We start from the raw sequence: 57671 nt of genomic DNA, 5'->3' as shown, positions 1-57671 counted from the left end.
AAGGAAGAAGTGGTTGCATATTTTTGTTGTAAAGAGAGAAAAACTAAAGAGAATTACATCGTTTACATATTATTCTAGGGTCAAGAACAAGTGAAACAGGGAATAATATAACAGTAGGTTTATGCTTACTAATACAGATGTGAAAATAAAAACATGTATATATGGCGAAACCTTCAATGTGATTCATAAAAAATCGTAATTAAAGTAATTGACATCGTGATTAGAATAGTTGTAAACTAAAAAACGTAATCAAGATTGTATTAATATGCTTCTAAAAAAATATTAGTACAGATTGTTAGGTACACAAATTTATTCTCAGCCGATAAGGATTCCTATCGGTTTACATGATTGCGTTTTCTTTCTAGATGTATGCTAGTGAAAGCGTTTCAGAATATGGTTCAAGAGAGGAAGAGGTGAACGGAATGGGTACTAAAACAAAAAAGACCCTATTTAATGTTGATGAGCAAATGAAAGCTATCGCAGCTCAATTTGAAACATTACAAATTTTAAATGAAAAAGGCGAAGTTGTGAATGAAGCAGCAATGCCTAATTTAACTGATGATCAATTAAAAGAATTAATGCGCCGCATGGTGTATACTCGCGTACTAGATCAACGTTCTATTTCTTTAAACCGTCAAGGACGTTTAGGTTTCTATGCACCAACAGCTGGACAAGAAGCTTCTCAATTAGCGAGTCATTTTGCACTTGAAGCAGAAGACTTTATTTTACCGGGATATCGTGACGTTCCACAATTAGTATGGCACGGTCTACCATTATACCAAGCATTCTTATTCTCTCGTGGACATTTCATGGGTAACCAAATGCCAGAGAATGTAAATGCACTTCCTCCACAAATTATTATCGGTGCGCAAATTATCCAAACTGCTGGTGTTGCGTTAGGTATGAAATTACGTGGTAAAAAATCTGTTGCAATTACTTACACTGGTGATGGCGGTGCATCTCAAGGTGACTTCTATGAAGGTATGAACTTTGCAGGTGCGTTCAAAGCTCCAGCAATCTTTGTTGTTCAAAACAACCGTTATGCAATCTCTACTCCAGTAGAAAAACAATCTGCAGCAAAAACTGTAGCTCAAAAAGCAGTAGCAGCAGGTATTTATGGAATTCAAGTAGACGGTATGGACCCATTAGCTGTATACGCAGCAACTGCTTTTGCTCGTGAGCGCGCAGTAAATGGTGAAGGTCCTACTTTAATCGAGACTTTAACATTCCGTTATGGTCCACATACAATGGCTGGTGATGACCCAACTCGTTACCGCACAAAAGATATCGAAAATGAATGGGAACAAAAAGACCCAATCGTACGCTTCCGTGCATTCTTAGAAAATAAAGGCCTATGGTCTCAAGAAGAAGAAGAAAAAGTAATCGAAGAAGCAAAAGAAGATATCAAACAAGCTATTGCTAAGGCTGACCAAGCTCCAAAACAAAAAGTAACTGATTTAATGGAAATCATGTACGAAGAAATGCCTTACAACTTAGCTGAACAATATGAAATTTACAAAGAAAAGGAGTCGAAGTAAGCCATGGCTCAAATGACAATGATTCAAGCAATCACTGATGCTTTACGCGTTGAAATGAAAAATGATCCTAACGTACTTGTTTTTGGTGAAGACGTTGGTGTAAACGGCGGTGTATTCCGTGCTACTGAAGGCTTGCAAGCTGAATTTGGCGAAGACCGTGTAATGGATACTCCACTTGCAGAATCTGGTATTGGTGGACTTGCAATTGGTTTAGCACTTCAAGGCTTCCGTCCAGTTCCAGAAATTCAATTCTTCGGTTTCGTTTACGAAGTAATGGATTCAATCTCTGGTCAAATGGCTCGTATGCGTTATCGTTCTGGTGGACGTTGGAATGCTCCAATCACAGTTCGTTCTCCATTCGGTGGTGGCGTTCATACTCCAGAATTACACGCTGATAGCTTAGAAGGTTTAGTGGCACAACAACCAGGTTTAAAAGTTGTTATCCCATCTACTCCATACGATGCAAAAGGTCTTTTAATTTCTGCGATTCGTGACAACGATCCAGTTATTTACCTAGAGCATATGAAATTATATCGTTCATTCCGCCAAGAAGTACCAGAAGGCGAATACACAATTGAATTAGGAAAAGCTGAGGTAAAACGCGAAGGTAAAGATGTATCTGTTTTTGCGTACGGTGCTATGGTACATGCTGCGTTAAAAGCTGCTGAAGAGCTTGAAAAAGAAGGTATCTCTTTAGAGGTTGTTGACTTACGTACAGTTCAGCCATTAGACATCGAAACAATCATTGCATCTGTTGAGAAAACAGGCCGTGCAATCGTTGTCCAAGAAGCTCAAAAACAAGCTGGTATTGCAGCAAACGTTGTAGCGGAAATTAATGACCGCGCAATCTTAAGCTTAGAAGCTCCAGTTCTACGTGTTGCAGCTGCTGATACAGTATTCCCATTCTCTCAAGCTGAGAGCGTATGGTTACCAAACCATAAAGATATTGTTGAAGCTGCTAAAAAAGTAATGAACTTCTAATTTTAGTTATTCATGTGCAAAAGAAGTCAGCACATGTTGATTTCTTTTGTACATATTCCATAATAATGAAATGAATCAGGGGGATGAATTCCGTGGCATTTGAATTTAAACTACCAGATATCGGTGAAGGTATCCACGAAGGTGAAATCGTAAAATGGTTTATTAAACCAGGCGATGAAGTAAACGAAGACGACGTACTTCTTGAAGTACAAAATGATAAAGCAGTAGTAGAAATCCCTTCTCCTGTAAAAGGTAAAGTACTTGAAGTACTTGTAGAAGAAGGAACAGTTGCAGTAGTAGGAGATGTTCTTGTTAAATTTGATGCTCCTGGTTACGAAAACCTTAAATTTAAAGGTGACGAGCATGACGATGCTCCAAAAGCTGAGGAAGCAAAAGAAGAAGCTCCAGCAGCAGCTACTCCAGTAGCAGAAACAACAAATGAGCGCGTAATCGCTATGCCATCTGTTCGTAAATATGCTCGTGAAAAAGGTGTAGACATCCATAAAGTGGCAGGATCTGGTAAAAACGGTCGCGTTGTAAAAGCTGACATTGATGCATTTGTAAATGGTGGACAAGCAGCGACTACTGAAGCTGCAGCAGAAGCTCCAGCAGCTACTCCAGCGGCTCAAGAAGAAGCGCCAAAAGCACAACCAATCCCAGCTGGTGAATACCCAGAAACTCGCGAGAAAATGAGCGGTATCCGTAAAGCGATTGCGAAAGCAATGGTTAACTCTAAACATACAGCTCCTCACGTAACATTAATGGACGAAGTAGATGTAACAGAGCTTGTTGCTCATCGTAAGAAATTCAAAGCTGTTGCAGCTGACAAAGGTATTAAATTAACTTACCTTCCATATGTTGTAAAAGCTTTAACATCTGCATTACGTGAATTCCCAATGTTGAACACTTCTTTAGATGATGCAACTCAAGAAATTGTTCATAAACATTACTTCAATATTGGTATCGCAGCTGATACTGATAAAGGTCTTTTAGTACCAGTTGTTAAAGATGCTGATCGCAAGTCTATCTTTGCTATCTCTAGTGAGATTAATGAGCTTGCTACAAAAGCGCGTGAAGGTCGCTTAGCTCCTGCTGAAATGAAAGGTGCTTCTTGCACAATCACAAACATTGGTTCTGCTGGTGGACAATGGTTCACTCCAGTTATCAATCACCCAGAAGTAGCAATCCTTGGTATTGGTCGCATCGCTGAAAAACCAGTTGTGAAAAATGGTGAGATCGTTGCAGCTCCAGTATTAGCATTATCTCTAAGCTTTGACCATCGTTTAATTGACGGTGCAACTGCTCAAAAAGCATTAAACCAAATTAAACGTCTATTAAACGACCCACAATTATTAGTAATGGAGGCGTAATAACAATGGTAGTAGGAGATTTCCCAATTGAATTAGATACAGTCGTTGTTGGTGCAGGTCCTGGTGGATATGTTGCAGCAATTCGTGCAGCACAATTAGGTCAAAAGGTAGCAGTTATTGAAAAAGCTAACCTTGGAGGCGTATGCTTAAACGTTGGATGTATTCCTTCTAAAGCGTTAATTAATGCAGGTCATCGTTTTGAGCATGCAAAACATTCTGATGACATGGGTATTATCGCTGAAAATGTAACAGTGGACTTCACAAAAGTTCAAGAATGGAAAAATGGCGTAGTTAAGAAATTAACTGGCGGTGTAGAAGGCCTTCTTAAAGGAAACAAAGTTGAAATCATTCGCGGTGAAGCTTACTTCGTAGATGCAAATACATTACGTGTAATGACTGAAGATGCAGCACAAACTTATACATTCAAAAATGCAATCCTTGCAACTGGTTCTACACCAATTGAAATTCCAGGATTCAAATATTCTAAACGCGTTATCAACTCTACAGGTGCTTTAAGTTTGCCTGAAATTCCTAAAAAACTTGTTGTAATCGGCGGCGGTTACATCGGTATGGAATTAGGTACTGCTTATGCTAACTTCGGTACAGAAGTTACTGTAGTAGAAGCTGGTGACGAAATCTTAGCTGGTTTCGAAAAAGCAATGAGCTCAGTTGTAAAACGTGCTCTTCAGAAAAAAGGAAACGTTACAATCCATACGAAAGCTATGGCTAAAGGCGTTGAAGAAACTGAAAACGGCGTAAAAGTTAGCTTCGAAGTAAAAGGCGAAGTACAAACTGTAGAAGCAGATTACGTATTAGTAACTGTAGGTCGTCGTCCAAATACTCAAGAAATCGGTCTTGAGCAACTTGGAATTAAAATGACTGATCGCGGTCTAATCGAAATCGATGAGCAATGCCGTACAAATGTACCAAACATCTATGCAATCGGTGATATCGTTCCTGGACCACCATTAGCGCACAAAGCTTCTTACGAAGGTAAAGTAGCAGCTGAAGCTATTAGTGGTCATGCAGCAGCAATCGATTACATTGGAATTCCAGCAGTATGCTTCACTGATCCAGAATTAGCATCTGTTGGTTATACGAAGAAACAAGCAGAAGAAGCTGGAATGAGCGTAGCTGTATCTAAATTCCCATTCGCTGCAAACGGTCGTGCATTATCATTAAACAGCACAGACGGTTTCTTACAACTTGTAACACGTAAAGAAGATGGTCTTCTTGTAGGTGCACAAGTTGCAGGTGCAGGTGCTTCTGATATTATCTCTGAGTTAGGACTTGCTATCGAAGCGGGTATGACAGCAGAAGATATTGCACAAACAATCCATGCTCACCCAACATTAGGTGAAATTACAATGGAAGCAGCAGAAGTTGCTCTTGGAATGCCAATTCACATTGTAAAATAATATAGTAAGTAAGAAAAAAACGTCTCTTATTCTGTAAGAGGCGTTTTTTTCTTATAAGGTCTTTATCCCGCTATTTTAGGGGAGTAGTAGCCTGCTTGGTGAGGACTCATAATCAGCGGGGGATGAAAGACCTTCCTATTCATTAAAGTTGCACTTGATTGGAGAATTGTATAGAGACAAACTTGTAGATGTGAAATGAAAGCAGTTGCCCTATAAGGGAGTGGGGTTTTAAGAAAATAAACTTGTTTCTATTATGGAATTGATTTGCTTTCAATCCCATATATTATAATAAAATAGAGCATGTCAAAGGAGACGGTCCATGAAATATATACATGTTATATTTTATCATTTTCTTTTATGGAGTGGTTTTTCTATTGTGTTATCCTTGTCAAGTGGTGATAAGGTTCATTATAAAATAATGCTCTTCTTTATGTTTCTCTATCTTGCATATGTAATTACATATGTTGTGCTTCCTATAAGAAAACAAGCATTCATTCTCACTTGTATAAATGGCATCGTGTTTTTAATCATCTCTTACCTCTTTTAAATCTTACCGCTTATAAAAATACATTGTTCTTCCATTAAATAGTTGTAGTTCACCCTCTAATTTTTTTGCTAAAAAACGGCAAAATTCATTTGCTTTTCCTTTGTCTCCGAATGTTGCTGTAGAAGGCAAAGAAATTTGAATAAAAGTTTGGTCATTTTCGGAGTCAACTCCTACATAAATACAGTTATATCGCTCATGATTCGATTTTAGTTCTAGCGTCGAATCTGAAGTATCTACTATTTCATAAGGAAAGGCAAAGTCTGCATATGCGTAATGAATTTGTGTGCCAGTTTGTGAAGTGATTGTTTTATAATATTGGAAAAATTCTTTGATGTCATCTAATGAGACAGACTGTTTTTTAGATTTAGACACAAGTTTTATAAAGGCATGCTGCATAAAAGATCCCTCCTAATGTCAGTTACAATTGTATTGTAACATCGCTTTGAATTTTTTGACAATTAAAAGGTTATTTCTTTTTTTCGTTTAATATATACGGGAAGGAGACGGTCTTTTGAAAGGAGTAATGAGATGTTCGAGAAATTGTATGATGAACATGAGAATGTCCATATACGCTTTTTAGGGTTTATGACGCATGAAAATCGCTATGATTTTGGAGTTATTTATACAAATATGTTTTTTGGAAAACCACTTGTCGTTTGTATGCAGACGGGGAGAGCAACACTTCTTGGACCAGATGATGTAGAAAATACCCAACATTTACAAGAAATATTTAAATTAGTATCAGAAGAAGAAGCAAATGATTTAGCCCAATTTTTTAAATTTCTTGTTCCGCAAACTTCCTCTGTACATGCTGAGCATGAAGAATGAAAAACAGAAACAGTCGTATGAAATATGGTTGTTTTTCGTATTATTGTTTCATACTAATGTAAAATAAAAATTTTAAATGTGTTATACTAAAAACCTATTGACTTAAAAAGTATAACATATTAAAATAGAGTCAGAAAGTTAAGCGGTTACAAAAGTTTTTGGGATTACAAACTTAGGGGGAAAAGAAAAATGGGAACAATCGTATGTCAAGATTGTGAAAGTACAATCGCACACTTCGAAGATGAAAAGGTAACAATACTTTACGGAAAATGTGGATCTTGCGGATGTGGTCACAAGGAACATACAAAGGCCCAGTAGTATATAAATTTTGCAGCTAGAAAAGTTTTTAGGACCATTCAATTAGGGGGAAAAGAAAAATGGGAACAATTGTATGTCAAGATTGTGAAAGTACAATCGCATACTTTGAAGAAGAAAAAACAACAGTACTTTACGGAAAATGTGGATCTCATTGTGAATGTGGCCATGAGAAACATGTAAAAGCTTAATAGTAGAAAAAAAGCGTCTGCGAATGCAGATGCTTTTTTAATAGATAGTAGTTGTATGTCCGATAGTTGCTACAATTGCATCGTCTCTAATAGGGATAAATCCCAGTGAGGTTTGTGGTGGAGTATGAGAAGCATATTGGCTCATGATGCGGCTATCTATACGCGTAATAAAATCGGTTAAATAGGCTGAAATAAAAGCAGAGGGGATTCTTCTATCATTTAACAGATAAATGATTTGTTCTTTTGTTTTTACACCAACTCCATGACCGTAATAAAAAGAGTTACCTAAATAAATTGCATTTTCTCCTTGCCATTCGATAGAAGCAGGATTCACTTGAGGATTTTTAAAGTAGACTAAATCACCTGGAACAATATCTCCAGCTGTCTTTGTTATTAATTTTAAATCACGATCATAATCCCATGTATATAATAGAAGATTTGCAAATAAATGGTTGAACATTTCTTCATCATATAGTTCTAACAATGCTTTATAAAATATAATAATCATTGCTGTTGCACATTCAGTTCCGTACATTTTACCATTTTTAAAAATATCTCGTATTGCAATGGAAGATGATACACCGGGACGTAATTGAAATCCTCCTAGTGCTGTTCGTTGCCAATATTCTTCATTACAAAAAGATGTCACGAATGTACGGAACTGAAATCCACTTTGAAAAAGTTCTAATGCAGAGGTAATAATATGCATCCTTACGTTTAAATCAAAGCTGAGTTCAGCGGCTGTTCGGAAGGAGTATACTTCTTGATTTCCGGTCATTATCGATAAAATTTGTTGTTTTTCGGCAGCAAACGGTTCATTTTCATTCATGATATAAGGATGTACAATAGAACGCCCAATCACAATCATAATGGTATCCCACCTATACGCTACATTCTGTAATAGCGTATGAATAAAAGAGGAAATGGTGAAAAAAAAGCCTATCAACTGATAGGCTTAAACTCCTTAATGACACGCAATGTTTGGAGTGTCATATCTTCTGGACCTTGAACAGGTAATCCAGCTTCTAAATTTTTCTGGATATAATCTAAGTTTTCTTGTGTAATAATTTCTCCTGGAGTAAAGATTGGAATCCCTGGGGGATAAACCATTACAAAATCTGCTATAATGCGGCCAGCAGCATTTTCAAACGGAATAACTTCTGTTTCTGAATAAAAAGCATCTCGTGGAGAAAGAGCTAGTACAGGAATTTCTGGAATTTCTACTTGTACTTGAACGCCTTTATCTGCACGATGTTTAAATGTTGTAGCTAGTTCTTGTAGAGCTGCAATGAGTACATTTGTCTCGTCTTCTGTGTCTCCTAGTGTAATCAGACATAGAATGTTATATAGGTCTGAAAGCTCGACTTCAATATTATAGTGTTTTCTTAACCATAATTCGGCTTCATGACCTGTAATTCCTAAGTCTTTCACAGATATGATAAGCTTTGTTGGATCGTAACGAAATGTTGCGTCGGTGCCTAACATTTCTTTTCCAGGACAATAAAGATGTTCAATATGATTGACAGCACTACGAACACGTTCAGCTAGCTCTATTGTTTTTGTTATTAGCTCTCTTCCTTCTGTTGCCAATCGTTTTCTTGCAACATCGAGGGAAGCTAATAAAATATAAGAAGTCGATGTTGTAGTAAGCATGCTAATAATGGATTGGACATGCTTTACATTTACGAGGCCCTCTTTTACATTTAAAATGGAACTTTGTGTTAAAGAGCCACCTAGTTTATGCACACTTGTTGCAGCCATATCTGCGCCAGCTTGCATCGCTGACATCGGTAATTCATCATGGAAATGGATATGGACACCATGAGCTTCATCAACTAGTACAGGTATTTCGTAGGAATGGGCTAATTCAACAATTTGTTGCAAATCTGCGGCAAATCCAAAGTATGTTGGATTAATTACAAGCAATCCTTTCGCATCGGGATGTTCATCGAGTGCTTTTTTTACAGAATGTATGGTAATACCATGTGAAATACCAAGTTTCGCATCAATTTCAGGATGAATGAAAATTGGTTTTGCACCTGAGAAAATAATGGCTGACATTACAGATTTATGAACGTTTCGTGGTACAAGAATTTTATCTCCGGGACCACATACGCTCATCACCATTGTCATAATTGCTCCGCTTGTACCTTGAACGGAAAAAAACGTATGATCTGCACCGAACGCTGCTGCTGCTAAATCTTGTGCTTCTTTAATCATACCTTTTGGATGATGTAAATCATCAAGCGGTGCAATGTTAATTAAGTCAATTGCTAATGCATTATGCCCAATAAATTCACGAAATACAGGATCCATTCCTTGGCCTTTCTTATGACCAGGAATATGAAATTGAATTGGATTTCGCTTACTGTGCTCTACTAAAGCGGTAAACAATGGTGTTTTGTATTGGGACAATCTATACACCCCTTCTTCTATTTATTTTGTTTTATGTGACTCTGTTCTACTTAGAAGATGTTTGTTATATCATCGTCTTCAAGAACTAGATTTGTTTGACTTACCACTCGTAAAAAATGGAAGTATCACTTTATTTTCTATAAAACAAAAGCATTATATCACCAATAATTATAGATGTATAGAAAAATATTATTTTTAACTGCATGGATACAAAATATAATATACACTGAAATAGTCTATGGGGATAATGACAACTTAGACTAGCAAAATAGTGTATAATACAAAGAAGCTATATCAAGGATGAAATTGTAGTCTTTACGGTAGCATAATAACAGAACAATAAAGATAGATGAGGTGTAAATATGGAATATCAATATCCACTTGATTATGATTGGTCGAATGAAGAGATGATTACTGTTGTGAAATTTTATGAGGCGATAGAAAGAGCAAATGAAAAAGGAATTGTTAAAGAAGAATTGATGGATTTATATCGCAAGTTCAAACAAATTGTTCCATCCAAAGCCGAAGAAAAGAAAATTGATAAAGAATTTCAGGAAGTAAGCGGTTATTCAATCTATCGTACAATACAAAAAGGGAAAGATACAGAAGAACATAAGATTGTTAAAATGTAAAAAAATTTTGAAAAATTAATTTTAGAGTGCTATAATATGATAACAACTAAAAACGGACAATAGTAATTGTCCGTTTTCTACTATCGATTGCAAATGTTATATAAAGGAAGGAGTGAGTGGATTGTCGATTCAATCTTAGTTTGAAATTGTTCATTTGTCATAGACGAAAATTCCTCTGGTGCTATATGAATTCCAACTAATAACTCGGCCTTTTTAACAGTAGCTAATCGCTCAATTATTTTTTGTAAATCTTTTGCCTCTAATGTGTTATGTGGTAGAACATCTGGTTTAGTATGGTCAATGGACCAAACGAAGTCATTTGGTATATTTGTTTTTAAATCATTTAAATGTTCTAATAAGGCATGAGCCGCTACCTCTTTTTGTGGACACTCATAGATTAAACCAAAGTATATGAAAGCATGGGTGCCCCATAAGCCAATTTGAAAGTGTGGCAACATTTTATAGCCGCGTTTATTTGTTGAAAAAGCAACCCAAGTATCGTTTGGTGGATTGACTTTGCGACGTGCATGTTTGGCAACATGATAGAAAAAAGGTTCGCCAGTTTGGTCAGATAAGTAATGGGAAAATCGTTCCCCTAATGTTTCTAATTTTGGCTGGATATGTGTTTTGATTGCATTCATGCGTCTTTCAAGACCGTCAACTGAAAAGACAGCAAAGTCAGCTGATTGAAAAGTTTGTAATGTCATAATCGTTCCTCCAACTCCTAGTTTGTTTTTATTTTAGCATAGCTTGTACGATTCATAAAAAGAACAGCACAAAAAAATCGGTAAAAAAATATAAATTTGTTGCATAGATACTTTATCCAACATAGTATAGTATAAAACAAAAAATCAGAAAATTAAGTTAATTCTAGTCCGAGGGCAGACGAATATTGGGAGGAGGCAAATACTATGAGACAGGTGATTAATGCATTAAAGAGAACAGATGCTGAAAAAAGAATTCCGGTATTAAGGTTAGAGTTAGATTATGAATTAGCAACGTTATACGATGCGATGATGGAAAATGACAATCGGAAAAAAGAAGAATGCGTCCAAAAATTGGAAGCCTTAAGGCTTGAAATGATTCGTTTAGAAGCGTAATAATAGTATATGTATAAAAATTAAGTTGGTGCGAACCTTATAAAGGGTTCGTTTTTTCTGTGAACAGTATAGATCGGAGTGTTTAAAATATGCAAGAGGTATGGAAAGAAATTGATACACATGCAAAACAGTGGGTTCGAGAAGCAGGAGAGAGCTTAAGGGCATCGCTAAAACAAGCCCTTATCATTGAAACAAAGTCAAATGCGGCCGATCTAGTAACGAATATGGATCGGGAAATAGAACAATTTTTCATTGGGAAAATTAAAGAAACATTCCCAGAACATTATATTTTAGGGGAAGAAGGGTATGGGGATGAAGTCACTTCTTCTAATGGGATTGTTTGGTTAATTGATCCAATTGATGGTACGATGAATTTTGTTCATCAAAAACGAAATTTTGCTATTTCGATTGGTATTTATAAGAACGGTATCGGAATAATCGGTCTTATCTATGATCCCGTACATGATGAGTTATATCATGCTGTAAAAGGGGAAGGGGCGTTTTGTAATGGTGTATCTATTCCGCTGTTACAAGAAGGAGCGTTAGAAAGTAGCATAGTTGCTTTAAATGCGACATGGCTTACTGATAACCCGTTGCTTCATATGGAAAAAATGATGCAGCTTGTTAAAAAGGCAAGAGGAACACGTTCGTATGGTTGTGCTGCATTAGAGATGGTATATGTGGCAACTGGAAGGTTGGATGCTTATATAACGCCGCGGTTATCTCCTTGGGATTTTGGTGGTGGGAAAATTATTGTTGAAGAAGTTGGTGGCAAAGTGACAACATTTACTGGGACACCAATTTCTATTGTAGAAAAAAGTAGTGTACTAGTGGCGAAACCAGGCGTATATGATGAATTGTTACCATTTGTATCACAATAGCAAAAAAAGTAAGAGGCTATAGTAAGCTTCTTACTTTTTCATGTTATTGTGATTTGCGCATTTTTCGTTTTGTTATAAAGCCGTATCCAACTGTAACAAATGTACCAATAATGCAAATAATAATACCGATGGGGCTATTTTCAGCAATCATAATTCCGATGCCGATCAAGAAAATAACACCGATAATGGCTGTTAATAAAAAGCGGTACTGAATGTGTTCCATATCTTCACCCTCCAATTTTATTTTACTTTCACAAAAGTAAGAATACAACTATATTTTCATTCTTGATTTTATTTTGATTGCCATTATATCCTCTTCGCTCTTATAATAGAGAAGGATTAAAAAGACACTAGGAGTTGGACATGTTGAAAAAACGACAAGATTTACGTAATATAGCAATTATTGCCCACGTTGACCATGGTAAAACAACACTTGTTGACCAGTTATTACGTCAAGCGGGAACGTTCCGTGCAAATGAGCATGTAGAAGAACGTGCAATGGATTCGAATGATTTAGAGAGAGAACGCGGTATTACGATTTTAGCGAAAAATACAGCGATTCACTATGGAGATAAACGAATTAACATTTTAGATACACCTGGACACGCCGATTTCGGTGGTGAAGTAGAACGAATCATGCGAATGGTTGATGGTGTTTTACTTGTTGTTGATGCATATGAAGGTTGTATGCCACAAACACGATTTGTATTAAAGAAAGCACTTGAACAAAACTTAACGCCAATCGTTGTTGTAAACAAAATTGATCGCGACTTTGCTCGTCCGGAAGAAGTTGTTGATGAAGTATTAGATTTATTCATTGAGCTAGGTGCAAATGAAGATCAATTAGAGTTTCCGGTTGTATTCGCTTCAGCGATGAACGGAACAGCAAGCTTGGATCCAAATCCAGCAAATCAAGAAGAGAATATGAAGTCATTATTTGAAACAATTATCAATCATATTCCGGCACCAATCGATAATAGCGATGAGCCATTGCAATTCCAAGTAGCTCTTCTTGACTATAATGATTATGTAGGCCGTATCGGAGTTGGGCGTGTATTCCGCGGTACAATGAAAGTAGGACAGCAAGTTGCTTTAATGAAAGTGGACGGAAGTGTGAAGCAATTCCGCGTAACAAAAATCTTTGGTTACATGGGATTAAAACGTCAAGAAATTGAAGAAGCAAAAGCCGGCGATTTAGTAGCTGTTTCTGGTATGGAAGACATTAACGTTGGGGAAACAGTATGTCCGATTGACCATCAAGAAGCTCTACCTTTATTGCGCATTGATGAGCCGACATTACAAATGACGTTCCTTGTAAATAATAGCCCATTTGCAGGTCGTGAAGGGAAATATATTACATCTCGTAAAATCGAAGAGCGTCTTCGCTCGCAATTAGAAACAGATGTAAGTTTACGTGTAGAGAATACAGACTCTCCTGATGCATGGATTGTATCTGGCCGTGGGGAATTACATTTGTCAATCTTAATTGAAAATATGCGTCGTGAAGGCTATGAATTACAAGTATCAAAACCAGAAGTAATTATTAAAGAAATCGATGGTGTGAGATGTGAGCCTGTAGAGCGCGTGCAAATCGATGTACCAGAAGAATATACTGGTTCCATTATGGAATCTATGGGAGCTCGCAAAGGCGAAATGTTAGATATGGTGAATAACGGAAATGGTCAAGTTCGTCTAACATTTATGGTGCCAGCACGTGGATTAATTGGTTATACAACAGAATTCTTAACGTTAACACGTGGTTATGGTATTTTGAACCACACATTTGATAGCTATCAACCAGTACATGCTGGACAAGTTGGTGGACGTCGTCAAGGTGTTCTCGTTTCACTTGAAACAGGGAAAGCATCACAATATGGTATTATGCAAGTTGAAGATCGCGGTGTCATCTTCGTTGAACCTGGTACAGAAGTATATACAGGTATGATTGTTGGAGAGCATACACGTGAAAATGATTTAACGGTTAACATTGTAAAAATGAAGCAACAAACTAATATTCGTTCTGCAACAAAAGACCAAACTTCAACAATGAAAAAACCACGCATTATGACATTAGAAGAATCATTAGAGTATTTAAATGATGATGAGTATTGTGAAGTAACGCCAGAATCTATTCGTTTGCGCAAAAAAATTCTAGATAAAAATGAACGTGAAAAAGCTGCGAAGAGAAAAAAATCTGTAGAAGCTTAAGAGAAGGAGCTGTCTTTTCAAAAGACGGCTCTTTTTTTAAAGGTTTTATTTTTTGAAAATTTACTCTTTTAGGTGGACAGTATTTTTGTTGCAAGGTACTCTTATAGTAGGTAGTAGAACATATAATAAAAAACAGAAGAACGCGATTTTTGTTGTTAGTAGGGGGAGAAAAGAGGATGCTTGAGAAAATGTCTTTTTTTGCAAATCTATATCAAGTAGATACGAATCCTAAAGTGGGAATGTGGATGCTTTACGGTACTATTATCGTTTTAAGTGCCATTGTTTATCATTTAGGGTTTGCGAGGAAGTTATCGGTATTAAAAAATATTGTTATTTATGCTTCGTTAGCGATTGGATGCACCGTTCTCACATTTTTTGCTGTTTTCTTACCAGTTGGAGAAGGACTTGTTGTAGCGGCACTTGTATTAGGAATTTATAAGCTGCGCCTGCGACAAGCAAAACAACAAAAAGCAAGTTAAGCAAGAGGAGGGGGATCTCATGCATTCTATACAAGATGCATTATACAACTGGTTAACAATCAAAACAGTTGTTGAAGCACGACCAGATGATATAGCTGCGCAAGAAACCTATGAGCTATTTCACAACATAGTATACGAAGATTATCAATTAAAGAATGTAAAAGTAGAAAAAAGAGAAGAAATGTATATAGTTACGTATGAAAAAGAGCAAGAAATGGGGTATGCGAGGTTTCTGTTAGAATCAATCGATTGTTTTATAGACCAGATAAAGTGAAACTTTAACTAGTGGGGGGCTCTTCATCCCCCCGCTGATCATGAATTTTCACCAATCGGACTGTTACTGCCCTAAAGTAGCGGGATAAATTGGGAACCAGAGAAATATAAATAAGCCCTTATCTGAATGATTAAGGACTTATTTATATTACCACTCATCTTCTACTGTTTTATCTTGGTATAAATGAAACTTTCCGGTTGCGTGACGTTTCATTGTACGTTCTGCAATACGTTCTGTACATTCTGGACACAGATATGTATGAATTGGGCGGTTACGAAGCTTTTTAGCCAAAGGATTTTCATCATCTAGCTTATCTTTCTTATCGCAAATCATGCATTTGACTCTCATTTCGTCACCTCAATACAAGTTCTATCGATATAAGTATATCATGTAAGTTCAATGTTTTTGAGATATAGAGGAAAAAAATAATATTTTCGCAATTCTAAAAATAAGTTATCATAAAGATAAGAAAAACTTGGAGGTGGAAATATGGCGAATGTAGTAGAGCTTAAATTATCAGAATCTTTAATGCGAATTTTACGTAGAGAGAATATTGTTACAGTTGCTACAGTTGATTTTGAAAAAAAGATTCCTAATGTAAGTGCTATTTCATGGGTATATGCAATGAGTGAAGAAAGTATTCGTTTTGCTGTTGATCAGCGCTCGCGTATTGTGGAAAATTTGCGTCACAATACAGGAATTGTATTAACAATCATGGCGAATGAATCCGTATTTTCCATAAGCGGCGAAGCAAAGTTTATAACTGAAAAGATGGAAGGAATTCCATTGAAATTAACAGTGATAGAGGTAGCGATACAAGAGGTTCGTGATGTGATGTTTTATGGGGCAAGACTTGCTACTGAACCAACTTTTGAGAAGACATATGATTTACGAGCGGCTAAAAAATTAGATAATCAAGTGCTGACGGGTATGAAAGAATTATAAAGGTGATTATATGTACTTCAGCGAGTGAATAGGTAACTTTTGTCTTCTTATAGGTTATAAATTTTGATTTGTTTTCTAAATTGAAGAGGAAGAAAAATTAAATTTATATGAATTTCGATTCTACCTCGTTTATACGGTACATATAATTATAACAATGGTTCGTCCATATTATGGATGAAACCCTTGTTCTACAAACTTAAAAGTGGAGTCAGGGGGTAACAGGTTGGATAAAATCTACGTGTTAGATACGAATGTACTTTTACAAGATCCGTTATCTATTTTTTCTTTTGAAACAAATGAAGTAGTGATTCCAGCAGTTGTATTAGAAGAGGTTGATTCGAAAAAACGCTATATGGATGAAGTTGGACGAAATGCTCGCTATGTATCTAAGTTAATTGATAAATTTCGTGAGCTTGGAAAATTATATGACAGTATTCCTCTTGAAAATGGAGGGACATTTCGGATTGAGTTAAATCATCGTTCATTTGTTCAACTGCAAGATATTTTTGTAGAAAAAACAAATGATAATCGCATTTTAGCAGTGGCAAAAAATTTATCATTAGAAGAGCAAGAAAAAGAGAATGGAAAGCCGGTTATTTTAGTCAGTAAGGATGTCCTTGTCAGAGTAAAGGCGGATGCCTTAGGGCTGCAAGCTGAAGATTATTTAAGCGATCGAGTTATTGAAGTGGAGAATATATATTCAGGTTTTTTAGAAGGTTACATATCAAAAGTACAATTGGATTATTTTTATGAAAAAGGAGAACTTCCTTTATCGGAAATTGCGAATCATCCGTTTTATCCCAATCAGTTTATTGTGATGAAAGATGCGCTTGGTGGATCAAGCTCTGCACTTGGCATTGTAGATAGTTCAGGGAAAAAAGTGAAAAAGTTAGTGTTTCATAATGAACAAGTTTGGGGAATACGTCCGCGCAATGTACAACAAATTATGGGGTTAGAATTGTTGTTGCGAGAAGATATTCCGTTAGTTACTTTAACAGGAAAAGCGGGGACAGGGAAAACATTGCTTGCTTTAGCTGCTGGGCTTATGCAAACAGAAGATTTAGGATTGTATAAAAAGCTCCTTGTAGCAAGGCCTATTGTTCCTGTGGGGAAAGATATCGGTTATTTGCCAGGTGAAAAAGAGGAAAAGTTGAGACCGTGGATGCAACCGATTTTTGATAATCTTGAATATTTATTCAATACAAAAAAGCCAGGAGAATTAGATGCTATATTAGCCGGTATGGGCTCAATTGAAGTAGAGGCACTGACGTATATAAGAGGAAGAAGTATTCCAGATCAATTTATTATTATCGATGAAGCGCAAAACTTAACAAAGCATGAAGTGAAGACGATTTTAACAAGGGTAGGAGAAAAGAGTAAGATCGTATTAATGGGAGACCCGCAGCAAATTGACCATCCTTATTTAGATGAATATAATAATGGTTTAACATATGTGGTTGAGAAACTGAAGGAACAAAAAATTAGCGGTCATGTGAAGTTTGTGAAAGGTGAGCGGTCTAATTTAGCTCAATTAGCAGCGGATTTATTGTAAAAAGGAGTAGGGGATTATCCCTACTCCTTTTTGTCAAAACAGGAAAGAATCACTTGTGATGGAATACAGAGTATTACTCATATAATTATGAATTTCCGGATATTTCGAATGGGATTATTTTGATTCGAGCCATCTCCAAAATAAAGATGAACAGGCCCGTCTTCTCTCAGTGGTTTCCCATCTTTTGAAAAAGCAAGAATGGCATCTTTTGCTTGTTCTAGCGGCAATGTAATTTCATCATGAAGTGTTTCTATTTTTATCTTCGTCACACCGTTCATAACTTCCGCGTTTTTAAGAAAAGGTTGAAATGGCATTCCGAAAGTTCCTGTAATAAGTTTTTCCTTTTTAAATTTTTTGACGCTTTTTTGAATTGGTGGGAAAGCTGCTCCATCACGAATCTCTCGATCCCAATGTTCAGAAGTATGCTTTAAATATGTTTCTAATTCAGATGTTTCTTGTTGTGGTTCATGAAAGTAAGTTGTTAAGTCTACTTTTCGATCATCAAAGATCCAAACGCTTGGATCAATCGTAAGTGGAAAACGAACTTTTCCACTAATAAACAAAATTTCGCTCATTGTTGTTCCCCCATTTGTATTATACTCCCACTTTTCAGTATAATAGGATTAGACAAGGATGTCACAAAAAATGTTTCTATTGCAATTTGTCAAAACTATCGCTAATATTAATAGATAGGATAGGAGAGTAGGACGGAAACGGAGGGAATCAATTTGGCGTCTGAGACAGTAACAAATCATCAGGAAAAGGCACTTGCCCTTCTACAAGCGGATGCGGAGAAGATTTTAAGACTTATTAAGGTACAAATGGACCACCTTACGATGCCGCAGTGTCCATTATATGAAGAAGTGCTAGATACACAAATGTTTGGTTTATCCCGTGAGGTTGACTTTGCGGTTCGTCTTGATCTTATTTCTGAAGAACAAGGAAAAGAGATGTTAGGAGAGCTTGAACGGGAATTATCAGCACTTCATGAAGCATTTACAAATAAAAAATGATGACGGGTTCAAATAAAGGGGCTCAAACTGAATCAGTTTGAGCTTTTTATTTGTCTATAAAGCAGGAAGACAATATACACATATGGAATACAACAATAATTAAAATGAAAATAGAAAGAGGAAATGAAATGAAAAAAATATGGAAAAGAATGGACTATTCATTATTACTTCCTCTTATTATTTTATGTGTATTGGGAGTTATAATGGTATACAGTGCTAGCTCCATCGTTGCGATTATGAAGAATAAACCAGCGAACTTCTTTTTTAATAAACAATTATTCATTTTAGCTATTGGAGGAATCGTCTTCGTTTTTATTTCGATTATTCCGTATAGACTTTGGAGAAAAAGAATTATTGTCGTATTAATGGGTTTAGGAAGTATAGGATTATTAGCAGCGGCTTACGTTTTTGGTAAAGAGGTAAACGGTGCAAGAGGCTGGATATTAGGAATACAGCCGGCAGAATTCGTGAAAATATTCGTTATTATTTTATTAGCTCGTTTTTTTGCAAAGAAACAAGAGACGGATACGCCGGTTTTTCAAGGTTCCGCACTTACACTGTTTGTTGTTGGTTTGATCATGTTTATTATTTTAAAGCAAAATGATTTAGGAACTGATATATTAATTGCGGGCATGGTAGGAAGTATGTTCCTTTGCTCAGGCGTTCGCATTAACATATGGATAAAACGACTTGCATTAACCTCCATCGTTTGGATTCCTGCTCTGTATTTTATAGGGAATCACATGCTTAGCGAATACCAAAAAGCTCGTTTTGCTGTGTTTCTTGATCCATTTGCAGATCCACAAGGGGATGGATTTCAGCTCATAAATTCCTATGTTGCCATTGCTTCAGGAGGTCTACATGGTAAGGGGCTAAGTAATAGTATACAAAAATATGGGTATTTACCAGAACCACAAACAGACTTTATTATGGCAATCATATCTGAGGAACTTGGTTTTATCGGGGTAGCGATTGTTTTAATTAGTTTGTTACTTATTATCATTCGCGCATTTCGAATTGCACAAAAATGTAAAGATCCTTTTGGTAGTTTAATTGCAATTGGACTTGCTAGTTTAATTGGTGTTCAAACGTTTGTTAATGTTGGTGGTATGTCGGGCGTAATCCCGCTTACTGGTGTACCTTTACCATTTGTCAGTTACGGTGGTAGTTCTTTAACGGCGAATTTAATTGCAATGGGCATATTATGTAATATAAGTAGCCATGTGAAACAGCAAGAGAAACAACGAAGTGAAGTGGAATCAGAAAGAGAGAAAAGAGAACCGCATCTTGTTGTGGTGAAGTAGAGTGAAAGAATCATGAGTATTACAACATTATAATTTCCAGAAAAGAGGTTGTCCTGAAAGTCATATTTTTAGGGTAACCTCTTTTATTATAAGTAAAAGTGTTATGCTTTTTGTTTTTAAACAATAAAAGTATGTCGTTTTTATTTAAATGTGTTATACAAAAAGGGTGTTACAATATGGAAAGGTATGCTATACTATTTTTATGAAACAAATTGATTAGAAAACTTATCATTTGTTGAAAAATAAGGTATGATGTATAAAAATAAAGTAAAACTTTCTAGATATAGATTGAAAAAGAAAGTGAAGAACTTCACGCTCTTTAAGGTGTATATCTATATCTATGTAATCTCTAGAGTGGTAGGAAAGTAGAGGGGAAAATTATGACAAAGCTGCAACGCATTAAAAAAGTATTGGTAGCTAACCGTGGAGAAATTGCAATTCGTGTATTTAGAGCTTGTGCAGAGCTTGGTTTAAGTACAGTTGCAATTTATTCAAAAGAAGATAGCCGTTCTTATCATCGATATAAAGCGGATGAATCTTATTTAGTGGGGGAAGGCAAGAAACCGATTGATGCTTACTTGGATATTGAAGGGATTATTGAAATTGCCAAAAATAACAATGTAGATGCGATTCATCCTGGTTATGGCTTCTTATCAGAAAATATTCAATTTGCAAAACGCTGTGAAGAAGAGGGAATCATTTTTATTGGGCCGAAGAGCAAACATCTAGATATGTTTGGGGATAAGGTAAAAGCAAGAACACAGGCGCAATTAGCAAATATTCCAGTTATTCCTGGTAGCGACGGACCTGTGGATTCATTAGAAGACGTTGAAGAATTTGCGACAAAATATGGGTATCCAATTATGATTAAAGCTTCCCTTGGTGGTGGCGGTAGAGGTATGCGTATTGTTCGTAATCATAATGAGCTGGAAGACTCATATAATCGAGCAAAGTCAGAAGCAAAAGCAGCTTTTGGTAACGATGAAGTATATGTTGAAAAATTTGTTGAAAAGCCTAAGCATATAGAAGTACAAATATTAGCAGATGAAGAAGGAAATGTCGTTCATTTATATGAGCGAGATTGCTCTGTACAACGTCGTCATCAAAAAGTGGTTGAAATTGCACCAAGTGTGTCACTTTCGGATGACCTGCGCCATCGTATTTGTGAGGCGGCAGTGAAGTTAACAAAAAATGTGAATTATTTAAATGCTGGTACGGTGGAATTTCTTGTGAAAGGTGATGATTTTTACTTCATCGAAGTAAATCCACGTGTACAAGTAGAACATACGATTACAGAGATGGTTACAGGAATTGATATCGTACAATCACAAATTTTAATTGCAGATGGCCACACTTTACATAGCGAGATTATGAGCATACCAAAACAAGAAGATATCATCATTCATGGTTATGCTATCCAATCACGTGTAACAACAGAAGATCCGCTCAATAACTTTATGCCTGATACAGGAAAAATTATGGCATACCGTTCAGGGGGAGGATTCGGTGTTCGTCTTGACACAGGTAATAGCTTTCAAGGGGCAGTTATTACGCCGTACTATGATTCATTACTTGTAAAAGTGACAACTTGGGCACTTACATTTGAACAAGCTGCTGCAAAAATGGAGCGTAACTTAAAAGAATTCCGTATTCGTGGTATTAAAACAAATATTCCATTCTTAGAGAATGTAGTGAAGCATAAAAATTTCTTATCAGGAGAATATGACACATCATTTATAGATGCATCACCTGAATTATTTGTATTCCCGAAACGTAAAGACCGTGGTACAAAAATGTTAAGCTATATCGGGACAGTAACGATAAATGGTTTCCCAGGAGTAGGAAAAAAAGAAAAGCCGATTTTCCCAGATGCACGTATACCAAATGTAAAACATTATGAACCAATCCAAACAGGTACAAAACAAATTTTAGATAAGCATGGGGCAGATGGCCTTGTAAAATGGGTACAAGATCAAAAACGTGTACTGTTAACAGATACAACATTCCGTGATGCCCATCAATCTCTATTAGCAACACGTGTTCGTACGAAGGATTTAATGCAAATTGCTGAGCCGACGGCGAGAATGTTACCAAATTTATTCTCTACAGAGATGTGGGGAGGAGCTACATTTGATGTGGCATACCGTTTCTTGAAAGAAGATCCATGGGAACGATTACTGCAACTTCGTGAAAGTATGCCGAATGTATTATTCCAAATGTTACTTCGTTCAGCAAATGCAGTGGGTTACAAAAACTATCCCGATAATCTCATTCAAAAGTTTGTAGAATGTTCCGCGCAAGCTGGTATTGATGTTTTCCGCATATTTGATAGTTTAAACTGGGTTGAAGGTATGAGCATTGCTATTAATGCTGTACGAGATAGCGGTAAGATTGCGGAAGCAACAATGTGCTATACAGGGGATATTCATGACCCAATGCGCAGTAAATACGATTTACAATACTATAAAGACTTAGCAAAAGAACTAGAAGCATCTGGTGCTCATATTTTAGGTATTAAAGATATGGCTGGCTTATTAAAGCCAAATGCGGCTTATGACCTCGTTTCAGCTTTAAAAGACACAGTATCAATTCCAATTCACCTTCATACACATGATACGAGTGGAAATGGTATCTTAACGTATACGAAAGCAATTGAAGCTGGTGTTGATATTGTCGATGTAGCAGTAAGCTCTATGGCAGGCTTAACGTCACAGCCAAGTGCCAATACGTTATACTACGCATTAGGTGGAAATGAAAGACAACCAGATGTCAATATTCAATCGTTAGAAAAACTTTCTCATTACTGGGAAGATATACGAAAATATTATGCTCCGTTTGAAAGTGGTATGAATGCTCCACATACTGAGGTATATATGCATGAAATGCCAGGCGGTCAGTATAGTAACTTGCAACAACAAGCGAAAGCAGTTGGATTAGGAGATCGTTTCGATGAAGTAAAAGTGATGTATCGCCGCGTGAATGATATGTTCGGAGATATTGTAAAGGTAACACCGTCATCAAAAGTTGTTGGGGATATGGCATTGTTTATGGTACAAAACCATCTGACAGAACAAGACATTTTTGAACGTGGTCATGCTTTAGATTTCCCAAGCTCAGTTGTTGAGATGTTCTCTGGTGACCTTGGACAGCCATATGGTGGTTTTCCAAAAGAATTACAAAAAATTATCTTAAAAGGAAAAGAGCCGTTAACTGTAAGACCAGGTGAATTATTAGAACCCGTGGACTTTGAAGCTTTAAAAGAAGAGTTATTCCATAAGCTAGGACGCGAAGTAACAATTTTTGATGTGGTCGCATATGCGTTATATCCAAAAGTATTTATGGATTATGAGAAGGTTGCAGGGCTTTATGGAGATGTATCTGTGCTGGATACTCCAACATTCTTCCATGGTATGAGACTTGGAGAAGAAATCGGTGTTGAAATTGAACGAGGTAAAACATTGATGGTGAAATTAGTTTCAATTGGAGAACCACAACCAGATGGAACGCGTGTACTTTACTTTGAATTTAATGGACAACCTCGTGAAATTGTTGTGAAGGATGAAAGTATTAAGGCGACAGTTGCACAACGAGTGAAAGGAAATCGCGAGAATCCAAATCACATTAGTGCAACAATGCCAGGGACAGTTATTAAAGTTGTTGTGAATGAAGGCGATGAAGTCAAAAAAGGTGATTCCATGGCAATTACAGAAGCAATGAAAATGGAAACAACTGTTCAAGCGCCGTTTAATGGAAAAGTGAAGAAAGTGTACGTGAAAGATGGAGATGCAATTCAAACAGGAGATTTATTAATTGAACTGGAACAATAATGATAAAAACAACTACAAGTCAGTTGAATTTTTCTAACATGGATTCGTCGTTGTAAATAATAAACATAAAGAAAACGAGCTGCGATAAAGCAGCTCGTTTTCTTTATGAAAAGAATCGTTTGTTTTCTGTTGATGTCGTTTGTTTTGCATTTACTTTACTTCTTGTTCCCAACATGACTAAATAACATAATACAGCAAAGAGACATGAAATAAAGAGAGAGTGCAGTAATGCCATTGTAAGACTAGCGTTTGTATATACAACTAAAATTCCTACGATCGCTTGAAGTGTAACAAGGATGAATGAAGTAATCCATCCAAGGTATACTACTCGTTCCTGTTTATAATGACGAATAGCGAGAATCATTGCATATACGATCCAAGCAAATAGTAAGATTGCAGCAACACGATGCCCCATTTGCACCCATTCATGTAATTGAGTCGGCCATGGTCGATTTTTGCTACAAAGCGGAAATTCTGGACATGCTAAGCTTGCACGTTCATGACGTACAAGAGCCCCTGTATAGACAACAAGATAGCTGTAAATTGTTACACCATAAATATGGAATTTCATCTTTTTGTCCATAATAAGAGAACGTGCATCAAATTTTTTATCGATTTCAAAAATGAGACACGCTAATAAAATAACAGAGGCAAACGAAATTAAGGAAATACCAAAATGAATAGCTAGTACAGCAGGGACTTGTCCCCAAACGACAGCTGCTGCGCCCATTAATGCTTGTGCAACTAAAAACACAAAAGATAAAATAGCAAGCGGTTTTGTTTCGCGCACATGCTTATAATATTTCCAAGATAAAATACAAAGGAGTGTAACGAGAATTCCTGCCGATCCGGATGTTAAACGGTGACTTAGCTCAATAATCGTTTCCATTGATAGATTAGATGGAACAAGTTCACCGTTACAAAGTGGCCACGACTTACCGCATCCTTGACCAGAATCAGTTTTTGTAACTAATGCTCCTCCTAGTAGAACACCTAATAGGTCTAGGCTTGTAATGACTGCTAACCATTTAATAAAGCGCTGCAATCTTTTTCACCATCTTTCTGTTATGAAGTTATTGTGAAATATTTTCATTCTGATTGCGTTTGGAGGGCCAAACGCATTACAGTCCTAATAATATATAAAAACTAATAAAATAGCAAAGACATGAAGAGATAGAATAAAACGCGTTCAAAAAGAAAAAACGGATAAAAAATACATATTTTAGTGAAAAATACTTTTATTATGAAAAGAAATAGAGAGAATGCATGCTAAATATGACAAAATAGTTTATTATAGAGAATAGTATCATGTTATGATAGGGATGAATCGGAAAAAGTTTTTAAATATTCGACACAAAAAGTTCATGTTTTCTTCACAAAATGTTTGGAAAATATGATTTAATATATGGGAGTATGAGCGTAGAGTAGCAGTGGAATGAGTTAACAATATTTCTATTGTAATAATATAGCCATATAGAAGCGCGCTGCTTTAGAGAGTCTAAGCATAGAAGAAGGACGAATGTTTTAAGAGGGGGTTGAAATGATGAACCATGCAACAAGTGAGCTGCATGATGAGTCAGCTGTAACAGATGTACCGGAGACAACGCGTGTACAAGATTTATTAGCGCTCGTTAAAATGGGGATTGTCAATTCAAATACATTAACTGTATTTACTGGATTTTGGTTAGCGCTACATTTTAATGGGTTGAATGCTTTAGAGCATTTAGATAAAATGTTCTTTACAATCGTAGGTTCCGCACTCATTATGGCTGGGTCATGTAGCTTAAATAACTATATTGATCGCGATATTGATCACTTAATGGAACGGACAAAAAACCGTCCGACGGTAACAGGAAAATATAAACCTGGATTTGTATTAACGCTAGGTGTTACTTTATTGCTTCTTGGATTTGTATTTTTGTTGTTGACAACAGCGATGGCAGCACTTATAGGTTTTATTGGTGCTTTCACATATGTTGTTTTATATTCTTTGTGGACAAAAAGAGCATATACGCTAAATACAGTGGTAGGTAGCGTATCTGGAGCGGTTCCACCTTTAATTGGTTGGGCGGCAATTCATCCTAGCTTAGATCATCCAATTGCTTGGATGTTATTCTTGATTATGTTTATTTGGCAAATCCCACATTTCCTCGCTTTGGCGATGAAGCGTGTTGATGAATATCGAAACGCAGGAATTCCAATGCTTCCGGTTGTTCATGGATTTGATATTACAAAACGCCAAATTATGATTTGGACAGTATGTTTATTACCATTACCATTTTATATGAGTGGGCTTGGCATAACATTTATGATAATTGCAACATTGCTTAACATCGGATGGATTGTTTTGGGATTCTATGGATTCCGTAAGAAAGATGACATTAAATGGTCCGTTCAAATGTTTGTCTACTCCTTGAATTATTTGACAATCTTATTTGTGTCAATGATTGTAGTTACATTCTTCTAAGACAACGACACGAGTGGATTTCTTTACGTTGAGATTTACTTTACTTATTATAAAGTATAATCTAATTCACAAAGAAAGTGGGGGTTGTTTGTATGAAGAAACAGTGGCGACTGTTTTCGTTCGTTTCACTGATGGCTTTACTGTTAGGGGGATGCGGTAAAGCCTTTCAATCTACTTTAATTCCACAAGGTGAAGTAGCGAAAATGCAATATGATTTACTGTTGTTAGCAAGTGCAATTATGGTAGGTGTAGTATTGGTAGTTACTATTATTTTCTTGTATGTAATTGTGCGTTTCCGACAAAGGAAAGGGCAGGAGGATTACATTCCACAGCAAGTTGAAGGAAATCACAAACTAGAGATTATCTGGACGGTTATTCCGATTCTACTTTTATTGATATTAGCTGTTCCAACGGTTACATATACATTCAAACTTGCTGATGTAAGTGCAATGGAGAAAAAGAATATCGATAAAGATACAATCGTTGTTGAGGTAACAGCGAATCTTTATTGGTGGGAATTTTCTTATAAATCAGAAAAGATAGTGACTTCTCAAGATTTAGTTATCCCCACAGGTAAGAAGGTCTATTTAAATTTGAAAGGTGCCGACATTAAGCATTCGTTCTGGGTTCCATCATTAGCTGGAAAAATGGATACGAATACAGATAATGTAAATAAAATGTGGTTAAAAGCAGATAAAGCGGGCACTTATAATGGATTTTGTACAGAATTTTGTGGTCCATCACATTCATTAATGCAATTTAAAGTTAAAGCTGTTAATGAAAGCGAGTACAAAAATTGGATTGCTGATATGAAGAAAATTGATGGCAAAAAAGAAGTAGCTTCTACAAAAGAGCAAGAAGGTAAAGAAATATTTGATAAAAGCTGTATTGGTTGTCATGCAGTTGGATCAAATGATAGTAGACCACCTTCTGCACGTATCGCACCAAACCTAGCAAACTTCGCTGATCGCGATATGGTTGCCGGCATTGCCGAAAACAATGATGAAAATGTGAAGAAATGGCTGAAGGATCCTGAAAATATGAAGCCGGGAAATAAAATGACTGGCAAATATGGCAATTTAACGGATGCCCAAGTTGATGCATTAAATGCATATTTGAAGACGTTAAAAGTTGAGAAATAATAGGGATTATTATTTGCGAAGGGGAGGTTGAAGACGTGAGTTCTGTAGCAAAAAAACAGGAGATGGGTGCTGTTATATGGGATTATTTAACGACAGTAGACCATAAAAAAATTGCCATTCTCTATTTAATTGCAGGTGGATTATTTTTTATCATCGGCGGAATAGAAGCACTATTTATCCGTCTACAACTAGCAATTCCAAACAATGCTTTTCTTGTTGGAGATGCTTATAATCAAGTATTAACAATGCACGGTACAACAATGATTTTCCTCGCAGCTATGCCGCTTGTGTTTGCATTTATGAATGCTGCTGTGCCGCTTCAAATTGGAGCGCGTGATGTAGCATTTCCATTTTTAAACTCACTTGGATTTTGGTTATTTTTCTTTGGAGGCGTATTTTTAAACTTAAGTTGGTTTTTAGGAGGAGCTCCCGATGCAGGGTGGACATCGTATGCATCGTTATCGCTAGCTTCGAAAGGACATGGTATTGATTTTTATGTATTGGGATTGCAAATATCAGGTCTCGGTACGCTAATTGGTGGTATTAATTTTCTTGTTACTATTATTAATATGCGTGCACCAGGAATGACGTATATGCGAATGCCGATGTTTACATGGACAACATTTGTCACATCTTCACTGATTTTATTCGCTTTCCCACCGTTAACAGTTGGATTAGGATTACTTATGTTAGATCGTTTATTTGGTACAAGTTTTTTCAACCCAGCTTTGGGCGGGAATACGATTATATGGGAGCACTTATTCTGGATCTTTGGGCACCCAGAAGTGTACATTCTTATACTTCCAGCTTTCGGAATATTCTCAGAAATCTTCGCGACCTTTTCCAAAAAACGATTATTCGGATATTCATCGATGGTATTTGCAACAGTCTTAATTGGATTTTTAGGATTTATGGTATGGGCGCACCATATGTTTACAGTTGGTCTCGGCCCTGTTGCTAATGCTATCTTTTCTGTCGCGACGATGGCAATTGCAGTACCGACGGGAATTAAAATTTTTAACTGGCTCTTTACAATGTGGGGAGGAAGTATTCGTTTTACAACACCGATGATGTGGGCTGTTGGTTTTATTCCATCATTTGTAATGGGCGGTGTAACAGGGGTTATGCTTGCTTCTGCGCCAGCTGATTATCAGTTCCATGATAACTATTTCGTTGTAGCGCATTTTCACTACGTAATCGTTGGAGGCGTTGTGTTTGGTTTATTGGCAGGAGCGCATTATTATTGGCCTCTTATGTTTAACAAAGTATTGAATGAAGCATTGGGGAAAGTTACATTTTGGTTATTCTTTATCGGTTTCCATTTAACGTTCTTTATTCAACATTTCCTTGGGTTAATTGGTATGCCGCGCCGTTATTACACGTATTTACCAGGTCAAGGATTAGAAATGGGGAACTTAATTAGTTCGGTTGGATCTGCGTTTATGGGACTTGGAACAATAGTTCTTTTATATAACATTGTGAAAACGACAGTGTCTAAAGAACAAGCAGGGCGTGACCCATGGGATGGTCGCACGCTAGAGTGGACAATGCCTGCTCCTACGCCAGAATATAACTTTAAGCAACTACCGTTTGTCCGTGGATTAGATCCTTTTTGGATTGAGAAACGTGATGGGAATAAAGCGATGACACCAGCAGAGCCTATTGGTAACATTCATATGCCAAACGCTTCATTTTCACCATTTGTCATATCGCTTGGCTTATTTATAGCAGCATTTGGCGCGATGTATATGCAAGGTGGAAAAGATAAGTTTTGGCTCTTGGTAGCAATTATTGGGCTTATCATTACATTTGGTACAATGTTCTTCCGATCTATAATTGATGATCATGGTTATCATATTCATAAAGAAGACTTGGATGATAAGGGAGGCACGGCATAATGCATGTAGAGGAAAAATTAACGAATGAAACATTTCCAGCAGAGCCTGAAAAAGCAACCCTCGAAGGAAAAAATAAGTTTGTCGGATTTTGGCTGTTCCTTGGAGGCGAAACAGTATTGTTCGCTTCCTTGTTTGGAACATACTTAGCATTAAAAAATTCGACAAACGGCGGTCCTTCTTCGCAAGAAATGTTTCAAATGCCACTTGTGTTTATTATGACAATGCTTCTATTAACAAGTAGCTTAACGAGTGTATATGCAATGTATCATATGAAGAATTTTCATTTTAAACAAATGCAGCTTTGGTTACTTGTTACAGTGCTATTAGGTTTAGGGTTTCTAGGGTTTGAAATTTATGAATTTTATCATTATGCGCACGAATTTAAGCATACTATGAGAAGTAGTGCATTTGGTTCAGCTTTTTATGCGTTAGTTGGCACACATGGATTACACGTATTATTTGGACTATGCTGGATTTTAACTTTGATTTTTCGCAATGCGAAACGTGGTTTAAATTTATATAATGCCCCAAAGTTTTATGTTGCATCTATTTATTGGCACTTTATTGATGTAGTTTGGGTGTTTATTTTCACTGTAGTATATTTGATGGGAATGGTGGGATAAACAATGGCGACAAAGCAAACAAATACAAATAATTCAAAGGTAGATCTCGTTTATCGTAGAAGAAAAAGTGCAGAGGAAATGAAACATCAAGTTATTACATTTGGATTAATGATTTTTTTGACAATTGTAGCATTTGTAGCAGTAGCGTATCCAAAGACATTTAGTCCCATTTTCTCTGTCCCGTTTATTTTATTATTAGCGGTCGTTCAAGTAATCTTTCAATTGTATTATTTTATGCACATGAGTCATAAAGGACATGAAGCAGCTTCGTTCTTTCTATACTCTGGATTGTTAATAGGGCTATTAACGATTTTGGCCTTCATGACAATTGTGTGGATATAAGAAAACATGAGAGGAGGGCCTTTGGATTACTATGGTCCTCCTTTTTTATGAAGCGACTACATTTTTTGAAAGGTGGGTGTAAATCATGAGTAACTTGTGGATATTTGGTTTTCAAGCATTATGGAGTCCGATTTTTTTCATGTTTATGCTTTCCATTCTCATCTCTTACTTTTTCATCATTGGGCCGTATAGAACACGATTTGAACATGCAGAAAAGGTTAGTAGAAAGCAGATATTTTATTTTACGTCAGGAATTATTCTTCTATATATTGTAAAGGGAGGGCCAATTGATTTAATAGGACATATTATTTTCAGTGCTCATATGCTCGAAATGGCAGTGATGTATATCGCGGTACCCCCATTATTATTATTAGGAATACCAGTTTGGTTATATAGCTATATTACATCTTTTAAAGCGATTCAAGTTATTTTAAAGTTATTTGCGAAACCATTGATTGCTTTATTTGTATTTAATGGCTTGTTTTCTTTTTATCATTTGCCACTTGTATTTGATGCGGTAAAGCAAAGTCAAGTAGCACACCCCATTGTTTTAGCAATATTGTTTTTTACATCGATCATGATGTGGTGGCCAATGTTAAATCCATTGCCAGAGCAACAATCATTAAGTGATATAAAAAAATTAGGATATATGTTTGCTAACGGTATTTTATTAACGCCAGCTTGTGCATTAATTATTTTTGCAAGTGAGCCATTATTTGCGACCTATACAGATTCAAGCGCTTGGATGAAAGCGATGGAACTTTGTGTACCAGCAGGGACATTGAGCGATTTAAATATCACAGGTCCAGAGTTTTTGCATTGGCTGCCTGTAGTACAAGATCAGCAAACAGGTGGGATCATTATGAAAATTGTTCAGGAAATCGTGTATGGTACAATGATTGGATATGTATTTTTTAAATGGGCTCGTAAAGAAAGGGAAAAGGATAAGGAGCAATTACAAGCAGTTCCGCCATATTTGCAAACAAAATAAACAGAATAGAGAAAGTTTTCGGGAGAACAAATAAAACAGGCGCATATCTGTATAGAGGCGCCTGTTTTATTTAAGCTGCCTGTAAAAGTCTTATTCGTGAGGAATGAAGAAAACTCCTACTGATGAAAGTGTTACCTTATTCAACTATTTGAAATTCTTTTAGTTCTTTTTCAATATTTTGAAGAATTTGTTCACTTTTTTGAATAACATTTGTAGGGAAATTTTCATCTGTACCATACTCAACCCCATGTGGATAATAATGTTTTCCTAACAGTGGGGAAAGCAATTTGATCTGTGCGTGTCGCCTTCCAATATCTCCCTCGACTGCGATACCTTGTACTCTTAAATAATATACATCTTTTAATATCTCGAATTTATAATCATATGTAACCCTCTCATAATCCCATTGTCCTGCCAGCACGAAATGGTGATTTTTCATAATTTCTGTAAGAAGTGTAAAGTCAATTACTGTTCCAATGAGTTTTGAATTTGCGAATTGCATGGAATCCCTCCTTATAAAATAGTAGATATCAATTTTATAATAGTATGAAAAATTAGAAAACGCAATTCGTATTGGGAGAAAAGAGAGAATCACAACTTTTTTCATCAAAATATGGTATAGTGAAAGAGTACGGTACACACAAAAGGGAAAGACTAGTAAGGCATTTGTGTATATCTCAACTTTATGTTTGCCCAGGAGGTATATCGTTTGAAGAAATTATTGCGTATCGTAATGATTACGATTTTTATTTTAGCTATTGATCTGTACGGGAAATTACTCGTTTCACAATATATATTAAGCCCTTCTCATTATAAGCAAGAACAAAAACTCGTAAAGAAAAAGAAGCAGGTAACTGAGGGAGAGGCACAAACGATTGCTGATTTTTTAGGAAGAGATGCTGAGAATTTACTAGCCAAGTGGGGGGAACCTTCTCGGATTGAGCCTTCTGCATATGGGTATGAATGGTGGGTATATAATCAAGATTTATCACAGTATGTTCAATTTGGACTTGCTGAACATAAAGTTGTAACAGCTTATGTAGCTGGAGATCAAGTTGATGTGACCCCATTTCGTATGAATGAAAAATATGAAGAAGCATATAAAAAGAAGCCATTTTCTCATGAGATTTCTTTGAAAAAAGGAAGGAATAGTTATCAATTTGAATTGTCTGATACTGAAATAATGGAACAGCCACTTATTTCAATTGAAAAAGATAGTTGGGCACAATTGTATTTTGATCACTTTACGCATGAGCTTGTTGGGATTCGGTATATGGATGATGATATATTACTACGTCAAAGACCGTATCAACTTGTATATTCCGGTGAATTAATGCCAGAACAACCGATGTCCCCAGAGAAAATGTCACAAGTAGAGCATGGAAATATGCAGCAAATTTTAGATTTAACAAATATTATTCGAGAACGTCATCGGTTACCTTTATTAACATGGGATCAACAAACGGCCGATGTCGCACTTGGACACAGCAAAGATATGAAGGAAAATAATTATTTTTCACATGATTCGCCGAAATATGGCACATTAGGAGATCGATTACAGCGAGGACAAGTTGCTTTCCAATTAGCTGGTGAAAATATAGCAGCTCAACATAGCGATGGCATTGCTGCGCTGCAAGGCTGGTTGAATAGTGAGGGTCACCGGAAAAATTTGCTGAATGAGCAGTTTACTGGACTTGGTGTTGGTGTATATGACAAGTTTTATACGCAAAATTTTATAAGAAGATAAAAAGGTGCATGAATCGTTTAAAAATAGGCGAACCATGCGCCTTTTTTTTCTTACAATATAGTAGATATATATGAAGAGGTGAGGATTATGCCAACGACAAAAAGAGCGTTACATCCTTCTGTTCAACAATTTAAAGAGTTTGTCAATCATCATCCTAAAATGGTTCATGACGTTCGCAGTGGTCAAAAAACATGGCAACAATTTTATGAAGAATGGTATTTACTAGGGGAAAAAGATGAAATATGGAAACAGTATCAAGCGGATGGTGAACAAGTATCTTCTCCTGCACAAGAAAGTAAAGAGGAAAGAACATCAGATTTAATGGAGCAAATGCTTTCTTTTTTCAAAAAATTAAATGTAGAAGAGATGCAGCAACACTTAACAAATGTAACGAGTGCAATCGGAAGTGTTCAACAAGTTATTCAACAATTTAAAGAGAATCGTACAAAACCAGAGCAAAGAAATTCTGAAAATAATCCGTTTTTCTTTCAAAAAGACTAGGGGGAAAAGAGGATGAGAGCAGAACTTATGGAATTTATAAAAGCGAATGAAGATTTAGAACGCTATATTCGAGAAGCGCCGTATTGGTATCGTAAACTGTCGCGCAATCCAGATGAAAAGGAAGCTTTTGAGCTTGCTGCTTTACAACATTTCAAAAAAACGATACCGGATAAAGTAGAAAAGTTTCAAAATCAATTAGCAGTGGCTTCCATTATGATTGATATGTTTCAATACATGGCTCAGCAAAATGCAACATAATGGGAAGGAAAAACTATGTCCGTCATGTAAAACTTTTGTTACAATAGAAAGGTATTATTGAAAAAAGGAGTTACAGCATGACGGAAATTTGTTTAGTACGACATGGACAAACTGATTGGAACTTTCAAGAAATTATTCAAGGGCGTGAAGATATTCCGCTAAATGAAGTTGGGAAAAAGCAAGCGAGTCAAAGTGCTGCTGCTTTACAATTAGAGACATGGGATGTCATTATTAGTAGTCCTTTGATTCGAGCTCAGGAAACAGCGCAAGCAATTGGAGAAGCGGTAGGAATACATTCCATTATATTGGATGAACGCTTTGTTGAACGGAATTTTGGAGAAGCTTCTGGGAAGCCAGTTGCGACAGTGAGAGAACAGATTGCAATCGGAAACGTAGAAGGTATGGAAACGGATGAAGAGATTGTAAATCGCTGTTTTACAGCACTACAAGATGTTGCAAAAAAGCATGCGGGAAAGCGCATTATCATTGTGGCACATTCACATGCGATTAAAGCGATTTTGCATGCGATTTTGCCAGAAGAAATTACATTTAAAACACCTTTGAAAAACGCTTGTATCAATTATGTAAAAGAAGATCAAGGAAAATGGGAAGTTTTAAAATATAACATTGCCGAGCACATTTGCGTGTAAGGAGGAGAAGGAGTAGTTCTATTGCTACTATGTTATATATAAATGAGACGGCCAGATTAGTAGTTCTGCTGTAAAATGTGTTATGATAGATACTTGGAGGTGTCTCTCATGATTGTAGCGACGCTAGAAAGCGTATTAATTTTAGATAAGGCAGAACAACTGGCACAGGCAGTTGTTTATTCAGATATAGCAGAGAACTATCGAAAGTGTTTCAAGGACTTACAGGAGGATTCGGAAGCACAGGAGCTCATTCGTCAGTTTGCGGCGATGAAAGAGCGTTATGAGGAAGTTAGAAGATTTGGCAAGTATCATCCGGATTATGCTTTTGTTTCGAAAAAGATGCGAGAGTTAAAGCGATCTGTAGATTTGCATGATAAGATTGCGGCTTTTAAAAAAGCGGAAAGTAATTTGCAAAAATTACTAGATGAAGTGAGCGTAGTAATCGGCTCGGAAGTTTCATCTTCGATTAAAGTTCCTACCGGGAATCCGTTTTTTGATGCAGGTGGTTGCGGAGGCGGTTGTGGCTCCGGAGGTAGTTGTGGCTGTAAAAAAACGGGGTAATATGCCCCGTTTTTGAAATGTAGAAGAAGAATAGGATCGAATCTATGGCGTGCTATAATGTCGAAAATTTCTGATTTATGTTAGTGGAATATATGAAAAGTATGATGAAGGAGAAGGTTATGTTTGGACAACGACAGAGTTTGATTGTTTATTTACATTCATTAAAACATGCCAAAATTTTACGTAAATATGGTAATATTCATTATATATCAAAACGATTAAAATATGCAGTTGTATATTGTGATATGGATCAATTAGAACATATGATGCATAAGTTAAATAAACTTCCGTTTGTTAAGAGGATTGAACAATCGTATCGTCCGTTTCTAAAAACGGAATTTGAAAATTCACGTCCAGATCGTGCGAAAGAATATGATTATAGTTAAGTAAAATCCCCCTAGCCAATTTGATAGGGGGGATTTTCGTGTGGATGAAGGCTCCCTACTGATAAAGTGAAACTTTAATCAGTGGGGGTTTCTTCATCCCCCACTGATTATGAGCCCTCACCAATTGGGCTGCCCTAAAATAGCGGGATGAAAGTTTCACTCTATTTCATTGGGGGAATAAAGTGATTCATTCGTAAAATGCCAATTAGATGATTAAAGTACAACTCTTTTTCTGGAAAAGTTGTAGATGGTTTCACGGTAAAGGGAATTACTTTTTTTTCGATTTGTTTGGCAGTTTCTTCAAATAAAATAATTCGCTTACTTTTTTTATGATCGAGTATAGGGATGCCTTCACGACATATGTATAGTGGCTGAAAATCGCCTACAGTTGTTGGTTTTAGGATGACAACAAGTGAACATACTTTTTTATTATTTTTAACGGTTTCGAATTGTAACATATGGGTTACACGTTCTTTGTTTGCTTTGGCAATTTCAAGTAATTCATATAAGTCAGAGTAGCCTTCTCCTAGTTCAATAAAGCGTTGAATCATATCATTTTCCTCCTCTTTCTTTTACTGTATCATTTCATTTTTTAAATGAAAAGAAGGCAAAGAAAAAAAACCCTGCAAAGCAGGGCCCTTCTTATACTAGTATGTACTAGTAAGAAGGCAAAGGGAGAGGAGAAACCGGAGGAAGAACTTATGGGGAAACGTAAGTCTTCTCCGCGGTTGGCAACAACATCGAAGGTGATGTTGTTATCTTTATTTATGTCCAATCTAATTGAAGATATACATAATGAATTTAAAATTTATCGTAGGCTTTTTATTTTTCTTTTATTTTATGATAGGATAAAAAAGGTAAAGTGAACCTTACATAGAGGGTAAGATGGTGTTATGAAATGAACTAATACGTAGATAAAGTGTACAGGTTCATTCATTTTCTGTTATATTTTTGAAATGATTGTTAGCTGAATATGCACATGAAATATTGCTGAAAACAAATATTTTTCTTTTCATAAGTAACGGATTCAGGTATTCTGTAATGGTAAAATAATTAGAAAATATTTAGATTTGATAGCGGTTACGAATAATCGCTCCATAGTTTATAGATTGAAATAAAGGTAGTGACAACAAATGAGAGTAGTTTCTGGTAAATGCAAGGGACATCCGCTTAAAGCTGTACCTGGTAGTACAACGCGTCCAACAACAGATAAAGTAAAAGAATCTATCTTCAATATAATAGGTCCATACTTTGATGGAGGGAGTGCCCTTGATTTATTTGGAGGAAGCGGAGGGCTTGGGATTGAAGCGCTTAGCCGAGGGATGGACAAAGTAATCTTTGTTGATCGAGATCATAAAGCAGTGAAGATAATTCGTCAAAATTTGGAAAGTTGTAGAGTACATAATCAAGCTGAAGTATATAGAAATGATGCTGAAAGAGCTGTGAAAGCGCTAATTAAACGTGAGATTTCATTCGATCTAATCCTACTAGATCCGCCATATAAAGATCAAAAAATAGTCTCTCTCATTAGCATTATAGATCAACATGGATTGCTGAATGAAGATGGTTTGATTATGGCAGAGCATGGGAATGAAGTAATCTTACCTGAAACAATAGGGAAGCTTGTAAAGGTGAGGGCAGAAAAGTACGGTATTACAGCCATTTCGATTTATAAGTATGAAGGGGAGGGGACCGAATGACAAGCATAGCAATTTCTTCAGGGAGTTTTGATCCAATAACACTTGGACATTTGGATATCATTAAAAGGGGAGCAAAGGTGTTCGACGAAGTATATGTTGTTGTCTTAAATAACTCAGCAAAGAAGCCATTCTTTTCAGTGGAAGAGCGTTTAGAGTTAATCCGAGAGGCAACAAAGGAGATTCCAAATGTAAAAGTAGATTCACATAGTGGGTTGTTGGTTGAATACGCGAAAATGCGCAATGCAAATGCCATTTTACGAGGTTTACGAGCTGTTTCTGATTTCGAGTATGAGATGCAAATTACTTCGATGAATCGAAAGTTAGATGAAAATATTGAAACGTTTTTTATTATGACAAATAATCAATATTCATTTCTAAGTTCAAGTATTGTAAAGGAGGTAGCTCGTTACGGAGGGAACGTATCAGGGCTTGTTCCATCTTGTGTTGAACGTGCTTTAAAAGACAAGTTTCAAACCCCGTTAAAATAAAACGGGGTTTTTCTTTACTGATTTTGTTATAGGGAGCAGCGAGAGTCTTCTCATAACTCTGTTCGATTCGCTAGCACGTTACAGAGTTATCGTATGGTGCGTACGAATAATAAAATAACATATAGATACAAACAAAGTAGTGTAAAAATGGGGCCATAGTGAAGAAGTAATTCCCAAGTATTTGTAAGTGCTGAAGAATAATTTGATAAAAAGACAGGAATATCTTGTTGGTTCGGTGAAAAAGAATGTGATTTTTCATACAGTGGTCCCCAAAATATAAATGTGTAAATAGGAGCAAGAATACTTTGAATGATTCGAGCAAAAAAGTAGGGTTTAAAGCGAATATCGGTATCTGCTAGTATACTCGCTACTTGCGCTTGAATTGAAAGACCGCTGAAGGCAAGGATAAAACTTGTAATCATTGCTTGTTCCAAAATAGTTGTACCATTTGTTTGGCTAATCATTTTACTTCCTAGTGTCATTTCAAAAAGACCAGATAAAATAGGAATACTAAAATGAGTGGACAATTGGAAGAAAGATAAAATATGTTGCATAATAAAATTCAGAGTTGCTGTAATTTGAAAAATGGTAATCATTTTATTTAACACAGAGAATAAGATAATAAATCCGCCGATCATAAGTAACGTTTGAATGGAAGAAATAATGGCATCTCCTAGCAGTTTTCCAATCGGTCTTTTTTCTTGTAAACGTGTCTCATGGAGAATGGAAAAAGCATGTTGTAATAGACGTCTTTGAACGGGTGATGCACGTTTTATGTAAGGTTTATTGTCACCATAAAAGCGCATAAGTAGTCCGACAGTAAAGTTACTGATATAATGTGCGGCGGCTAAAATGAAGCCTAATTTTGGATTATTAAAGAATCCGATAGATACAGCACCGAAAATAAATAATGGGTTGGAAGAATTTGTGAAAGAGACGAGGCGTTCTGCTTCAATTTGTGTTAGTTGGTTACTTTGACGTAATCTAGCGCTTAATTTCGCGCCAGCAGGAAAACCAGAGGCCATTCCCATTGCCCAAACAAACCCACCGATACCAGGGACTCGGAAGAGAGGGCGCATAAGAGGTTCTAACAGGACACCGATAAATTTTACAACGCCTATGCTAATTAAAAGCTCGGCAACGATAAAAAAAGGTAATAATGAAGGAAAGACAACCTCCCACCACATATTTAATCCGCGAATAGAAGATTGTAATGCGGCTTGGGGATGAAGTACAAGAGAGAATGTTAGAAATAGCGTTGTGATTGTGAGAAAAGCTGTTTTCCATTTTTCATACATACTGCAAAATCCCCCTTTGTCCCAAAAAACGTTCATTTCAGTATACGTGGATACATAGTAAATTTAGACCATAAGTATGAAAAAGGAGTAAAAAAAGTTTAAGGGTGATTCATATGCGAGAACCGAAAATAGGCTTGGCTCTTGGCTCTGGTGGGGCAAAAGGATTTGCTCATGTAGGGATTATTAAGATATTACGTGAGTCTAATATTCCTATTGACATGATAGCAGGAAGTAGTATGGGGGCGCTAATTGGAACATTTTATGCTACAAATTGTAATGTTGAAAGACTTTATCGAATGGCCTCAGTATTTAAGAGGAAATATTATTTAGATTTTACTGTGCCGAAAATGGGATTTATTTCTGGAAAACGTGTAAAAGATATGATTAAAATGTTTACATATAACAAAAAAATGGAAGAGTTAGAAATTCCAACTGCAGTTGTAGCCACTGACATTTTAAAGGGAGAAAAAGTTGTATTTACAAAAGGGTCTATTGCTGATGCTGTTAGGGCGAGTATTTCTGTACCAGGAGTGTTTGTTCCTGAAAAAATAGATGGGCGCTTATTAGTGGATGGAGGGGTGATTGATCGGATTCCTGTATCCGTCGTCAAGGATTTAGGAGCTGATATTGTAATTGCTGTAGATGTATCCCCTATTAAAGTAAATGGTGAAATTAATTCTATTTATGACGTAATTATGCAAAGTATTGAAATTATGCAATATGAACTTGTTGTTAATCGACAAACTGCATCGGATTTAATGATACGTCCAACAGTAGAACAGTTTAGTTCTCGTGCTTTTACAAATATTGAAGAAATTATTCGAGTAGGAGAAGAAGAAGCAAAGAAACATATTCAAGATATTTATTTATTAATTGAGCAGTGGAAGGAGAAAAATAATGTTTAAGCGTTTTCGGTTTATATATGCGATTTTAATTGGAGTTATATTGGCGATGCTACTTGTATATATTCGTCTACCTTACTATATAACAAAACCAGGAATGGCTGCGAAGTTAACCCCTTATGTACAAGTGGAAGGCGGAAAGAAAGAATCTGGTGACTTTATGCTTGTGACAGTTTCAATGGGACCTGCTAATGTAATCAATTTAATAGCTGCACAATTTAGCAAATATAATCACATTTCAAAAGCGGAGGAAATATTACAAAAAGGTGAGAGTGATGAAGAATATCAATTTCGCCAAGAGTATGCGATGAAACACTCTCAAAATGCTGCTATTTATAATGCATATAAGAGAGCGAATCGTCCTGTTTCTTTTCAAAATAAAGGAATATTAGTCGCTGGTGTTGCAGAAAATATGCCGGCAGCGGGAAAATTAAAGCTTGGGGATGTAATTGTAGTTGTTGATGAAAAAACATTTGAAACGACAGAGCGATTTGCTGAATATATGGCAAATAAAAAAGAAGGCGATGTTGTACATATTGAATATATAAGAAATGGAAAACGTTTCAAAGAACAATTGGCAGTAAAAGAAATCCCTGGTGGTAAGGGGCGTGTTGGTATTGGAGTTTCTATTGTTACAGAACGAGAGTTAGTTGCAGATCCAAAAGTGAAGATTGATTCCCATGAGATTGGGGGACCATCAGCAGGCCTGATGTTTACGTTAGAGATTTATAATCAATTAATTGAAAACGATATGACAAAAGGGCATGAAATTGCTGGAACAGGTACAATCAATGAAAAAGGCGAGGTTGGTCCGATTGGCGGAATTCAGCAAAAGGTGGTAGCTGCCAGTGATGCAGGAGCTGAAATCTTCTTTGCTCCAAATGAAAAAGGAGCGAAAAACTCAAATTATAAAAAGGCGCTTGAAGCGGCCAAAGATATTAAAACAAAAATGAAAATTGTACCAGTGGATACATTGGATGATGCTTTGGCTTATTTAGAGAAGTTGCCAGAGAAAAAGTAACTTCTCTTTGCAAAGTTTTTCATTGAACTTAAAACGGAAAGCTATATGAACGAATCATTCATATAGCTTTCCGTTTCTACGTTATAAAAATGTTTTGTCTATTTCATTATATCGAATTGGATATTGTGTTATATTTTGTTGTATACATTTTGTGCGTAAAGGTTCTTGTAAAGCGGAAAGATAGACGGCATTTGCTCGTCGTTCTATATTTAAAACAGGGTGTTCAAATGTTTTTGTATGTGTCAGAAGAGGGAGACTCATTTGTTTTTTATTTTTAGAAAGGTAAGATTGTCCTTTTTGGGACATGCCAAGTAACCGAATATACGGTGCATGGTTTTCGATTGCTGCGCTCTTTATCTCTTCTTTTGTTGTATTGGTTAAAATATGTGTGCATACTCGTTGCAATCTTGTCCACGTATATCGTTTTGTTTTTATAGCCTCCATAAATGTAAGGAAGGACGTGGCATTCTGTATTTTAGCTAATATACGATGTTCTAAACCTTCTTCCATTTCATATATATGTTGGAGTTCTTTAGCAGACATCGTCAAGAGTTTATACTTGAAAAGAGGAAAATACGTTTCCCAATTATGTAATACATGGTATATATGATAATATTCTTCTAAAAGAGAAGAGGTACAATTCGGTACAAATGGATATATACTAGTAAAGGAGCAATCCCCGATGAACAGTTGTTTGCGAATGCTTGTTGCGCTGGCGATATGCTTATTTGTAAAGGATTCATCGTGATAATGAGCTGCGAATCTTTTTATCGTATGAGCACGAATCGTACTTTTTTGTGACAAAATGGCTTGAATATAATGTAGCCCTAATATATTGTTTGGCTGTGACATATCGATTGTGTCATGTCCTGATAAAATATGAGAAAAGGCTTCAGAAGTTGCTTTTGCATAGCTATTTCCTTCGCTTATATATTGCTGCACGAGCTGATTAAAAGTATTTTGCTTCTTTTGCTGTAACGATAGAGTATTGTAGAAGTGTTGAACGTGTCCATCTTCACTTCCGAAACAAATATCTGAAACACCAAGTGCATTTAAAATAGAAATGGCCCCATTTGCAAATGTTTCCGCTTTTTGAGTTGCAAATGCATAAGGAAGTTCTACAACAAGATCAATACCGCCAGCTAGAGCCATTTTTGTTCGATACCATTTAGAGACGAGAGCAGGCTCACCACGTTGTAAAAATGATCCACTCATGACCGCAATAGTAACATCACATTGTGTTAACTTTTTTGTTTGTTGCACATGATAAACATGACCGTTATGAAAGGGGTTGTATTCAACGATAATACCGCTTGCCTTTATAATAATCTCTCCTTTCAGTGTAGCATCTTTTCGAAAAACATGATAATCTATATATTATTTACTATAATGACTTCATTATAGTGTAAAGAAAAAACATTGACAAATATAAAATGGCTAGCTATAATTTTGTTTGTTGCCTTGAGGTGATATGATATGAAATGGTCCATCCATCAATTAAACAAATTGAGACATAAAGGATTGACTTTGGATGAGATGGTAGATGTAAGTGAGCTGAAAGAAATCGAGAAAGACATTCGTTCGATTGATCCTGTTCATGTAACAGGTAGAGTTGATTTTGGCTCCAATAAGTTTACGTTTCATCTACATATAACAGGAAGCATGATTTTACCATGTTCTCGCTCTTTAGTAGATGTGACATTACCATTTGACGTGAAAACAACTGAGGTGTTCCAAACTTCAAAAGAAGAGTATGAAACAGAAGCAGAAATCCATTATTTAGAAGGAGAAGTACTTGACTTACTCCCTATAATCAAGGAAAATATACTTTTGGAAATCCCAATGCAAATTTTCAGTGATGATGTTTCTGGAGGAACACCGATGCAAGGTCAAGACTGGCAAGTGATTTCGGAGGAAAGCAAAGAAAAGTCTGTTGATCCACGATTAGCAGGACTTGCGAAGTTTTTTGACAAATAATCGGAAGACTGGTTCAGGCCTTCATATGAAAATAATAATTTCTTTTAAGGAGGTGGGAAGAATGGCTGTACCTTTTAGAAGAACTTCTAAAACAGTAAAAAGAAAGCGTCGTACGCATTTCAAATTATCAGTACCTGGTATGGTAGAGTGCCCAAGCTGTGGTGAAGCAAAATTAGCTCACCGTGTATGTAAAGCATGCGGTACTTACAAAGGTAAAGAAGTAATCAGCAAGTAATTGCGAAAAAATAAACGTAGAAGGATGTCCTTTTGCGTTTATTTTTTTTGTTTTTTTATAAAAGTGTTTGAATGGATTCCGCTATTTTAGGGCAGCAAGACGTGCGCCTTAAGGTTCGGAGAGAAATAAGGAAGAAAGCTAGGAGCTCGTTTTCCTGTAGCTTTTAGAAAATAAAAAATATATTCTTTGCTTGTTTGTATTCTATCTTTTCTAGTAACTGCATATGTTTAATAAAAAATGCATAAGGAGGACTAGAAAGATGGTGACAACAAGACAAGATGCATGGACTGATGATGAAGATTTGCTTCTAGCAGAGGTAGTACTCCGGCATATTCGAGAAGGTGGAACACAACTGTCTGCTTTTAAGGAAGTTGGGAGAAACCTATCTCGCACACCTGCAGCCTGTGGATTTAGATGGAATTCTTATGTTAGAAAGCAATATAAAGAACGTATTGAAGAAGCGAAACAAATGCGAAAACGAGAAAATTATGAACAAAAGCAACCGAAAGTTATGTCTCATACTTCTACAACAATTACATTCGATGATGTGATACATTTTTTGCAAACATATAGAGATGAACAAGAATCAAGAGTGTTACAACAGAAAATTGAATTGTTACAAAAGGAAAGAGAAAGGCTTCTTCAGCGTCTATCCGTATATGAGGAAGAGTACCGAACGCTGCTTGATTATATTGATCGAAAAAGAAGTGTAATGATTTTAGAGAAAACAGGAGAAAACGTTATTCATACGAATGAAACATTGGAAAAAATAAAAAAATAAAAACAGCTGGGAAGCAGCTGTTTTTATTTTTTCGCGAGGCATTCTTGAATGTTAAGATAGAACATAATGAATGAGAGACTCACGAAAATACTATTTTATGCAGACTCTTCATTTGTAACCGCATTCAAATTAGTTGCTGGATGCCAAATATAAAATTCGCCCTCTGCAGTTGTGATTTGTTGGAATGATAATGCATTCCAAAATGGTGCGGATTGAATACGAGCAATTGTTTTGATAGGGAATTGCAAATTTTTTGCATAATTTACAAGCATTCGACCAAAACCTTGTTTTTGAAAAGACGGTAATACTTCCAGTTTGGACAGTTCGATATAAGGTCCTGTAATATCAAGATTTGCTTCGTCATGTCTTCTCATATACAAGCTCATGCGTGCAATGAGAGAACCGCCGTAATAAATTCCGTAAAACGGGGATTCACTATCGTTCTCAATCATGTTAGCTTGTAACTCTTCGAACATAGAAAGCTCTTGAGCACCACATCCTTTAAATTTTCTAAATTCGTCTAACGTTTTATAATTGATGAGCAAGCGCTCAACTTTTGGGAATGTCACATCATCACATCCTTTTCTTGTCTTAAAAAAAGAAAAGTAAAAATATTTACAATAATATTATAACTTATTTTGTTATTTTTATGAAGGGTATGGGATATTTCTTTCGTATTTTTTTGTAAATTTGTTACACTAAAGGGTGAGATGTGTTTGTTAGTATATATGTTCTACATAAAGAGGTGTTTTCTCTACCTAGAAATTTTAAAATAGAGATCAAATATATGAATGGAGAGGAGTTAAGGAGCTTTAAAGGGATAGCAACGTAATCTGTACAACTTGTTATTGATACAAAGCTCTTATGTCCATAAATATGAAAATTGGAATTGTTGGCCCTGGAGCTATTGGTTTGTTATATGCGTTTTATTTTAAAAAAAGTAATCAAGATGTTACATTGTTTACAAGAACTGTTGAGCAAGCGAAACAATTAGAAAAAACAGGGGTAACTTGTATTCAGGATGAAATATCAGAAACGGTGTTTCCGAAAGTATTACCAGTAGAAAGCGTTGAAAAGGAGAACTGGGACTATATATTTATTGCTGTCAAGCAATATCATGTAAATCATATACTCCCTTTTCTAAGTAAGCAGCGAGTCGTATTTTTACAAAATGGGATGTCTCATCTTCAGCTTATAAAAGAATTACAGTGTGAAAATATAGCTGTAGGTATTGTCGAACATGGAGCCAAAAAAGAAAATTTTCATACGGTATGTCATACGGGAGTAGGAATCACAAAATTTGGTGTTGTTAAAGGTGATGTGCTTCAATTTGAACCGATATTTGAGTGTTTTGCTTCGCAACGTTTTTCTATGCAATTTGAAGATGACTGGAAACAGATGATGTACAATAAATTAATCGTAAATGTTTGTATTAATCCATTAACAGCTTTATTTGGAGTTTGTAATGGAGAGTTGATATCCAACCCTTTCTTTTATCAATCGATGAAGCAAGTATTTCAAGAAGTTACATTTCTTATTGAAAAAGAGAAAGAAGAAGAGTTATGGAATATGGTGTGTCAAGTGTGTCAAAAAACATCTTGTAATACTTCTTCTATGTTAGCTGATATACGAGAGAAGCGAAAAACAGAAATTGAAGCGATCGTTGGGTATGTTTTAGATGAAGCGAAAGCACGGCAGAAACAAGTACATATACTTCCATTCTTATACAATGCGATAAGAGGTTTAGAAACATAAGTTATATTCTTTGCTTTTGGGCGAAACATTGACTACAATTTGGAATGGTGAAAGAACAGGATATGAAAGGAAGAATTATATGGAGATAAAAGAAATCTCTGTTCCGCTACAAGGTGTTGTAGGGGACTACATAAAGAGTGATAATAAGATACAAACGTGTTTTGACTATGCATTGACAGAGGCAGGCTTTAAACAACGCTTGTATGATTTGCGCAATCGCAAGTTCTTCCGTCAAGAGTTGGTGGAACATTTATTAGAATATAATAAGCAATTGCAAGCAGGACAATCTACGATTCAAAATATAGAAGCGTTAGCAGATGAGAATACATATGTTGTGATTGGAGGGCAGCAGGCTGGGTTATTGACAGGGCCGCTTTATACGGTGCATAAAGTGATCTCTATTGTACAGCTTGCAAAAGAAAAAGAAGCCAGTCTAGGTACTCGAGTTGTTCCAGTTTTTTGGATTGCTGGTGAAGATCACGATGTTGATGAAATTAATCATACGTTTGTAACGAAAAATAAAAAAATTAAAAAGATGATTTTTCATGATCGCCATTCGAAAAAAACGAGTGCTTCAGAATCGGAGATTTCTATTGAAGATTGTAGCAAGTGGATCGAGGAGATTTTTAAAACGTATCCGGAGACAAATTTCACAAAAGATGTACTACAGTTTATTCAAGAGGCTTTAGAAGAATCTAGCACATACGTAGACTTCTTTGCGCGTTTGATTACGAAGTTATTTGCGGATACAGGTTTAATTCTTGTCGATTCACATCATCCAAATCTTAGAAAATTAGAAGTGTCCTTTTTCAAAAGGATTATAAGTCAGTACAAAGAAGTCCAGGAAGCTCTTCATAATCAACAACAGATCGTTAAAGAATACGGTTATAAACCAATCATTGAAACGAAACAAAATGCTATACATGTATTTATGCAAATTGATGAAGAACGTGTATTGCTAGAAGAAGAGAACGGTAAGTTTGTAGGAAAAAGTGGCATTTATTCATTTTCATATGAAGAATTGATAGAGGAAATGGAACAGAGTCCAGAACGTTTTAGTAATAATGTTGTAACGAGACCTCTTATGCAAGAATATCTCTTCCCAACAGTAGCTTTTATTGGAGGGCCGGGGGAAATTGCTTATTGGAGCGAATTGCAACAAGTATTTCATGTGTTTGATTTTCAAATGCCTCCTGTTGTTCCGCGTCTTACAATTAGTTACATGGAGCGCGATATTATAACGGATTTATATGATTTAAATCTCCAAGAAGAGGATCCGTTTGTAAAAGATCTTGATAAGCTGCGTGAAAAATGGCTATCGAATCAAGTGGAAGAACCGGTTGAAGAGAAATTTCAGGAAGCGAAAAAGAATATGATGGACATTCACTCTTCCCTGCAACAATTTGTAAATAGAATTGATCCAGGTTTAAAGGAATTTGCCGGAAAAAATGAAAGAAAGATTCAAGAACAAATTGAGCTGTTAGAAAGAATGCTAAAACAAAATCTGGAAAGAAGGCATGAAGTGGAATTAAATAAGTTTCGTCGTTTGCAATATGCACTTCGGCCGTTAGGAGCACCGCAAGAGCGAGTATGGAACGTATGTTATTATCTTAATCAGTATGGTCTTGATTTTGTTGAAAGAGTAACAAAGCAATCGTATTCTTGGAATGGAACACATCATGTTATAAAACTATAAAATCTTGCTCTTTGGAGCAGGATTTTATTTTTGTTTCGTGGAATTACCTGTAAAATGGTTTTTTCAGAATTATTAGTTTTATAGATAAGGAAACGTTAAGGATAATCAAAAGAGACGTATATGACAAAATAGCGCAAAATGTAAACGTATTATTGGTTTTTTCGACAGGTTTTTATTTAATTTCCCGCAAAAAATGATAAAATTTAGTATATAATAAATTAAAACTACGATTTGTGGAAATCGATTTTCACTCATGGTGCGCTAAATGAGCTGCTTGCTTGTAGCGTTTTATTTCTTCACTAAATTTATAGGGGAAGAGAAAAAAGTTCAACATAATTATTTGGAAAAAGAGTAGGTGCAACGATGTTTAAACACGTAACAGTGCTTTTAGAGGAAACAGTAGATGGCTTGGATATAAAGCCAAATGGTACATATGTAGATTGTACACTAGGTGGTGGAGGACATAGTTCTTATTTGTTATCTCAGCTAACGGAAGGAGGAAAGTTAATTGCATTTGATCAAGATGAAATTGCAATTCAAAATGCAAAAGACAAATTTTCTTCTTATGGTGAGCAATTTATAGCAGTAAAAAGTAATTTTCGTTATTTATCAGAGAAACTACATGAGTTAGGGATTACAGAAGTAGATGGGATTTTATTTGACTTAGGTGTTTCTTCTCCACAATTAGATACACCAGAACGCGGTTTTAGCTATCATCATGATGCACCGTTAGATATGCGAATGGACCAAGAAGCTCCATTAACAGCATATGATGTTGTGAATAATTGGTCATATGAGCAACTTGTAAGGATTTTCTTTCAATATGGTGAAGAGAAATTTTCAAAACAAATTGCAAGGAAAATTGAAGCGTATCGTGAAAAGAAGAAAATTGAAACGACTGGGGAATTAGTGGAGTTAATCAAAGAAGGAATTCCTGCTCCTGCTCGTAGGACTGGCGGACATCCTGCAAAACGAGTGTTTCAAGCGATTCGCATTGCTGTAAATGATGAGTTGAAAGTATTTGAGGAAGCGTTGGAAGCGGCAATTGAAATAGTGAAACCTGGTGGAAGAATTAGCGTTATTACGTTCCATTCACTAGAAGATCGTATTTGCAAAACAACATTTAAAAGAAATAGTACAACACCAGAGCTCCCTCCAGGATTGCCGATTATTCCAGAGGAGTTTAAGCCGAAACTAAAGCTTATTACAAGAAAACCGATTTTACCATCTGACGTAGAGTTAGAAGAAAATAATCGAGCGCGTTCGGCAAAGTTACGGATTGCTGAAAAACGATAAAAAGGAGAGAGAGGTATGAGTAATTTAGCTGTAAAGTACAAACAACAAACGCAAGAACAAGTACAATCGCAAGCGCCACAGCAGATGGTACAGCCAAAGAAGACGAAGATTACACGAATAGAGAAGTTGTTGTATATGGCATTTATCGGTTTTTTATTATACGCTTGTGTGACGTTTATTGGAAATAAGGCGGGATTATATCAAGTGGATAGAGAAGCAGCGAAGATAGAAGATACAATTGTGAAACAGCAAAAAGAAAATCAAGAGTTGCAAGCCGAAGTAGAAAAGTTAAGTCGTTATGAGCGAATCGCTAAAATTGCAAAAAAACACGGGCTAGAAATTAATGCAAATAATGTGAAAGGTTTACATTAATGCAAATAGGTGTGAAACAATGATGAAGATGAACATGAACAAATTTCATACCAATAAGGGAGCAGGTTACTTTATGATATTTTTCCTCCTGCTCTTTTTGCTGTTGTTAGCCCGATTCTTTTATATTCAAGCAACAGGAACAGTGCATAATCAAGATTTAAGGAAACTAGCTCAGGCTAAACATAATAAAACAGGTGTACTAGAAGCAAACCGCGGTACCATTTATGATCAAAACGGTCATGTTCTTGCGCAGGATGCAAACTCATATAAGCTTGTTGCGGTACTTAAAGGGGATAATGCCGTTAAAAACAAAGAAGAAGCGGCGAAAAAAATTGCTGGTGTACTTGGTAAAGATGAAGAGAAAATTTTAACGATTCTAAAAAAAGACAAGAGCCAAGTAGAATTTGGACCGTTAGGAAAGAATTTAACGAAAGAAACGAAAGAACAAATAGAAGCTTTAAAGATACCTGGAATTTCGTTTATTACAGAAAAAGCTAGAGTATATCCAAATGGAGACTTCGCTTCTTACATACTAGGGTACTCCAGGATAAATGATCAAGGTACCACAGTAGGGGCGGGAGGCTTAGAAAAGAGCTTAGATAAGTTTTTACGCGCTTCTAATGGAAGTGTAGGATATACAGGAGGGCATAACGGTGTTCCTCTTGAAGGAGGAAAACAAAATATAAAGCCTCCTAAAAACGGCGATAATGTCTATTTGACAATTGATCAACGCATTCAAAGCTTTTTAGAAAATGCGATGAAGGCAGCGGCAAAGCATTATGAGCCCGAAATGCTAACGGCAGTAGTCGCTGATCCGAAAACAGGGAAAATATTAGCAATGTCTAGTAGCCCTAGCTATGATCCGAATAAACCAAAGATAGAGAACTACTTAAATATACCAGTTGCAACGACATTTGAGCCAGGATCGACAATGAAAATATTTACATTAGCAGCAGCAATTAATGAAGGAAAATATAATGGACAAGAATATTATCAATCCGGTACGTATCCAGTTGGCAATCGGAAAATAAAAGACCATAACGGCGGTGCTGGATGGGGATCCATTACATTTGATGAAGGAGTTGAACGTTCTTCTAACGTTGCATTTGCAATTTTGGGGGATAAAAAACTTGGTCCGGATTTATTCCGTCAATATATTCATAAGTTTGGCTTGGATGAAAAGACTGGCATCGATTTGCCCGGAGAAGTTGAAAATAAAATTGTATTTGATTCACAAATTCAGCAAGTAACAACTGCGTTTGGTCAAGGATCTACTGTAACTCCAATACAGCTTGTACAAGCTGCAACAGCGATTGCCAATGACGGGAAAATGATGAAACCATATGTTATTGATCGAATTGTAGATCCGATAACAGGAAAGGTAGAACTACAGCATAAACCAGAAGAGGTAGGGAAACCAGTTTCAAAAGAAACGGCAGCGCAAGTTAGACAACTATTAGAACGTGTCGTTACATCGCCAAAAGGAACAGGGAATGCCTATAAGATTGACGGATATTCAGTAGGTGGTAAAACGGGTACAGCACAAATTCCTGATGGAAAAGGCGGATACATGACTGGTAGAGAAAATTATATTTTCTCTTTCCTCGGTATGGCACCGATGGATGATCCGCAATTGGTTGTGTACTTAGCAATTAAACAACCAAAACTAAAAGACGATGAATACGGAGCAAAGCCGCTTGCTGAAATTTTCAAATCGGTAACAAAAGATAGCTTAGAATATTTAAAGATTAAGCCGAAGGAAGTAAAAGATCCGAAGAAATATGTGAAAGAACAGCAAGTAGTCGTTCCGGACGTTACAGGTAAAACAATGGAAGAAGCAAAAAAAATACTAGAAAAAGCGAATTTTAGACCAACTATACTAGGGGAAGGTAAAGTGAAGCAACAAGTGCCGAAAGCAACTGAAAAGACATTAAAAGGTGATCGTATTTTCTTAGTTGGTGAGCAACCTAAGATGCCGAATATCCAAGGCTGGGCACTGCGAGACGTGATGAATTTAGCTAAAACGTTAAATCTCAATTTAAAACCTTCTGGAACAGGATATGTAACCGAGCAAAATGTTGAAGAAGGAGCATTGTTGCAACCAGGGACAGAATTAGCTGTGACACTTATACCACCGCTTGAACCACAACAAGAGGCGGAGGAGCCGCAGTAGGAAATTGTGAAAGTGATAAACAAAAGTAGAAAGTTCTAATCAAATCGGTACAAGCATATATTGGAACAAGCTAGGCGTAAGGGGGGCTTGTTCCAATATGCGTGTTTCGAATGTAACGGTGAGAAAACGACTGATTTTTATACTGATATGTGGCTTGCTTGTTTTTACGATTATCGATATTCGGCTTGGATATGTACAATTTTTCCTGGGGAATATGCTAACGGATCGCGCAAAAGATTCATGGAGTCGTAATATTACCTTTGAACCGGAACGTGGGAAGATTTTAGATCGAAATGGTGTAGAACTCGCAACAAATAAAAGTGCGCCAACTGTTTTTGTGGTACCAAGACAACTCGAAAATCCAGCGGAAACTGCAGAGAAGTTGGCTGCAGTTTTAGGTGTGGAGAAAGAAGAAATTTATAAACGAATTACAAAGAAAGAATCTATCGTGAGACTCGACAAAGGTGGAAGGAAAATTCCGCATGATAAGGCGAAAGAAGTACGAAGTTTAAGTTTAAAAGGTGTATATATTGCGGAAGATTCTATTCGTCATTATCCATTTGGTAAATATTTAGCACATGTGTTAGGCTTTGCTGGGAGTGATAATCAAGGTCTGATGGGGCTTGAAGCATATTATGATAAAGAGCTAAATGGCGATAAAGGTTATGTTCGCTTTTTTGCTGATGCAAAAGGGCAGCGAATGCCTAATGTGGGAGATGATTTTAAAAAGCCAGAAGCGGGTTTGAATTTAAGGTTAACAATTGACTCTCGTATACAAGCGATCATGGAGAGGGAACTAAACATCGCGGATTCGACTTATAATCCGGATGGTATGATTGCAATTGCGATGAATCCGAAAAATGGTGAGATACTAGGGATGTCGAGCCGGCCAAGTTTTGATCCAGCAGATTTTCAAAATGTTTCTCCAGAAGTATTTAATCGAAACTTACCCGTATGGAGTACATATGAACCAGGATCAACTTTTAAAATTATTACTTTAGCTGCGGCTCTAAATGAAAAATTAGTAGACTTAGAGAAAGATACGTTTTATGATGATGGAGCAGCGGAAGTTGGTGGCGCTAGGCTGCGATGCTGGAAAGCTGGAGGCCACGGAAGTCAAACGTTTTTAGAGGTCGTACAAAACTCTTGCAACCCTGGATTTATTGAGCTTGGAGACCGCCTCGGTAAAGAGAAGTTATTCCAATACATTCGAGATTTTGGATTTGGGCAAAAAACGGGAATTGACTTGCAAGGAGAAGGAAAAGGGATTTTATTTAATCTTGATAAGGTAGGACCAGTTGAACAAGCGACAACATCATTTGGGCAAGGAGTTTCTGTTACACCTATTCAGCAAGTAGCCGCAGTAGCCGCTGCTGTCAATGGCGGGAATTTATATCAACCTTATATTGCTAAGGAATTCGTTGATCCAATTACGAAGCAAGTTGTCAGTAAAAAAAGTCCAAGTGTGAAAAGGAAGGTTATTTCCAAGGAAACATCAGAGAAGGTTCGATATGCGTTAGAAAATGTTGTTGCGAAGGGTTCTGGTAGGAGCGCTTATATTGATGGGTATCGCGTTGGAGGAAAGACAGGAACAGCGCAAAAGGTAAAGGATGGAAAATATTTAGACAATAACTATATTGTATCTTTTATCAGCTTTGCACCAGCAGATGATCCGCAAATTGTTGTGTATGTTGCTGTTGATAATCCGAAAGGGATCACGCAATTTGGTGGGGTAGTTGCTGCGCCGATTGTAGGGAATATACTTCGTGACGTTCTTCCTGCTATGGGGGTAGAACCGAGAAAAGAACAAGTGGAAAAAGAATATAAATGGGGCGATACACCTACTATAGAAGTTCCGGATTTAATTGGTATGGATAAAAAAGATTTACAAACACAACTCATAGACTTGAAGCTTGATGTGAGCGGTGAAGGAAAAAAGGTGATTAAGCAATCACCAGAAGCTGGTACAAAAGTAAAAGAAGGCTCAAAAATTAGAATTTACTTCGGTAATTAAAGGTAAGAGATTGTGTTTTATGGTACAATTGGTGGAAGTTAGTTCTATCATTTAGAGAAATGTTCTCGTGAAAATGCATTCTTATGAAAAGAAGGCATATGATTTTTAAGTATGAGAACGAAAGGTAAGGGAACTGGAATGAGACAATGATAGTCTCATTCATACATGGTTGTTGTTAGACCATGGGGTGTTACCTCCCGGTTTAAATGAGAAGTGGGAGGTAACTTATTTATAGAAAAGATAAATAAACAATGTAGAGAGGGTTTAGTGAAATGAAGTTGCACACACTTGTATCATGTTTGCATGATTTTCCAGTTGTTCCAAAAGAAAATCCAGAAATTACATCTATTGAAGCAGATTCACGTAAGGTAACAAATGGAAGCTTATTTGTATGTATGAAAGGATATACGGTTGATAGCCATGATTTTGCTGAGCAAGCAGCCGCGCAAGGTGCGGCTGCTATTGTTGCGGAAAGACCGATTGATGTTGACGTTCCAGTTGTACTTGTGAAAGATACTTTTCGTTCATTAGCTGTGTTAGCGGACTATTTTTATGAGCAGCCAACACACAAATTGCACCTCATTGGTATTACAGGTACAAATGGAAAGACAACAACATCGCACATTATAGATGAAATTATGCGAGCACACGGTCATAAAACAGGACTAATTGGAACAATTAATATGAAAATTGGCGATGAAACATTTGCAGTGAAAAATACAACACCTGATGCATTGACGCTTCAACAAGCATTTCACCGTATGGTGGAAGAAAATGTGAATAGTGCAGTTATGGAAGTTTCTTCACATGCATTAGATCGTGGTCGTGTACATGGTTGTGATTATGATGTAGCAGTATTTACAAATTTAACACAAGATCATTTAGATTATCACAAGACGATGGAAGAGTATAAGCATGCTAAAGGATTACTTTTTGCTCAGCTTGGTAATAGCTATCATCATAATCGCGAAAAGTATGCCGTATTAAATAATGATGATGCAGCAACAGAAGCGTATATAAGAAGTACAGCAGCTACGGTTGTTACGTATGGAATTGATACCCATAGTGATGTAATGGCGAAGGATATCGTTATGACAAGCGGCGGTACGACATTTACTCTTGTTACACCGCACGAAAGTAAAAAAATTACGATGAAATTAATTGGGAAGTTTAATGTATATAATGCTTTAGCCGCTACAGCAGCAGGACTTGTATCTGGTGTATCTCTGCAAACAATCATAGATGTTTTAGAACATTTAACTGGTGTTGCAGGCCGATTTGAAGTTGTAGATGGTGGGCAGGATTATACAGTAATTGTTGATTATGCGCATACGCCTGATAGTTTAGAAAATGTATTAACAACGGCGAAGCAATTTGCAAAAGGTAATGTATATTGCATCGTTGGCTGCGGTGGTGATCGTGATAGAACGAAAAGACCGATTATGGCAGGCGTTGCGACAGAATATGCAACCCATGCCATCTTAACTTCAGATAATCCGAGAAGTGAAGATCCACAAGCTATTTTGGATGATATGTTAACTGGTGTAAAAGGGAATAATTATGAAGTAATTGTTGATAGGAAGAAAGCGATTTTCCATGCTATTTCTGAAGCGCAAGCGGAAGATGTTATTATTATTGCTGGAAAGGGTCATGAAACGTATCAAATTATTGGAAAAGAAGTACATCATTTTGACGATCGTGAAGTTGCTAAAGAAGCAATCACAGAACGTTTAAACAACAGAGAGTAACAACATGAGAGGGGGACTACATGTGCTTGAACAAGGTTTATTAGTAACGGCTGGGGTAGCGTTCTTAATTTCAGTTGCCCTTTCGCCATTGTTTATTCCGTTTTTACGAAAATTAAAGTTTGGACAGAGCATTCGCGATGAAGGACCGAAATCACATCAAAAAAAATCAGGAACACCAACGATGGGTGGTATTGTTATTTATGTGTCTATGATGGTAACAACACTCATTATGGCAATTAAGTTTGAACATTTAGGTGCAGAAGTGTCATTACTATTATTAGTAACGTTTGGTTACGGGTTGATTGGTTTTTTAGATGATTATATAAAAGTCGTTAAGAAACGTAACCTAGGTTTAACGTCAAAACAGAAACTACTTGGGCAACTGATTATTGCCATTGCGTTTTTTGCTATTGCGAAAGGGCAAGGGTTTGATACACATTTAATGATTCCAGGAACTGATATTACATTTGATTTATACTGGGCATATTTTATTCTTGTGTTGTTTATGCTTATTGGGGGATCAAATGCAGTCAATTTGACAGATGGCCTAGATGGATTACTATCAGGAACAGCCGCTATCGCATTTGGTGCGTTTAGTATCATAGCAGTAGCGCAAGAACAATATGCAGTAGCGATTTTCTGTATGGCAGTTGTAGGGGCTGTACTTGGATTCTTAGTATTTAATGCGAACCCTGCCAAAGTCTTTATGGGTGATACAGGCTCACTTGCTTTAGGGGGCGCAATTGCAGCTGTGGCGATTTTGTTAAAACAAGAATTATTACTTGTTATTATTGGCGGCGTATTTGTAATGGAAACTTTATCTGTTATTATCCAAGTTATTTCATTTAAAACAACTGGAAAACGTGTCTTTAAAATGAGTCCACTACATCATCATTATGAATTATGTGGTTGGTCAGAATGGCGTGTTGTTGTAACATTTTGGTCTGTAGGATTTTTACTAGCAGTATTAGGAATTTATATCGGGGTGTGGATGTAATTGAAAACGGTAACTGATTATCAAAATAAAAATATTCTTGTATTAGGTATTGCAAAAAGTGGGTATGCAGCAGCAAATTTATTAAAAAGCTTAGGAGCAAATGTCATTGTAAATGATGGGAAGCCTTTAGCGAATAATGAGTTAGCAGCAGAACTACAAGCGAAAGGGATGGATGTAGTATGTGGAGGCCATCCATTAGAATTATTAGAAAGAAATATTGCGCTTGTAGTGAAAAATCCAGGAATCCCATATTCCAACCCACTGCTAGTTGCAGCGACAGAGAAACAGATTCCTATTATCACGGAAATAGAATTAGCATATCGTATTTCAGAGGCGCCATTTATTGGTATTACAGGATCAAATGGTAAAACAACAACAACAATGCTAACGTTTGAAATGTTAAAAGAGGGAGAAAAGCATCCCGCTATTGCTGGTAACATAGGAACAGTAGCATGTGAAGTAGCACAGGCGGCGAAAGCGAATGAAGTGCTTGTGACAGAACTTTCATCATTTCAATTAATGGGTGTGGAGACATTTCAGCCTAAGATTGCCGCATTTTTAAACTTATTTGAAGCACATTTAGATTACCATGGTACAAAAAAAGAATATGGTTTAGCGAAAGCGAATATTTTTAAAAACCAGACAGCAGCAGATTATAGTGTGATAAATGCAGATGATGCGGATGTGATGGAATTATCTGCTAATAGCAAAGGGCAAAAGATATTGTTTTCTACTACAAAAGAAATTGAAGATGGCGCATGTATAAAAGAGAATGCTCTGTATTTTAAAGGTGAGAAAGTTGTTGAAATCAAGGACATTGTTTTACCAGGTAAACACAACTTGGAAAATATTTTGGCGGCAATGAGTATTGCGAAATTGTTAGGTGTAGCAAATGAGGCAATTGTTGCCGTGTTAAAACGATTCACAGGTGTAAAGCATCGTTTAGAATATGTAACAACGATTCATAACCGAAAGTTTTATAATGATTCAAAAGCAACGAATATATTGGCGACGGAGAAGGCATTATCAGCATTTACAAGCCCTGTTATTCTACTTGCAGGCGGACTAGATCGCGGGAATGAATTTGATGATTTAATTCCGTATTTTGAACAACATGTAAAAGCGATTGTAACTTATGGACAAACTGCACCGAAACTCGTTCATGCAGCTGAAAAAGCAGGGGTAGCAATTATTGAAGCTGTCCATCATTTAGAAGAAGCGGTAGAAAGAGCATATGCTCACTCTGCTGATGGAGATGTTATCCTACTTTCACCAGCATGCGCGAGCTGGGATCAATTTAAAACATTTGAAGAAAGAGGAGACATTTTTATACAAGCTGTGCATAAACTTATATAAAGTAAAACAAAACATCAGTAGGCTAACACCTACTGATGTTTTGTTACATAGGACAAAAATGCTTTGTCTATAAAGGTGGTGGTCATTGCCAATGAAAAAAACGCCTGATTTTATTCTCATTATTGTTACGCTTTTATTATTAACAATCGGAATGATTATGGTCTACAGTGCAAGCGCTGTCTGGGCTTCCTATAAGATGGGAGATTCATTCTTTTTTGCGAAACGGCAACTACTATTTGCAGGCCTTGGAGTAGTGGCGATGTTTTTTATTATGAAAGTCGATTATTGGGTGTGGCGAAACTATTCCAAGGTCATTTTACTTGTTTGTTTTATTCTTCTTATTCTTGTCCTCATTCCTGGAGTCGGACTTGTTCGAGGAGGAGCGCGGAGCTGGATTGGTATCGGAGCGTTTTCCATTCAACCTTCAGAGTTTATGAAGTTTGCGATGATTATTTTCTTAGCCAAATTTTTGGCTGAA

General features: G+C 36.4%; 61 protein-coding genes (1 of these 61 only partly in view). 48 read left to right on the top strand and 13 right to left on the bottom strand.

Annotated features, from left to right (window positions below; genetic code table 11):
• Positions 1-422: 422 nt before the first annotated feature.
• The 5 genes from pdhA to MR056_RS00835 all read left to right on the top strand — a co-directional run bounded on the left by pdhA (position 423) and on the right by MR056_RS00835 (position 5854).
• Complete coding sequence (pdhA, locus tag MR056_RS00855) at positions 423-1538, top strand: pyruvate dehydrogenase E1 component subunit alpha (protein ID WP_012095131.1); 1116 nt, start codon at positions 423-425, stop codon at positions 1536-1538.
• 3 nt (positions 1539-1541) lie between these two features.
• Positions 1542-2519 (top strand): pyruvate dehydrogenase complex E1 component subunit beta, encoded by a 978-nt coding sequence (pdhB, locus tag MR056_RS00850; protein ID WP_012095130.1) that lies wholly within the window; start codon positions 1542-1544, stop codon positions 2517-2519.
• Between the two features lie 92 nt (positions 2520-2611).
• Positions 2612-3889, top strand: a complete 1278-nt coding sequence (locus tag MR056_RS00845) for a dihydrolipoamide acetyltransferase family protein (RefSeq protein WP_048721852.1) — start codon at positions 2612-2614, stop codon at positions 3887-3889.
• A 5-nt stretch (positions 3890-3894) separates the two neighbouring features.
• Entirely contained in the window at positions 3895-5307 is a 1413-nt protein-coding gene (lpdA, locus tag MR056_RS00840) for a dihydrolipoyl dehydrogenase (RefSeq protein ID WP_012095128.1), read from the top strand.
• 319 nt (positions 5308-5626) lie between these two features.
• Complete coding sequence (locus tag MR056_RS00835) at positions 5627-5854, top strand: hypothetical protein (RefSeq protein WP_012095127.1); 228 nt, start codon at positions 5627-5629, stop codon at positions 5852-5854.
• A gap of 3 nt (positions 5855-5857) precedes the next feature.
• Here MR056_RS00835 and MR056_RS00830 read toward each other — a convergent pair whose 3' ends face one another.
• A complete protein-coding gene (locus MR056_RS00830; protein WP_048721857.1) occupies positions 5858-6250 on the bottom strand; it encodes a DUF1885 family protein in 393 nt (130 codons plus the stop codon).
• Positions 6251-6382: 132 nt separating this feature from the next.
• On the opposite strand from MR056_RS00830, the gene MR056_RS00825 reads away from it, so the two are divergent.
• The 3 genes from MR056_RS00825 (at position 6383) to MR056_RS00815 (ending at position 7188) form a co-directional block, all read left to right on the top strand.
• A complete protein-coding gene (locus MR056_RS00825; RefSeq protein ID WP_012095125.1) occupies positions 6383-6682 on the top strand; it encodes a DUF3055 domain-containing protein in 300 nt (99 codons plus the stop codon).
• Between the two features lie 189 nt (positions 6683-6871).
• Entirely contained in the window at positions 6872-7000 is a 129-nt protein-coding gene (locus MR056_RS00820; RefSeq protein WP_012095124.1) for a GapA-binding peptide SR1P, read from the top strand.
• Positions 7001-7059: 59 nt separating this feature from the next.
• Positions 7060-7188 carry a GapA-binding peptide SR1P gene (locus tag MR056_RS00815; protein WP_012095123.1) on the top strand — a complete coding sequence of 43 codons (129 nt, stop codon included), beginning with the start codon at positions 7060-7062 and terminating at the stop codon, positions 7186-7188.
• 37 nt (positions 7189-7225) lie between these two features.
• Here MR056_RS00815 and MR056_RS00810 read toward each other — a convergent pair whose 3' ends face one another.
• Both MR056_RS00810 and MR056_RS00805 read right to left on the bottom strand, forming a co-directional pair.
• Positions 7226-8056 carry a protein-glutamine gamma-glutamyltransferase gene (locus tag MR056_RS00810; protein ID WP_048721864.1) on the bottom strand — a complete coding sequence of 277 codons (831 nt, stop codon included), beginning with the start codon at positions 8054-8056 and terminating at the stop codon, positions 7226-7228.
• Between the two features lie 74 nt (positions 8057-8130).
• Entirely contained in the window at positions 8131-9603 is a 1473-nt protein-coding gene (locus MR056_RS00805; protein WP_048721867.1) for an aminotransferase class I/II-fold pyridoxal phosphate-dependent enzyme, read from the bottom strand.
• A 362-nt stretch (positions 9604-9965) separates the two neighbouring features.
• On the opposite strand from MR056_RS00805, the gene MR056_RS00800 reads away from it, so the two are divergent.
• Positions 9966-10235, top strand: coding sequence for a UPF0223 family protein (locus MR056_RS00800; protein ID WP_012095116.1), 270 nt, complete (start codon positions 9966-9968; stop codon positions 10233-10235).
• An 80-nt stretch (positions 10236-10315) separates the two neighbouring features.
• Here the strand turns inward: MR056_RS00800 and MR056_RS00795 are convergent, their stop codons facing one another.
• Positions 10316-10942 (bottom strand): YktB family protein, encoded by a 627-nt coding sequence (locus MR056_RS00795; protein ID WP_012095115.1) that lies wholly within the window; start codon positions 10940-10942, stop codon positions 10316-10318.
• A 204-nt stretch (positions 10943-11146) separates the two neighbouring features.
• On the opposite strand from MR056_RS00795, the gene MR056_RS00790 reads away from it, so the two are divergent.
• Together MR056_RS00790 and MR056_RS00785 are read left to right on the top strand one after the other, a co-directional pair.
• A complete protein-coding gene (locus tag MR056_RS00790) occupies positions 11147-11335 on the top strand; it encodes a hypothetical protein (protein ID WP_012095114.1) in 189 nt (62 codons plus the stop codon).
• Between the two features lie 89 nt (positions 11336-11424).
• A complete protein-coding gene (locus MR056_RS00785) occupies positions 11425-12216 on the top strand; it encodes an inositol monophosphatase family protein (RefSeq protein WP_012095110.1) in 792 nt (263 codons plus the stop codon).
• Positions 12217-12259: 43 nt separating this feature from the next.
• Here MR056_RS00785 and MR056_RS00780 read toward each other — a convergent pair whose 3' ends face one another.
• Entirely contained in the window at positions 12260-12439 is a 180-nt protein-coding gene (locus MR056_RS00780; protein ID WP_000400124.1) for a DUF5325 family protein, read from the bottom strand.
• Positions 12440-12579: 140 nt separating this feature from the next.
• Between MR056_RS00780 and typA the strand changes: the two genes are divergently transcribed.
• The 3 genes from typA to MR056_RS00765 all read left to right on the top strand — a co-directional run bounded on the left by typA (position 12580) and on the right by MR056_RS00765 (position 15177).
• Positions 12580-14424, top strand: coding sequence for a translational GTPase TypA (gene typA, locus MR056_RS00775; RefSeq protein WP_012095107.1), 1845 nt, complete (start codon positions 12580-12582; stop codon positions 14422-14424).
• A 176-nt stretch (positions 14425-14600) separates the two neighbouring features.
• The gene (locus MR056_RS00770; protein ID WP_012095105.1) at positions 14601-14903 is read left to right on the top strand and encodes a YlaH-like family protein; all 303 of its coding nucleotides are present in this window, start codon (positions 14601-14603) and stop codon (positions 14901-14903) included.
• Between the two features lie 19 nt (positions 14904-14922).
• Positions 14923-15177, top strand: coding sequence for a hypothetical protein (locus MR056_RS00765; protein ID WP_048721872.1), 255 nt, complete (start codon positions 14923-14925; stop codon positions 15175-15177).
• Between the two features lie 147 nt (positions 15178-15324).
• Here MR056_RS00765 and MR056_RS00760 read toward each other — a convergent pair whose 3' ends face one another.
• Entirely contained in the window at positions 15325-15525 is a 201-nt protein-coding gene (locus MR056_RS00760; RefSeq protein WP_012095103.1) for a YlaI family protein, read from the bottom strand.
• Between the two features lie 141 nt (positions 15526-15666).
• On the opposite strand from MR056_RS00760, the gene MR056_RS00755 reads away from it, so the two are divergent.
• Complete coding sequence (locus MR056_RS00755) at positions 15667-16122, top strand: pyridoxamine 5'-phosphate oxidase family protein (protein ID WP_048721875.1); 456 nt, start codon at positions 15667-15669, stop codon at positions 16120-16122.
• 223 nt (positions 16123-16345) lie between these two features.
• A complete protein-coding gene (locus MR056_RS00750; RefSeq protein ID WP_012095101.1) occupies positions 16346-17674 on the top strand; it encodes a PhoH family protein in 1329 nt (442 codons plus the stop codon).
• 77 nt (positions 17675-17751) lie between these two features.
• Here the strand turns inward: MR056_RS00750 and MR056_RS00745 are convergent, their stop codons facing one another.
• A complete protein-coding gene (locus MR056_RS00745; RefSeq protein ID WP_048721878.1) occupies positions 17752-18249 on the bottom strand; it encodes a molybdopterin-binding protein in 498 nt (165 codons plus the stop codon).
• Positions 18250-18402: 153 nt separating this feature from the next.
• Here MR056_RS00745 and MR056_RS00740 point away from each other — a divergent pair, with 153 nt between their 5' ends.
• The 3 genes from MR056_RS00740 to pyc all read left to right on the top strand — a co-directional run bounded on the left by MR056_RS00740 (position 18403) and on the right by pyc (position 23818).
• Entirely contained in the window at positions 18403-18687 is a 285-nt protein-coding gene (locus MR056_RS00740) for an Fpa/YlaN family protein (protein ID WP_012095099.1), read from the top strand.
• 128 nt (positions 18688-18815) lie between these two features.
• The gene (locus MR056_RS00735; RefSeq protein WP_048721884.1) at positions 18816-19991 is read left to right on the top strand and encodes an FtsW/RodA/SpoVE family cell cycle protein; all 1176 of its coding nucleotides are present in this window, start codon (positions 18816-18818) and stop codon (positions 19989-19991) included.
• Positions 19992-20371: 380 nt separating this feature from the next.
• Entirely contained in the window at positions 20372-23818 is a 3447-nt protein-coding gene (gene pyc, locus MR056_RS00730) for a pyruvate carboxylase (RefSeq protein WP_048721890.1), read from the top strand.
• A gap of 103 nt (positions 23819-23921) precedes the next feature.
• On the opposite strand, the gene MR056_RS00725 is transcribed toward pyc, so the two are convergent.
• Positions 23922-24863 (bottom strand): COX15/CtaA family protein, encoded by a 942-nt coding sequence (locus MR056_RS00725; RefSeq protein WP_012095096.1) that lies wholly within the window; start codon positions 24861-24863, stop codon positions 23922-23924.
• 498 nt (positions 24864-25361) lie between these two features.
• Between MR056_RS00725 and cyoE the strand changes: the two genes are divergently transcribed.
• The 6 genes from cyoE to ctaG all read left to right on the top strand — a co-directional run bounded on the left by cyoE (position 25362) and on the right by ctaG (position 31281).
• Complete coding sequence (gene cyoE, locus MR056_RS00720; protein WP_041809950.1) at positions 25362-26285, top strand: heme o synthase; 924 nt, start codon at positions 25362-25364, stop codon at positions 26283-26285.
• Between the two features lie 92 nt (positions 26286-26377).
• The gene (coxB, locus tag MR056_RS00715) at positions 26378-27427 is read left to right on the top strand and encodes a cytochrome c oxidase subunit II (protein ID WP_048721901.1); all 1050 of its coding nucleotides are present in this window, start codon (positions 26378-26380) and stop codon (positions 27425-27427) included.
• A gap of 62 nt (positions 27428-27489) precedes the next feature.
• Entirely contained in the window at positions 27490-29325 is a 1836-nt protein-coding gene (gene ctaD / locus MR056_RS00710) for a cytochrome c oxidase subunit I (protein ID WP_176371946.1), read from the top strand.
• Positions 29325-29948 (top strand): cytochrome c oxidase subunit III, encoded by a 624-nt coding sequence (ctaE, locus tag MR056_RS00705; protein WP_048721906.1) that lies wholly within the window; start codon positions 29325-29327, stop codon positions 29946-29948. The genes ctaD and ctaE overlap by 1 nt, the downstream gene beginning before the upstream one ends.
• 3 nt (positions 29949-29951) lie before the next feature.
• Entirely contained in the window at positions 29952-30290 is a 339-nt protein-coding gene (gene ctaF, locus MR056_RS00700; protein ID WP_012095091.1) for a cytochrome c oxidase subunit IVB, read from the top strand.
• An 85-nt stretch (positions 30291-30375) separates the two neighbouring features.
• On the top strand, positions 30376-31281 hold the full coding sequence (gene ctaG / locus MR056_RS00695; RefSeq protein WP_048721910.1) for a cytochrome c oxidase assembly factor CtaG: 906 nt from the start codon (positions 30376-30378) through the stop codon (positions 31279-31281).
• 136 nt (positions 31282-31417) lie between these two features.
• Here ctaG and MR056_RS00690 read toward each other — a convergent pair whose 3' ends face one another.
• Positions 31418-31783, bottom strand: a complete 366-nt coding sequence (locus MR056_RS00690; protein ID WP_012095089.1) for a YugN family protein — start codon at positions 31781-31783, stop codon at positions 31418-31420.
• 207 nt (positions 31784-31990) lie between these two features.
• Between MR056_RS00690 and MR056_RS00685 the strand changes: the two genes are divergently transcribed.
• The 6 genes from MR056_RS00685 (at position 31991) to MR056_RS00660 (ending at position 35384) form a co-directional block, all read left to right on the top strand.
• Positions 31991-33028 carry a CAP domain-containing protein gene (locus tag MR056_RS00685; RefSeq protein WP_041809947.1) on the top strand — a complete coding sequence of 346 codons (1038 nt, stop codon included), beginning with the start codon at positions 31991-31993 and terminating at the stop codon, positions 33026-33028.
• A gap of 87 nt (positions 33029-33115) precedes the next feature.
• Positions 33116-33529 (top strand): YlbD family protein, encoded by a 414-nt coding sequence (locus tag MR056_RS00680; protein ID WP_012095087.1) that lies wholly within the window; start codon positions 33116-33118, stop codon positions 33527-33529.
• A 12-nt stretch (positions 33530-33541) separates the two neighbouring features.
• Positions 33542-33787 carry a YlbE-like family protein gene (locus MR056_RS00675; RefSeq protein WP_012095086.1) on the top strand — a complete coding sequence of 82 codons (246 nt, stop codon included), beginning with the start codon at positions 33542-33544 and terminating at the stop codon, positions 33785-33787.
• A gap of 77 nt (positions 33788-33864) precedes the next feature.
• Positions 33865-34437: a histidine phosphatase family protein gene (locus MR056_RS00670; RefSeq protein WP_012095085.1), complete on the top strand. Its 573-nt coding sequence runs from the start codon at positions 33865-33867 to the stop codon at positions 34435-34437.
• A gap of 108 nt (positions 34438-34545) precedes the next feature.
• Positions 34546-34998 (top strand): YlbF/YmcA family competence regulator, encoded by a 453-nt coding sequence (locus MR056_RS00665; protein ID WP_048721913.1) that lies wholly within the window; start codon positions 34546-34548, stop codon positions 34996-34998.
• Positions 34999-35117: 119 nt separating this feature from the next.
• Complete coding sequence (locus MR056_RS00660) at positions 35118-35384, top strand: YlbG family protein (protein ID WP_012095083.1); 267 nt, start codon at positions 35118-35120, stop codon at positions 35382-35384.
• A gap of 161 nt (positions 35385-35545) precedes the next feature.
• Here MR056_RS00660 and MR056_RS00655 read toward each other — a convergent pair whose 3' ends face one another.
• Positions 35546-35935 carry a DUF7147 family protein gene (locus tag MR056_RS00655; RefSeq protein ID WP_012095082.1) on the bottom strand — a complete coding sequence of 130 codons (390 nt, stop codon included), beginning with the start codon at positions 35933-35935 and terminating at the stop codon, positions 35546-35548.
• 582 nt (positions 35936-36517) lie between these two features.
• Between MR056_RS00655 and rsmD the strand changes: the two genes are divergently transcribed.
• Positions 36518-37084 carry a 16S rRNA (guanine(966)-N(2))-methyltransferase RsmD gene (gene rsmD, locus MR056_RS00650; protein ID WP_012095081.1) on the top strand — a complete coding sequence of 189 codons (567 nt, stop codon included), beginning with the start codon at positions 36518-36520 and terminating at the stop codon, positions 37082-37084.
• Positions 37081-37572: a pantetheine-phosphate adenylyltransferase gene (gene coaD / locus MR056_RS00645; RefSeq protein WP_012095080.1), complete on the top strand. Its 492-nt coding sequence runs from the start codon at positions 37081-37083 to the stop codon at positions 37570-37572. The genes rsmD and coaD overlap by 4 nt, the downstream gene beginning before the upstream one ends.
• Before the next feature lie 86 nt (positions 37573-37658).
• Here the strand turns inward: coaD and ylbJ are convergent, their stop codons facing one another.
• On the bottom strand, positions 37659-38870 hold the full coding sequence (gene ylbJ, locus MR056_RS00640) for a sporulation integral membrane protein YlbJ (protein WP_012095079.1): 1212 nt from the start codon (positions 38868-38870) through the stop codon (positions 37659-37661).
• Between the two features lie 113 nt (positions 38871-38983).
• Between ylbJ and MR056_RS00635 the strand changes: the two genes are divergently transcribed.
• Together MR056_RS00635 and MR056_RS00630 are read left to right on the top strand one after the other, a co-directional pair.
• Positions 38984-39775 carry a patatin-like phospholipase family protein gene (locus tag MR056_RS00635; protein WP_048721916.1) on the top strand — a complete coding sequence of 264 codons (792 nt, stop codon included), beginning with the start codon at positions 38984-38986 and terminating at the stop codon, positions 39773-39775.
• The gene (locus tag MR056_RS00630) at positions 39768-40793 is read left to right on the top strand and encodes a SepM family pheromone-processing serine protease (protein ID WP_012095077.1); all 1026 of its coding nucleotides are present in this window, start codon (positions 39768-39770) and stop codon (positions 40791-40793) included. The genes MR056_RS00635 and MR056_RS00630 overlap by 8 nt, the downstream gene beginning before the upstream one ends.
• Positions 40794-40874: 81 nt before the next feature.
• Here the strand turns inward: MR056_RS00630 and MR056_RS00625 are convergent, their stop codons facing one another.
• Positions 40875-42116, bottom strand: coding sequence for a nucleotidyltransferase (locus MR056_RS00625; RefSeq protein ID WP_081428393.1), 1242 nt, complete (start codon positions 42114-42116; stop codon positions 40875-40877).
• A gap of 153 nt (positions 42117-42269) precedes the next feature.
• Here MR056_RS00625 and MR056_RS00620 point away from each other — a divergent pair, with 153 nt between their 5' ends.
• The 3 genes from MR056_RS00620 (at position 42270) to MR056_RS00610 (ending at position 43786) form a co-directional block, all read left to right on the top strand.
• Positions 42270-42770: a YceD family protein gene (locus tag MR056_RS00620; protein WP_012095016.1), complete on the top strand. Its 501-nt coding sequence runs from the start codon at positions 42270-42272 to the stop codon at positions 42768-42770.
• Positions 42771-42831: 61 nt separating this feature from the next.
• Positions 42832-43005, top strand: a complete 174-nt coding sequence (gene rpmF, locus MR056_RS00615) for a 50S ribosomal protein L32 (protein ID WP_001984764.1) — start codon at positions 42832-42834, stop codon at positions 43003-43005.
• A 259-nt stretch (positions 43006-43264) separates the two neighbouring features.
• Complete coding sequence (locus tag MR056_RS00610; protein WP_012095013.1) at positions 43265-43786, top strand: RsfA family transcriptional regulator; 522 nt, start codon at positions 43265-43267, stop codon at positions 43784-43786.
• 95 nt (positions 43787-43881) lie between these two features.
• On the opposite strand, the gene MR056_RS00605 is transcribed toward MR056_RS00610, so the two are convergent.
• On the bottom strand, positions 43882-44355 hold the full coding sequence (locus MR056_RS00605) for an N-acetyltransferase (RefSeq protein WP_012095012.1): 474 nt from the start codon (positions 44353-44355) through the stop codon (positions 43882-43884).
• A 301-nt stretch (positions 44356-44656) separates the two neighbouring features.
• On the opposite strand from MR056_RS00605, the gene panE reads away from it, so the two are divergent.
• From panE to spoVE, 10 genes are all read left to right on the top strand, one after another.
• A complete protein-coding gene (panE, locus tag MR056_RS00600) occupies positions 44657-45541 on the top strand; it encodes a 2-dehydropantoate 2-reductase (RefSeq protein ID WP_041810499.1) in 885 nt (294 codons plus the stop codon).
• Positions 45542-45620: 79 nt separating this feature from the next.
• Complete coding sequence (gene bshC, locus MR056_RS00595; protein ID WP_012095010.1) at positions 45621-47237, top strand: bacillithiol biosynthesis cysteine-adding enzyme BshC; 1617 nt, start codon at positions 45621-45623, stop codon at positions 47235-47237.
• A 363-nt stretch (positions 47238-47600) separates the two neighbouring features.
• Positions 47601-48533 (top strand): 16S rRNA (cytosine(1402)-N(4))-methyltransferase RsmH, encoded by a 933-nt coding sequence (gene rsmH / locus MR056_RS00590; RefSeq protein WP_012095009.1) that lies wholly within the window; start codon positions 47601-47603, stop codon positions 48531-48533.
• Positions 48534-48548: 15 nt separating this feature from the next.
• A complete protein-coding gene (gene ftsL / locus MR056_RS00585) occupies positions 48549-48905 on the top strand; it encodes a cell division protein FtsL (RefSeq protein ID WP_048721927.1) in 357 nt (118 codons plus the stop codon).
• A gap of 22 nt (positions 48906-48927) precedes the next feature.
• A complete protein-coding gene (locus MR056_RS00580; RefSeq protein WP_041810497.1) occupies positions 48928-51078 on the top strand; it encodes a penicillin-binding protein in 2151 nt (716 codons plus the stop codon).
• A 97-nt stretch (positions 51079-51175) separates the two neighbouring features.
• Positions 51176-53092 carry a stage V sporulation protein D gene (locus tag MR056_RS00575; protein ID WP_012095006.1) on the top strand — a complete coding sequence of 639 codons (1917 nt, stop codon included), beginning with the start codon at positions 51176-51178 and terminating at the stop codon, positions 53090-53092.
• A gap of 272 nt (positions 53093-53364) precedes the next feature.
• Positions 53365-54840 carry a UDP-N-acetylmuramoyl-L-alanyl-D-glutamate--2,6-diaminopimelate ligase gene (locus MR056_RS00570; RefSeq protein WP_012095005.1) on the top strand — a complete coding sequence of 492 codons (1476 nt, stop codon included), beginning with the start codon at positions 53365-53367 and terminating at the stop codon, positions 54838-54840.
• A gap of 22 nt (positions 54841-54862) precedes the next feature.
• On the top strand, positions 54863-55837 hold the full coding sequence (mraY, locus tag MR056_RS00565) for a phospho-N-acetylmuramoyl-pentapeptide-transferase (RefSeq protein ID WP_012095004.1): 975 nt from the start codon (positions 54863-54865) through the stop codon (positions 55835-55837).
• The gene (gene murD, locus MR056_RS00560; protein WP_048721934.1) at positions 55838-57193 is read left to right on the top strand and encodes a UDP-N-acetylmuramoyl-L-alanine--D-glutamate ligase; all 1356 of its coding nucleotides are present in this window, start codon (positions 55838-55840) and stop codon (positions 57191-57193) included.
• A gap of 91 nt (positions 57194-57284) precedes the next feature.
• Positions 57285-57671 carry the 5' portion of a stage V sporulation protein E gene (spoVE, locus tag MR056_RS00555; RefSeq protein WP_012095002.1) on the top strand. 705 nt of this gene lie beyond the right edge of the window, so the window shows 387 of its 1092 coding nt (coding positions 1-387); its start codon is at positions 57285-57287; the stop codon falls past the right edge of the window.

Origin of the sequence: Bacillus cereus group sp. BfR-BA-01360 (assembly GCF_022663595.1) — a bacterium.
Taxonomy (GTDB): domain Bacteria; phylum Bacillota; class Bacilli; order Bacillales; family Bacillaceae_G; genus Bacillus_A; species Bacillus_A cytotoxicus.
This window is presented reverse-complemented; position numbering and strand designations above follow the sequence as displayed.

Coding starts and splice junctions, on each gene's coding strand:
- pdhA (WP_012095131.1), top strand. CDS start 423: ATGGGTACTAAAACAAAAAAGACCCTATTTAATGTTGATGAGCAAATG.
- pdhB (WP_012095130.1), top strand. CDS start 1,542: ATGGCTCAAATGACAATGATTCAAGCAATCACTGATGCTTTACGCGTT.
- lpdA (WP_012095128.1), top strand. CDS start 3,895: ATGGTAGTAGGAGATTTCCCAATTGAATTAGATACAGTCGTTGTTGGT.
- MR056_RS00835 (WP_012095127.1), top strand. CDS start 5,627: ATGAAATATATACATGTTATATTTTATCATTTTCTTTTATGGAGTGGT.
- MR056_RS00830 (WP_048721857.1), bottom strand. CDS start 6,250: ATGCAGCATGCCTTTATAAAACTTGTGTCTAAATCTAAAAAACAGTCT.
- MR056_RS00825 (WP_012095125.1), top strand. CDS start 6,383: ATGTTCGAGAAATTGTATGATGAACATGAGAATGTCCATATACGCTTT.
- MR056_RS00820 (WP_012095124.1), top strand. CDS start 6,872: ATGGGAACAATCGTATGTCAAGATTGTGAAAGTACAATCGCACACTTC.
- MR056_RS00815 (WP_012095123.1), top strand. CDS start 7,060: ATGGGAACAATTGTATGTCAAGATTGTGAAAGTACAATCGCATACTTT.
- MR056_RS00810 (WP_048721864.1), bottom strand. CDS start 8,056: ATGATTGTGATTGGGCGTTCTATTGTACATCCTTATATCATGAATGAA.
- MR056_RS00800 (WP_012095116.1), top strand. CDS start 9,966: ATGGAATATCAATATCCACTTGATTATGATTGGTCGAATGAAGAGATG.
- MR056_RS00795 (WP_012095115.1), bottom strand. CDS start 10,942: ATGACATTACAAACTTTTCAATCAGCTGACTTTGCTGTCTTTTCAGTT.
- MR056_RS00790 (WP_012095114.1), top strand. CDS start 11,147: ATGAGACAGGTGATTAATGCATTAAAGAGAACAGATGCTGAAAAAAGA.
- MR056_RS00785 (WP_012095110.1), top strand. CDS start 11,425: ATGCAAGAGGTATGGAAAGAAATTGATACACATGCAAAACAGTGGGTT.
- MR056_RS00780 (WP_000400124.1), bottom strand. CDS start 12,439: ATGGAACACATTCAGTACCGCTTTTTATTAACAGCCATTATCGGTGTT.
- typA (WP_012095107.1), top strand. CDS start 12,580: ATGTTGAAAAAACGACAAGATTTACGTAATATAGCAATTATTGCCCAC.
- MR056_RS00770 (WP_012095105.1), top strand. CDS start 14,601: ATGCTTGAGAAAATGTCTTTTTTTGCAAATCTATATCAAGTAGATACG.
- MR056_RS00765 (WP_048721872.1), top strand. CDS start 14,923: ATGCATTCTATACAAGATGCATTATACAACTGGTTAACAATCAAAACA.
- MR056_RS00760 (WP_012095103.1), bottom strand. CDS start 15,525: ATGAGAGTCAAATGCATGATTTGCGATAAGAAAGATAAGCTAGATGAT.
- MR056_RS00755 (WP_048721875.1), top strand. CDS start 15,667: ATGGCGAATGTAGTAGAGCTTAAATTATCAGAATCTTTAATGCGAATT.
- MR056_RS00745 (WP_048721878.1), bottom strand. CDS start 18,249: ATGAGCGAAATTTTGTTTATTAGTGGAAAAGTTCGTTTTCCACTTACG.
- MR056_RS00735 (WP_048721884.1), top strand. CDS start 18,816: ATGAAAAAAATATGGAAAAGAATGGACTATTCATTATTACTTCCTCTT.
- pyc (WP_048721890.1), top strand. CDS start 20,372: ATGACAAAGCTGCAACGCATTAAAAAAGTATTGGTAGCTAACCGTGGA.
- cyoE (WP_041809950.1), top strand. CDS start 25,362: ATGAACCATGCAACAAGTGAGCTGCATGATGAGTCAGCTGTAACAGAT.
- coxB (WP_048721901.1), top strand. CDS start 26,378: ATGAAGAAACAGTGGCGACTGTTTTCGTTCGTTTCACTGATGGCTTTA.
- ctaD (WP_176371946.1), top strand. CDS start 27,490: ATGGGTGCTGTTATATGGGATTATTTAACGACAGTAGACCATAAAAAA.
- ctaE (WP_048721906.1), top strand. CDS start 29,325: ATGCATGTAGAGGAAAAATTAACGAATGAAACATTTCCAGCAGAGCCT.
- ctaF (WP_012095091.1), top strand. CDS start 29,952: ATGGCGACAAAGCAAACAAATACAAATAATTCAAAGGTAGATCTCGTT.
- ctaG (WP_048721910.1), top strand. CDS start 30,376: ATGAGTAACTTGTGGATATTTGGTTTTCAAGCATTATGGAGTCCGATT.
- MR056_RS00690 (WP_012095089.1), bottom strand. CDS start 31,783: ATGCAATTCGCAAATTCAAAACTCATTGGAACAGTAATTGACTTTACA.
- MR056_RS00680 (WP_012095087.1), top strand. CDS start 33,116: ATGCCAACGACAAAAAGAGCGTTACATCCTTCTGTTCAACAATTTAAA.
- MR056_RS00675 (WP_012095086.1), top strand. CDS start 33,542: ATGAGAGCAGAACTTATGGAATTTATAAAAGCGAATGAAGATTTAGAA.
- MR056_RS00670 (WP_012095085.1), top strand. CDS start 33,865: ATGACGGAAATTTGTTTAGTACGACATGGACAAACTGATTGGAACTTT.
- MR056_RS00665 (WP_048721913.1), top strand. CDS start 34,546: ATGATTGTAGCGACGCTAGAAAGCGTATTAATTTTAGATAAGGCAGAA.
- MR056_RS00660 (WP_012095083.1), top strand. CDS start 35,118: ATGTTTGGACAACGACAGAGTTTGATTGTTTATTTACATTCATTAAAA.
- MR056_RS00655 (WP_012095082.1), bottom strand. CDS start 35,935: ATGATTCAACGCTTTATTGAACTAGGAGAAGGCTACTCTGACTTATAT.
- rsmD (WP_012095081.1), top strand. CDS start 36,518: ATGAGAGTAGTTTCTGGTAAATGCAAGGGACATCCGCTTAAAGCTGTA.
- coaD (WP_012095080.1), top strand. CDS start 37,081: ATGACAAGCATAGCAATTTCTTCAGGGAGTTTTGATCCAATAACACTT.
- ylbJ (WP_012095079.1), bottom strand. CDS start 38,870: ATGTATGAAAAATGGAAAACAGCTTTTCTCACAATCACAACGCTATTT.
- MR056_RS00635 (WP_048721916.1), top strand. CDS start 38,984: ATGCGAGAACCGAAAATAGGCTTGGCTCTTGGCTCTGGTGGGGCAAAA.
- MR056_RS00630 (WP_012095077.1), top strand. CDS start 39,768: ATGTTTAAGCGTTTTCGGTTTATATATGCGATTTTAATTGGAGTTATA.
- MR056_RS00620 (WP_012095016.1), top strand. CDS start 42,270: ATGAAATGGTCCATCCATCAATTAAACAAATTGAGACATAAAGGATTG.
- rpmF (WP_001984764.1), top strand. CDS start 42,832: ATGGCTGTACCTTTTAGAAGAACTTCTAAAACAGTAAAAAGAAAGCGT.
- MR056_RS00610 (WP_012095013.1), top strand. CDS start 43,265: ATGGTGACAACAAGACAAGATGCATGGACTGATGATGAAGATTTGCTT.
- bshC (WP_012095010.1), top strand. CDS start 45,621: ATGGAGATAAAAGAAATCTCTGTTCCGCTACAAGGTGTTGTAGGGGAC.
- rsmH (WP_012095009.1), top strand. CDS start 47,601: ATGTTTAAACACGTAACAGTGCTTTTAGAGGAAACAGTAGATGGCTTG.
- ftsL (WP_048721927.1), top strand. CDS start 48,549: ATGAGTAATTTAGCTGTAAAGTACAAACAACAAACGCAAGAACAAGTA.
- MR056_RS00580 (WP_041810497.1), top strand. CDS start 48,928: ATGAAGATGAACATGAACAAATTTCATACCAATAAGGGAGCAGGTTAC.
- MR056_RS00575 (WP_012095006.1), top strand. CDS start 51,176: ATGCGTGTTTCGAATGTAACGGTGAGAAAACGACTGATTTTTATACTG.
- MR056_RS00570 (WP_012095005.1), top strand. CDS start 53,365: ATGAAGTTGCACACACTTGTATCATGTTTGCATGATTTTCCAGTTGTT.